Genomic DNA, 57,671 nt, shown 5'->3' on the forward strand with positions numbered 1-57,671 from the left:
CCTGACTCAGGGGGCGGAAATGGCGCGCGTGCGCGAGTTGATGTACTGGAACCTCGATAATACCGCCCGTAGCGAGTGGGCCAATCTGGTGAAGAGCAAGTCGAAAGCAGAGCAAGCGCAACTGGCGCGTTATGCTTTTAACAACCACTGGTGGGATCTCAGCGTTCAGGCGACGATTGCCGGGAAACTTTGGGATCATCTGGAAGAACGATTCCCACTGGCCTATAACGATCTCTTCGCACGTTACACTAACGACAAAGATATCCCGCAAAGCTATGCAATGGCGATTGCCCGTCAGGAGAGCGCCTGGAATCCGAAAGTGAAATCACCGGTAGGGGCCAGCGGGCTGATGCAGATTATGCCTGGTACGGCGACTCATACGGTGAAGATGTTCTCTATTCCTGGTTACAGCAGCCCGGCACAATTGCTTGATCCGGAAACGAACATCAACATTGGCACCAGCTATCTGCAATATGTTTATCAACAGTTCGGCAATAACCGTATTTTCTCATCCGCAGCATACAACGCCGGGCCGGGGCGGGTGCGCACCTGGCTTGGTAACAGCGCCGGGCGTATCGATGCGGTGGCATTTGTCGAGAGTATCCCATTCTCCGAGACGCGTGGTTATGTGAAGAACGTATTGGCTTATGACGCGTACTATCGCTATTTCATGGGCGATAAACCGACGTTGATGAGCGCCACGGAATGGGGGCGTCGTTACTGAACTGATCTGCACGTTTATGATATGCTATCGTACTCTTTAGCGAGTACAACCGGGGGAGGCATCAGGCTTCCCCCGCTAACAATGGCGACACACTATGGCCCAACAATCACCCTATTCAGCAGCGATGGCAGAACAGCGTCACCAGGAGTGGTTACGTTTTGTCGACCTGCTTAAGAATGCCTACGAAAACGATCTCCATTTACCGTTGTTAAACCTGATGCTGACGCCGGATGAGCGCGAAGCGTTAGGGACTCGTGTGCGTATTGTCGAAGAGTTGTTGCGCGGTGAAATGAGTCAGCGCGAGTTAAAAAATGAACTCGGTGCGGGCATCGCGACGATTACGCGTGGATCTAACAGCCTGAAAGCGGCACCCGTCGAGCTACGTCAGTGGCTGGAAGGCGTGTTGCTGAAAAGCGATTGATTTTGTAGGCCTGATAAGACGCATCAGCGTCGCATCAGGCATCGTGCACCGAATGCCGGATGCGGCGTGAACGCCTTATCCGTCCTGCAATGGCTGATACACGGCATTATGAAACGGACTTAGCGCCAGGATCACCGCCTGGTGATAGACACTGGCGCGGGTGAGTTTCCCGGCGGTAAACACGCCGATCGCCCCTTCTTTACGACCAATCTCATCAATGCCGGTATAGCGCGACATTACTGGCCCAAGCGCCTCGCCCTCACGCACTTTTTCCAGAATCACCTCAGGCAACGGCAAGGTTGCCGAACGTGCTTCACCACGCTGGCTGGCGTTTTCAATTACCACCCAACTGAAGGTGCTGTCACCATCTATACCCGCTTCAATGGCCACCCAAAAATCAGCCTCTGGACGTAAACGGCGGGCATTTGCTACCCGATTTCGTGCGCCAGCGCGCGTTTCCTCACTACCAAAAGGCTGTTCCGGTACGCCGCTCTCGACGACAACGGATTCAATATGGCAGGATCCTTCGTCGAAGATCTCGTGAAATGCCTGCAAAATGGCCTGAATCTTAGCGGGGTTAGTGGTCGCACAGACAACATGGTGCATAATCAGGATTACTCAAAAAATTAACGTTAAAGCAGTATACGGAAAAAAAGCATGTTACAGGTATACCTTGTCCGCCACGGCGAAACGCAGTGGAACGCCGAGCGGCGTATTCAGGGCCAGTCTGACAGCCCGCTAACCGCAAAAGGTGAGCAACAGGCAATGCAGGTGGCGAACCGTGCCAAAGAACTTGGCATCACCCACATTATCAGTAGCGATTTAGGTCGCACCCGGCGTACAGCGGAAATCATCGCCCAGGCTTGCGGTTGTGACATCATCCTTGATCCCCGCCTGCGTGAGTTAAATATGGGGGTGCTGGAAAAAAGACATATTGATTCTCTGACCGAAGAAGAAGAGAACTGGCGTCGCCAGTTAGTGAATGGCACCGTTGACGGGCGTATTCCTGAAGGCGAGTCAATGCAGGAACTGAGCGATCGCGTCAATGCCGCACTGGAATCTTGTCGGGATTTACCGCAGGGAAGTCGACCGCTGCTGGTGAGTCACGGTATCGCGCTGGGGTGTCTGGTGAGTACCATTCTGGGCTTACCGGCGTGGGCAGAACGCCGTTTACGCCTGCGTAACTGTTCTATTTCGCGCGTGGATTACCAGGAAAGCCTGTGGCTGGCGTCTGGCTGGGTTGTTGAAACTGCAGGGGACATCTCGCATCTGGACGCCCCTGCATTAGATGAGTTACAGCGTTAACGACGCACTGGAATCAGCAGTTCGCAGCGCAGATTAATTGGGCGATCTCCCGCTTTGGCATCTTCTGCCGGGTAGTATCGCTCAATATCCTGACCTTTACGGCGTGTCAGGTTGAGCATTGGCATGCATGTTCCGTATACCGTCAGGATAAACTCCTGCACGCCTGTTCCCAGACCTTCGTAGGTAAACATCACATATTCGCCGCCTTGCAACATCACTGGATGCCCGGTTAATACATAGCCGTCAGCCTGATCCTGGGCTAACGCAGTGGTGTAGAACACCTCTTGTTCGTCGTCTTTATCCTGGCTTGGGCGCGTTTCATTCAGACCGTAAAGTACTGGCGGAATAGAAGGCGAGTTGCCGAGAAAATCATGCCAGAACTGGTAGCGCATTTCGTGGCGGAAATCAGAGATTTGCTCCAGCGAGCAGGAGTAGCTCTGGGTAACACCAATCAGCGGCGTATCTTCCAGGGTGACAAATTTGTGTTCTGGCATAGTGAATTCACCCAGACGTAGCGGTGGGCGAATGCCAAAAGCACTCCATTCCGGGGAACGACGGTACAGCGCAGGTGTTTGAGCAAATTGCTTTTTAAATGCGCGGGTAAATGTCTGTTGAGAGTCGAAGCGGTACTGCAGCGCAATATCCAGAATCGGGCGCGCGGTCAGGCGTAGTGCTACCGCTGATTTCGACAAACGACGAGCACGAATATACGCGCCAATAGCATGGCCAGTGACATCTTTAAACATTCTCTGTAAGTGCCACTTGGAATAACCTGCTTTCGCCGCTACATTGTCGAGCGACAGGGGCTGATCCAGATGACCTTCCAGCCAGATTAAAAGGTCGCGAATAATGCCGGCCTGATCCATAAAATTTCCTCATCCTTTCAACAACGAGCACCTGACATCAGGTAATTGGATAATAGCATTTTTTGTTGTTTTAGCATTCAGTGTTTTTTTCTTAGTAGAGTATGTTTCAGGTCTTTACGGGAATAAAAGTATTGAGATTTTGTTCTTAATCAATATGTTATTTACCGTGACGAACTAATTGCTTAATGTAACTTATAAAAATGGTAACAATATGAAATACAAGCATTTGATCCTATCTTTAAGCCTGATAATGCTGGGGCCGTTGGCACATGCGGAAGAAATTGGTTCGGTTGATACCGTATTTAAAATGATCGGCCCGGATCACAAAATTGTCGTAGAAGCCTTCGACGATCCCGATGTAAAAAATGTCACCTGCTATGTGAGCCGGGCGAAAACGGGCGGTATTAAAGGCGGATTGGGGCTGGCGGAAGATACTTCCGACGCGGCTATTTCCTGCCAGCAAGTCGGACCGATTGAACTGTCAGAACGCATTAAAAACGGCAAAGCCCAGGGCGAAGTGGTATTCAAGAAACGTACATCGCTGGTCTTTAAGTCGTTACAGGTCGTGCGCTTCTATGATGCCAAACGCAATGCGCTCGCCTATCTGGCTTACTCCGACAAAGTTGTCGATGGTTCACCGAAAAATGCCATCAGCGCCGTCCCTGTCATGCCGTGGCGACAATAACAGAGGCGATTTATGCAACGGGAAACGGTCTGGTTAGTAGAAGACGAGCAAGGGATAGCCGACACGCTGGTCTACATGTTGCAGCAGGAAGGTTTTGCCGTCGACGTTTTTGAGCGGGGCTTGCCGGTGCTCGATAAAGCGCGCCAGCGGGTTCCCGACGTTATTATTCTCGATGTTGGTCTGCCTGATATCAGCGGCTTTGAATTATGCCGCCAGTTGCTGGCGATCCATCCGGCGTTGCCTGTGCTGTTCCTGACGGCCCGTAGTGAAGAGGTCGATCGTCTGCTTGGGCTGGAAATTGGTGCTGACGACTACGTGGCTAAACCGTTTTCACCTCGCGAAGTGTGCGCCAGAGTGCGCACCTTGCTGCGTCGGGTGAAGAAATTTTCTACGCCGCCTCCCGTCATCCGTATTGGTCATTTTGAACTGAATGAACCTGCGGCGCAGATAAGCTGGTTTGACACGCCATTAACGCTGACGCGATACGAGTTTTTATTGCTGAAAACGTTACTCAAGTCGCCAGGCCGCGTCTGGTCACGCCAGCAATTGATGGATAGTGTCTGGGAAGACGCGCAGGACACTTACGATCGCACCGTCGATACCCACATTAAAACGCTGCGTGCCAAGCTGCGCTGCATCAATCCCGAGCTTTCACCGATTAATACCCACCGCGGCATGGGATACAGCCTGAGGAGTCTGTAATGCGCATCGGCATGCGACTGTTGCTGGGCTATTTTTTACTGGTAGCAGTGGCTGCCTGGTTCGTGCTGGCTATTTTTGTCAAAGAAGTTAAACCGGGCGTGCGAAGGGCGACGGAAGGGACGTTGATCGACACCGCAACGTTGCTGGCGGAGCTGGCGCGCCCTGATTTGCTCTCTGGCGATCCTGCGCATGGGCAATTGGCACAGGCGTTTGACCAACTACAAAATCGCCCGTTTCGCGCCAATATCGGCGGCATTCACAAAGTGCGCAACGAATACCATGTTTATATGACTGATGCACAGGGCAAAGTTTTGTTCGACTCGGCAAATAAAGCCGTTGGGCAGGATTACTCACGCTGGAATGATGTCTGGCTAACGTTGCGCGGTCAGTATGGCGCGCGCAGTACGTTGCAAAATCCCGCCGATCCCGAAAGTTCTGTGATGTATGTTGCTGCCCCCATTATGGACGGCTCGCGGCTTATTGGTGTTTTGAGCGTAGGCAAACCGAACGCGGCGATGGCGCCGGTGATTAAACGCAGCGAGCGGCGAATATTATGGGCGAGCGGCATTTTGCTGGGAATTGCACTGGTGATTGGTGCCGGAATGGTTTGGTGGATCAACCGCTCCATTGCCCGACTCACCCGTTATGCTGATTCCGTCACCGATAATAAACCCGTTCCGCTCCCTGATCTTGGCAGTAGCGAGTTGCGTAAGTTAGCGCAGGCGTTGGAAAGTATGCGCGTGAAGCTGGAAGGGAAAAACTATATTGAGCAGTATGTCTACGCGTTAACCCATGAGCTGAAAAGTCCGTTGGCAGCAATTCGTGGCGCGGCGGAAATCTTACGCGAAGGACCGCCACCGGAAGTGGTAGCCCGTTTTACCGACAATATTTTGACACAAAACGCGAGAATGCAGGCGCTGGTTGAAACGCTACTACGCCAGGCAAGACTGGAAAATCGTCAGGAGGTCGTTCTTTCTGCGGTTGATGTGGCGGCATTATTTCTCCGCGTCAGCGAAGCGCGCACCGTACAGTTGGCAGAAAAAAATATCACTCTGCATGTTATGCCCATCGAGGTTAACGTTGTTGCTGAACCGGCGTTGCTGGAACAGGCGCTGGGGAATTTACTGGATAACGCCATCGATTTTACCCCCGAGCATGGCTGTATAACGCTTAGTGCTGAGGTGGATCAGGAGCAAGTTACGCTTAACGTGCAGGATACCGGTAGCGGCATTCCTGACTACGCGCTGTCGCGTATTTTTGAACGCTTTTACTCTTTGCCGCGCGAGAATGGACAAAAAAGCAGTGGGTTGGGACTGGCGTTTGTCAGCGAAGTTGCCCGTTTGCTTAATGGTGAAGTCACACTGCGCAACGTGCCGCAAGGCGGCGTGCTGGCCTCGCTCCGACTTCACCTGCACTTCACATAACTTCAAATTCTTCCCACATAGTCTTCATACACTGCAGCCATTGCAAAGGAGAAGACTATGTTGAAATCCCCCCTGTTCTGGAAAATGGCCACTTTGTTTGGTGCCGTGTTGCTGCTGTTAATTCCATTAATGTTGATTCGGCAGGTGATTGTCGAACGTGCCGATTACCGTAGTGATGTTGAGGATGCAATTCGTCAAAGCACCAGTGGGTCGCAAAAGTTGGTCGGGCCGCTCATCGCTATCCCTGTAACTGAGCTTTATACGGTGCAGGAAGAAGAAAAAACCGTGGAGCGGAAACGAAGTTTTATCCATTTCTGGTTACCTGAGTCGTTGATGGTTGATGGCAATCAGAACGTGGAAGAACGGAAGATAGGCATTTATACCGGTCAGGTCTGGCACAGTGATTTAACGCTAAAAGCCGATTTTGACGTTTCGCGTCTTAGCGAACTCAACGCGCCCAATATCACCTTAGGCAAGCCGTTTATTGTGATTAGTGTAGGTGATGCGCGTGGCATTGGGGTGGTGAAAGCACCTGAACTTAACGGAACGACGCTGACCATTGAACCTGGAACAGGGTTAGAGCAAGGCGGGCAGGGCGTGCATATTCCTTTAACCGAAGGGAACTGGCTGAAGCAGAACCTGAAGCTGAATATGGCGCTGAATTTAAGCGGAACAGGGAGCCTTTCCGTGGTGCCGACGGGGCGTAATAGCGAATTGACCTTAACCAGTAACTGGCCGCACCCCAGTTTTTTAGGTGATTTTTTGCCCGCAAAACGGGAGGTCAGCGAGACCGGTTTTCAGGCGCAATGGCAAAGTAGTTGGTTTGCCAATAACCTCGGTGAGCGTTTTGCTTCAGGCAATAATACCCGTTGGGACAATTTCCCGGCGTTTAGCGTCGCAGTCACTACGCCAGCCGATCAGTATCAATTAACGGACCGGGCGACCAAATACGCCATTTTGCTCATTGCGCTGACTTTTATGGCCTTCTTTGTTTTTGAAATGCTAACCGCACAACGTTTACACCCAATGCAATATTTGCTGGTGGGGCTGTCATTGGTGATGTTTTATTTACTCTTGCTGGCGTTTTCTGAACATACCGGTTTTACCGTGGCCTGGATAATCGCCAGCCTGATAGGGGCGTTAATGAACGGTGTTTACTTGCAGGCGGTATTAAAAGGTTGGCGCAACAGCATGTTGTTTACCCTGGCTTTGTTGTTGCTGGATGGTGTGATGTGGGGACTGCTGAATTCTGCCGATAGCGCGCTGTTGTTGGGGACGAGTGTGCTGGTGGTGGCGCTGGCAGGTATGATGTTTGTGACTCGCAATATCGACTGGTATGCGTTTTCAATGCCGAAAATGAAAATCAGTAAAGAAGTCACAACGGACGATGAGTTACGTATCTGGAAATAATATTGGCTAATAAAAACGGCGCTAAAAAGCGCCGTTTTTTTGACGGTGGTAAAGCCGATTAATCTTCCAGATCACCGCAGAAGCGATAACCTTCACCGTGAATGGTGGCGATGATTTCCGGCGTATCCGGCGTAGATTCGAAATGCTTACGAATACGACGGATCGTCACGTCTACAGTACGGTCATGTGGTTTCAGCTCACGGCCGGTCATTTTCTTCAGCAGTTCAGCACGGGACTGAATTTTGCCAGGGTTTTCACAGAAGTGAAGCATGGCGCGGAACTCGCTGCGCGGCAGTTTGTACTGCTCGCCATCAGGGCCGATCAACGAACGGCTGTTGATGTCCAGTTCCCAACCATTGAACTTGTAGCTTTCAACGCTACGGCGTTCTTCGCTGACAGTACCCAGATTCATGGTACGAGACAGCAGGTTGCGTGCACGGATAGTCAGTTCACGCGGGTTAAACGGTTTGGTGATGTAGTCATCTGCACCGATTTCGAGGCCGAGAATTTTATCGACTTCGTTGTCACGGCCAGTCAGGAACATCAACGCAACATTCGCCTGCTCGCGCAGTTCACGCGCTAACAGAAGACCGTTCTTACCCGGCAGATTGATATCCATGATCACCAGGTTGATGTCATATTCAGAGAGGATCTGATGCATTTCCGCGCCATCTGTCGCTTCGAAAACATCATAGCCTTCCGCTTCGAAAATACTTTTCAACGTGTTGCGTGTTACCAACTCGTCTTCAACGATAAGAATGTGCGGGGTCTGCATGTTTGCTACCTAAATTGCCAACTAAATCGAAACAGGAAGTACAAAAGTCCCTGACCTGCCTGATACATGCTGCAAATTAACATGATCGGCGTAACATGACTAAAGTACGTAATTGCGTTCTTGATGCACTTTCCATCAACGTCAACAACATCATTAGCTTGGTCGTGGGTACTTTCCCTCAGGACCCGACAGTGTCAAAAACGGCTGTCATCCTAACCATTTTAACAGCGACATAACAGGCTAAGACGTGCCGGACACCCAATAAAACTACGCTTCGTTGACATATATCAAGTTCAATTGTAGCACGTTAACAGTTTGATGAAATCATCGTATCCAAATGCTAGCTTTCGTCACATTATTTTAATAATCCAACTAGTTGCATCATACAACTAATAAACGTGGTGAATCCAATTGTCGAGATTTATTTTTTATAAAATTATCCTAAGTAAACAGAAAGATATGTAGCGTTTTTTAACAATTAAACGGTTAGTACAGTCAGGAAATAGTTTAGCTTTTTTTAAGCTAAGTAAAGGGCTTTTTCTGCGACTTGCGTTAATATTTTGTAAATTCTCTCCGCGCAGTAAGTTGACATTCATCACCCTGTTCGCGGTTATTTGGTCAAGAAGAGTAGCAACATGCGTATAACGATTATTCTGGTCGCACCCGCCAGAGCAGAAAATATAGGTGCAGCGGCGCGGGCAATGAAAACAATGGGATTTAGCGAACTGCGCATTGTCGATAGCCAGGCCCATCTGGAGCCAGCCACCCGCTGGGTTGCACATGGCTCCGGTGATATTATTGATAATATTAAAGTTTTTCCAACACTGGCTGAATCTTTACACGATGTCGACTTTACTGTCGCCACCACTGCGCGTAGCCGGGCGAAATATCATTACTATGCGACGCCGGTGGAACTGGTGCCGTTGTTGGAGGAAAAATCGACGTGGATGAATCATGTGGCGTTGGTATTTGGCCGGGAAGATTCCGGTCTGACAAACGAAGAACTGGCGCTGGCTGATATTCTTACTGGCGTGCCGATGGTGGCAGATTACCCTTCGCTTAATCTGGGGCAGGCGGTGATGGTTTATTGCTATCAATTAGCAACATTAATACAACAACCGACGAAAAGTGACGCAACGGCAGACCAACATCAACTGCGTGCTTTACGCGAACGAGTCATGTCATTGTTAACGACGTTAGCGGTGGCAGATGACACAAAACTGATCGACTGGTTACAACAACGCCTGGGACTTTTAGAGCAACGAGACACCGCAATGTTGCACCGTTTGCTGCATGATATTGAAAAAAATATCACCAAATAAAAAACTGTATGGAATGTTATCTTTAGGTTTTAATTCTGACTGCAACGGGAAATATGTCTCAGTGTGGATTAAAAAAAGAGCACTTGCCAGCAGCTTATGGACGGGTAGCCTTCCGTGAGTAAATTAAAATATTATTGACTTAGGTCACTAAATACTTTAACCAATATAGGCATAGCGCACAGACAGATAAAAATTACAGAGTACACAACATCCATGAAACGCATCAGCACCACCATTACCACCACCATCACCATTACCACAGGTAACGGTGCGGGCTGACGCGTACAGGAAACACAGAAAAAAGCCCGCACCTGACAGTGCGGGCTTTTTTTCGACCAAAGGTAACGAGGTAACAACCATGCGAGTGTTGAAGTTCGGCGGTACATCAGTGGCAAATGCAGAACGTTTTCTGCGGGTTGCCGATATTCTGGAGAGCAATGCCAGGCAGGGGCAGGTGGCTACCGTCCTCTCTGCCCCCGCCAAAATTACCAACCATCTGGTGGCGATGATTGAAAAAACCATTAGCGGCCAGGATGCTTTACCCAATATCAGCGATGCCGAACGTATTTTTGCCGAACTTCTGACTGGACTCGCCGCCGCCCAGCCGGGATTCCCGCTGGCGCAACTGAAAACGTTTGTCGATCAAGAATTTGCCCAAATTAAGCATGTCCTGCACGGTATTAGCCTGCTGGGACAATGTCCGGACAGCATCAACGCTGCGCTTATCTGCCGTGGTGAAAAAATGTCGATCGCTATTATGGCCGGTGTACTGGAAGCGCGCGGTCACAACGTTACCGTTATCGATCCGGTCGAAAAACTGCTGGCAGTCGGTCATTACCTCGAATCTACCGTCGATATTGCCGAATCTACCCGCCGTATTGCTGCAAGCCGCATTCCGGCTGACCACATGGTGCTGATGGCTGGTTTCACCGCCGGTAACGAAAAAGGCGAACTGGTGGTGCTGGGGCGCAATGGTTCCGACTACTCCGCTGCGGTACTGGCTGCTTGTTTACGCGCCGATTGCTGCGAGATCTGGACGGACGTTGACGGTGTTTATACCTGCGACCCGCGTCAGGTGCCCGATGCGAGGTTGTTGAAGTCGATGTCCTATCAGGAAGCGATGGAGCTTTCTTACTTCGGCGCTAAAGTTCTTCATCCTCGCACCATTACCCCTATCGCCCAGTTCCAGATCCCTTGCCTGATTAAAAACACCGGAAACCCACAAGCGCCCGGTACGCTTATTGGCGCCAGCCGTGACGAAGACGAGCTACCGGTAAAAGGGATTTCCAATCTGAATAATATGGCGATGTTCAGCGTTTCCGGTCCAGGAATGAAGGGGATGGTTGGCATGGCGGCACGTGTGTTTGCTGCAATGTCACGTGCCAGAATTTCGGTGGTGCTGATTACCCAATCGTCTTCCGAATACAGTATCAGTTTCTGCGTTCCACAAAGCGACTGTGCACGCGCTGAACGGGCGATGCAGGAAGAGTTCTACCTTGAACTAAAAGAAGGTTTACTGGAGCCGCTGGCGGTCACTGAACGACTGGCAATAATTTCGGTGGTGGGTGATGGTATGCGCACCTTGCGCGGGATCTCAGCGAAATTCTTTGCCGCGCTGGCTCGCGCCAATATCAATATTGTCGCCATTGCCCAGGGGTCTTCTGAACGCTCAATCTCCGTGGTGGTAAATAACGATGACGCGACGACGGGTGTGCGTGTAACCCACCAGATGCTGTTCAATACCGATCAGGTTATCGAAGTCTTTGTGATTGGCGTCGGTGGCGTTGGCGGTGCGCTGCTGGAGCAACTGAAGCGTCAGCAAAGCTGGCTGAAGAACAAACATATCGACTTACGTGTCTGCGGCGTTGCCAACTCGAAGGCGTTGCTGACCAATGTGCATGGCCTTAACCTGGAAAACTGGCAGGAAGAACTGGCGCAAGCCAAAGAGCCGTTTAATCTCGGGCGTTTAATTCGCCTGGTGAAAGAATATCATCTGTTGAACCCGGTGATTGTCGACTGCACCTCCAGCCAGGCGGTGGCGGATCAATATGCCGACTTCCTGCGTGAAGGTTTCCACGTGGTGACGCCGAATAAAAAGGCCAACACCTCGTCGATGGATTACTACCATCAGTTGCGTTACGCGGCGGAAAAATCACGGCGTAAATTCCTCTACGACACCAATGTCGGTGCGGGATTGCCGGTTATTGAGAACCTGCAAAACTTGCTCAGCGCTGGCGATGAATTGATGAAATTCTCCGGCATTCTTTCTGGCTCGCTCTCGTTTATCTTCGGCAAGTTAGATGAAGGTATGAGCTTCTCTGAAGCGACCACGCTGGCGCGGGAAATGGGTTATACCGAACCGGATCCGCGAGATGACCTGTCCGGTATGGATGTGGCGCGTAAGCTGTTGATTCTCGCCCGTGAAACCGGGCGTGAACTGGAACTGGCGGATATTGAAATCGAACCTGTGCTGCCAGCCGGGTTTAACGCTGAGGGTGATGTTGCGGCTTTTATGGCGAACCTGTCACAGCTTGACGATCTCTTTGCCGCACGCGTGGCGAAGGCTCGTGATGAAGGCAAAGTTTTGCGCTATGTTGGCAACATTGATGAAGATGGTGTCTGCCGCGTGAAGATTGCTGAAGTGGATGGTAACGATCCGCTGTTCAAAGTGAAAAACGGCGAAAACGCATTAGCCTTCTATAGCCACTATTATCAGCCGCTGCCGCTGGTTTTGCGCGGTTACGGCGCGGGCAATGATGTTACGGCTGCCGGTGTCTTTGCCGATCTGCTACGCACCCTCTCATGGAAGTTAGGAGTCTGAAATGGTTAAAGTTTATGCTCCGGCTTCCAGTGCCAATATGAGCGTCGGGTTTGATGTACTCGGCGCGGCGGTAACGCCTGTTGATGGCGAATTGCTTGGGGATGTGGTGACGGTTGAGGCGGCAGAGGCATTCAGTCTCAACAACCTCGGACAGTTTGCCGACAAACTACCGTCAGAACCGCGAGAAAATATCGTTTATCAGTGCTGGGAGCGTTTTTGCCAGGAACTGGGCAAGCAAATTCCAGTGGCGATGACCCTGGAAAAGAATATGCCGATCGGTTCTGGCTTAGGTTCCAGCGCCTGTTCAGTGGTCGCGGCACTGGTCGCGATGAATGAGCACTGTGGCAAGCCGCTCAACGATACCCGCCTGTTGGCCTTGATGGGCGAGCTGGAAGGGCGTATTTCTGGCAGCATTCATTACGACAATGTGGCTCCGTGCTTTCTTGGCGGTATGCAGTTGATGATCGAAGAAAACGGCATCATCAGCCAGCAGGTGCCGGGGTTTGATGAGTGGTTGTGGGTGCTGGCGTATCCGGGGATTAAAGTCTCGACGGCAGAAGCTCGGGCTATTTTACCGGCGCAGTACCGCCGTCAGGATTGCATTGCTCACGGGCGGCATCTGGCGGGCTTCATTCACGCCTGCTATTCCCGTCAGCCTGAGCTTGCCGCGAAGCTGATGAAAGATGTTATCGCTGAACCCTACCGTGAACGTTTACTGCCGGGCTTCAGGCAGGCACGGCAGGCGGTAGCGGAAATCGGCGCAGTAGCGAGCGGTATCTCCGGCTCTGGCCCGACCTTGTTCGCTCTGTGTGACAAGCTGGATACCGCCCAACGCGTTGCTGACTGGTTGGGTAAGAACTACCTGCAAAATCAGGAAGGTTTTGTTCATATTTGCCGGCTGGATACGGCGGGCGCACGAGTACTGGAAAACTAAATGAAACTCTACAATCTGAAAGATCACAACGAACAGGTCAGCTTTGCGCAAGCCGTAACGCAGGGGTTGGGTAAAAATCAGGGGCTATTTTTTCCGCACGATCTACCGGAATTTAATCTGACCGAAATTGATGAGATGCTGAAGCTGGATTTCGTTACCCGCAGCGCGAAGATCCTCTCAGCGTTTATTGGTGATGAGATCCCGCAGGACGCACTGGAAGAGCGCGTGCGTGCAGCGTTTGCATTCCCGGCTCCGGTTGCCAAAGTTACAAGCGATGTCGGTTGCCTGGAACTGTTCCACGGGCCAACGCTGGCATTTAAAGATTTCGGCGGTCGCTTTATGGCGCAAATGCTGACTCATATTGCGGGCGATAAATCGGTGACTATTCTGACCGCGACCTCCGGCGATACCGGGGCGGCAGTGGCTCACGCGTTCTATGGTTTACCGAATGTAAAAGTGGTTATCCTCTATCCGCGCGGCAAAATCAGCCCACTGCAAGAAAAACTGTTCTGTACATTAGGTGGCAACATTGAAACTGTCGCTATCGACGGCGATTTTGATGCCTGTCAGGCACTGGTGAAGCAGGCGTTTGATGATGAAGAGCTGAAAGTGGCGCTTGGGCTGAACTCAGCTAACTCCATTAATATCAGCCGGTTGCTGGCGCAGATTTGCTACTACTTTGAGGCTGTGGCGCAGTTGCCGCAGGAGGCGCGGAACCAGTTGGTTGTCTCGGTGCCAAGCGGTAACTTCGGTGATTTAACTGCAGGCCTGCTGGCAAAATCTCTCGGTCTGCCGGTGAAGCGTTTTATCGCTGCCACTAACGTTAACGATACAGTGCCGCGTTTCCTGCACGACGGGCAGTGGTCGCCAAAAGCCACCCAGGCGACATTATCCAATGCGATGGATGTTAGCCAGCCGAATAACTGGCCGCGTGTGGAAGAGTTGTTCCGCCGCAAAATTTGGCAATTGAAGGAGTTGGGCTATGCGGCGGTGGATGATGAATCGACCCGGCAGACGATGCGCGAATTAAAAGATCTGGGATATACCTCAGAACCGCATGCTGCCGTGGCTTACCGTGCGCTGCGTGACCAGCTTCACCCAGGCGAATATGGTCTGTTCCTCGGCACCGCGCATCCGGCGAAATTTAAAGAGAGCGTGGAGGTAATTCTTGGTGAAACGCTGGAGCTGCCAAAAGAGCTGGCAGAACGTGCTGATTTACCGCTGCTTTCTCATAATCTGCCCGCTGATTTTGCCGCGCTGCGCAAGCTGATGATGAATCATAAGTAGTATCCATTAATTTCCTGAAAATGGCCGGGCTTGCGTTTATGCAGTTCGGCTTTTTTGTGGAGAAAATATGAGAAAAATCGACAGAAAAAAGGAGAAATTTTCAATAAATGCGGTAACTTAGCTCTTTTAATTGTAGAGAATGACAACGGGGATTCTTTTACCGTAAGCTCCGGATATCGGCCCATAACTGGCAATGATAAAAGGAGTCACCTGTGAAAAAGATGCAATCTATCCTGCTCGCACTTTCCCTGATTCTGGTCGCTCCTATGGCAGCGCAGGCAGAGGAAATAATGCTAGTACCATCAGTGAAATTACAGATTGGCGATCGCGATCATCGCGGTTACTACTGGGATGGCGGTTACTGGCGTGACCATAACTGGTGGTATAGAAATTACGAATGGCGAGATAATCGCTGGCACCCACACGGATCGCAGCCGCACCATAATTGGTATAATGATCATCGAAATGATCACCGCGGAGATCATCGAAACGATCACGGCGGCGAGCATCGTCCAGGTCCGGACAGACACCATCGGTAAACATAACTGCCGGATGACCTCCGGCATTTGAGACTGATGGAAAACGAAAAATTGCCTGATGCGCTACACTTATCAGGCCTACGTGATCTCTACAATATATTGAATCTGCATGCTTTTGTAGGCCGGATAAGGCGTTTACGCCGTATCCGGCATTTACCGCAAACTTAACGCAGCTCGTAGCGTTTAAACACCAGTTCGCTATTGCTGGAGGTGGCTTCATCAAAGAAGTAACCTTCACGATTAAAGCCAGTCAGTTGTTCTGGTTTGGTCAGGCGATTCTCAATAATAAAACGACTCATCAGGCCGCGCGCTTTCTTAGCGTAGAAACTAATAACCTTAAACTTGCCGTTCTTCTCATCGAGGAACACCGGCTTGATAATCTCAGCATTCAGTTTCTTCGGTTTCACTGATTTAAAATACTCATCTGACGCCAGGTTAATTACTACCTGATCGCCTTGCGCTTCGAGCGCCTCGTTCAGCTTGTTGGTGATCACATCACCCCAGAATTGGTACAGATCTTTGCCCCGGGCGTTCTCAAGACGGATCCCCATTTCCAGACGGTATGGCTGCATTAAATCGAGTGGACGCAGTACGCCATACAAACCGGAAAGCATACGCAGATGCTGCTGGGCAAAAGCGAAATCTTCTTCGCTGAAGGTTTCGGCCTGCAAACCGGTATAGACATCGCCTTTGAACGCCAGAATCGCCTGCCGGGCATTCTCCGGCGTGAAATCTGGCTGCCAGTCATGAAAGCGAGCGGCGTTGATACCCGCCAGTTTGTCGCTGATATGCATCAGCGTGCTAATCTGCGGGGGTGTCAGCTTCCGCGCTTCGTGAATAAGCTGCTGTGAGTGATCTAACAGCTCCGGCAACGTATAGCGCGTGGTAGCCAACGGGCTTTGATAATCAAGCGTTTTCGCAGGTGAAATCAGAATCAGCATATCCAGTCCTTGCAGGAAATTTACAGCGACTGTAGCAAAAAATGCGGATGAATTGATCGATAGTTGTGATTAGTCCTGCGAAACATCATCCCACGTATCAGGTGCGAGTTGCTGGCCGATGTCCGGGTAGCGCAGCGGATCAAACATCGGGCGTATGCCGAGTTTACGCTGGCGCAGATAATCACTGGCAATGGTATGCACTACCGGAGAGAGCAGCAAAATAGCGGTCAGATTAGTGATCGCCATACACGCCATAATAATATCAGCCAGTTGCCACATCATGGGGAGGCTAAGTAGCGTGCCACCAATCACGGTGGCAAAGATGCAGATACGCAGACACCAGATCGCTTTAGTGTTGTTCATACGTAAAAAGAAAAGGTTATTTTCCGCATAAATGTAATTGGCGACGATAGAGCTGAAGGCAAACAGAATCACCACTATTGTGACAAACTCTGCCCCCCAGGAACCCATTAGTGCTCGCATCGCTTTCTGGAGAAGCTGAATACCCTCCAGCGGCATATAGGTTGTACCGTTTCCGGCCAGCAATATTAGCATGGCGCTTGCCGTGCAGATGACCAGGGTGTCGATAAAAATGCCGATCATCTGAACAATACCTTGTGCTGCTGGATGCGGCGGCCAGGATGCTGCCGCCGCCGCTGCATTTGGTGTCGACCCCATTCCCGCCTCATTAGAAAACATACTGCGCTGAAAGCCGTTCGTAACTGCCTGGCTCAGGGTGTAACCCGCGGTGCCGCCTGCCGCTTCCTGCCAGCCAAAGGCGCTGTCAAAAATAGACCAAATGATGTGAGGAAGTTGCTCGATATTCATCGCACAAATAATCAGACTGGCGAGTACCCAAATTAATGCCATTACAGGGACAAACCATTGCATCAGTCGGGCGACACCATAAATACCGTGGGTTATCGCCAACAGGGCAAAGACAGCGAGTATGATGCCGGTTACTAATGGTGGGACATCAAACGCAAAATGCATCGCGCGGGCGACGGCGTTTGCCTGAACACCGCTGAAAATCAATCCGTAGGCGATGAGCAAAAAGATAGCGAATAGCACGCCCATCCAGCGCATCCCCAATCCACGCGCCATATACCATGCCGGACCACCGCGAAACTGCCCATTAGCGTCACGTTCTTTATAAAGTTGGGCAAGGGAACATTCGGCAAAAGAGGTCGCCATGCCGATAAACGCGGCAATCCACATCCAGAAGATGGCACCGGGTCCACCGGCAGTAATGGCCAGCGCAACACCGGCGAGGTTACCGCTGCCGACGCGCGCGGCAAGACTGGTACACAGTGACTGAAAAGACGTTAAGCCCCCCGGTTGTGGATGAACGCTATTTTTGAGACTTTTGCCAAACTGGCGAATGTAGCGAAACTGAACGAATCTGGTGCGAAAAGTGAACCAGCAACCTGCGCCGAAGAGCAGGTAGATCATCACTGATCCCCATAGAACACTGTTAATAAAAGAGAAAAAGTCAGGCATTCGTATCCCTCTTGTCGCCGGCACGCGGTTACATTCCTGTGTAAACGTTACCAATTGATTAAGAATTATATACGATGTGCATTGGTAGATAACGCTTGTGTAGCATACTTGAGTTTTTGCTTAAAAATGGCGAGCGATATCAACGCAGTGTCAGAAAACCTAAACAGTCTCGCCTGGCGATAACCCTCTCGTCTGCGGTTGCGCTGTCGTTGCGTCGTGATATCATCAGGGCAGACCGGTTACATCCCCCTAACAAGCTGTTTAAAGAGAAATACTATCATGACGGACAAATTGACCTCCCTTCGTCAGTACACCACTGTAGTGGCCGACACTGGGGACATCGCGGCAATGAAGCTGTATCAACCGCAGGATGCCACAACCAACCCTTCTCTCATTCTTAACGCAGCGCAGATTCCGGAATACCGCAAGTTGATTGATGATGCTGTCGCATGGGCGAAACAGCAGAGCAACGATCGCGCACAGCAAATCGTGGACGCGACTGACAAACTGGCAGTAAACATTGGTCTGGAAATCCTGAAACTGGTTCCTGGCCGTATCTCAACTGAAGTTGATGCACGTCTTTCCTATGACACCGAAGCGTCAATTGCAAAAGCAAAACGTCTGATCAAGCTCTACAACGATGCGGGTATCAGCAACGATCGTATTCTGATCAAACTGGCGTCTACCTGGCAGGGTATCCGTGCTGCTGAACAGCTAGAAAAAGAAGGTATCAACTGTAACCTGACTCTGCTGTTTTCCTTCGCCCAGGCGCGTGCTTGTGCAGAAGCTGGCGTATTCCTGATCTCTCCGTTTGTTGGCCGTATTCTTGACTGGTACAAAGCCAATACCGACAAGAAAGAGTACGCTCCGGCAGAAGATCCTGGCGTGGTTTCTGTATCGGAAATCTACCAGTACTACAAAGAGCATGGTTATGAAACCGTGGTTATGGGCGCAAGCTTCCGTAACATCGGTGAAATTCTGGAACTGGCAGGTTGCGACCGCCTGACCATTGCTCCGGCACTGCTGAAAGAACTGGCAGAGAGCGAAGGGGCTATTGAACGTAAACTGTCCTACACTGGCGAAGTGAAAGCGCGTCCGGCACGTATCACTGAGTCCGAGTTCCTGTGGCAGCACAACCAGGATCCAATGGCTGTAGATAAACTGGCGGAAGGTATCCGTAAGTTTGCTGTTGACCAGGAAAAACTGGAAAAAATGATCGGCGCTCTGCTGTAATCATTCTTAGCGTGGCCGGGAAGTCGGTCACGCTACCTCTTCTGAAGCCTGTCTGTCACTCCCTTCGCAGTGTATCATTCTGTTTAACGAGACTGTTTAAACGGAAAAATCTTGATGAATACTTTACGTATCGGCTTAGTTTCCATTTCTGATCGCGCGTCCAGCGGCGTTTATCAGGATAAAGGCATTCCTGCACTGGAAGAGTGGCTGGCATCGGCGCTGACGACGCCATTTGAGCTGGAAACCCGTTTAATCCCTGATGAGCAGGCGATCATTGAGCAAACCTTGTGTGAGCTGGTGGACGAAATGAGTTGCCATCTGGTGCTGACAACCGGCGGTACTGGCCCCGCGCGCCGTGACGTGACACCCGATGCAACGTTGGCAGTAGCCGATCGCGAGATGCCGGGTTTTGGCGAACAGATGCGCCAGATTAGCCTGCATTTTGTACCAACCGCGATCCTTTCGCGGCAGGTGGGCGTGATTCGTAAACAGGCATTGATTCTTAATTTGCCCGGTCAGCCGAAGTCCATCAAAGAGACGCTGGAAGGCGTGAAGGATGGCGAGGGCAATGTCGTGGTGCACGGTATTTTTGCCAGTGTGCCGTACTGCATTCAGTTGCTGGAAGGACCATACGTTGAAACGGCACCTGAAGTGGTAGCGGCATTCAGACCGAAGAGTGCAAGACGTGAAGTTAGCGAATAAAAAAATCCCCCCAGGCGGGGGGATCAGACTGATGACAAACGCAAAACTGCCTGATGCGCTACGCTTATCAGGCTTACGATCTTCCTGCAATATATTGAATTTGCATGATTATGTAGGCCGGATAAGGCGTTCACGCCGCATCCGGCATGAATAAAGCGCACGCTGATATCCCCCGTGCGGGGGATATCAAGCAATTAGTGGGATTCACCAATTGGCAGAACGGTGCGACCAAACTGCTCGTTCAGCACTTCACCCATTGCCAGGTAGATCGCGCTGGCACCGCAGATCAGACCTATCCAGCCTGCGAAGTGGATGATCGCAGCGTTACCGGCAATGTTACCGATAGCCAGTAGGGCAAACAGCACGGTCAGGCTGAAGAAAACGAATTGCAGAACGCGTGCACCTTTCAGCGTGCCGAAGAACATAAACAGCGTAAACACGCCCCACAGCCCCAGATAAACACCGAGGAACTGCGCATTCGGCGCGTCGGTCAGACCCAGTTTCGGCATCAGCAGAATCGCAACCAGCGTCAGCCAAAAAGAGCCGTAAGAAGTGAAGGCAGTTAAGCCGAAAGTGTTGCCTTTTTTATACTCCAGCAGACCGGCAAAAATTTGCGCGATACCGCCGTAGAAGATGCCCATGGCGAGAATAATACCGTCCAGAGCGAAATAACCCACGTTGTGCAGGTTAAGCAGAATGGTGGTCATGCCGAAGCCCATCAGGCCCAGCGGTGCCGGGTTAGCCAACTTAGTGTTGCCCATAATTCCTCAAAAATCATCATCGAATGAATGGTGAAATAATTTCCCTGAATAACTGTAGTGTTTTCGGGGCGCGGCATAATAATCAGCCAGTGGGGCAGTGTCTATGATCTTTTGATGGGAAAATGAAAATTTTCCCCGGTATCAGGTATCACACTTGAGTGGTGTTAACTATTCGCCGCAGGAAGGCGATTTGTAGTAGTGCCGGGATCGTGACGCGAAGGACGCTACCGCTGACGGCTTTAACCCCATTTAATGCGGCGCCACAGGCCTCCCTGACTCGCTTTAAAAGTCGCTTAACTGTAAATCGCCATGATCGGCGGTGAGTTGTATGTGTTTTACAACGCGGCAAACGGGGCATTGCAGTGCGGGATCGTTAGTTTCATTACGCGTCATGGCAATGACGTCGAGGATTTTATGGTCGTTAGCCTGCGCGGCACAGCACAACATAAGGCCAATAGCCAGGCTGACAGAAATCGTAAAAACAGATTTCATAAGGATTCTCCTTGTGGGGAGCACTAGGAGGACAAATAGCGACTGGTTTGTTGGCAGAGAAAACATGACGCATGAACGTAATATGTTATTTTTATTACAATTTTTTGGTGATAATTTTGTGTTGAATTCATCCTTTATAGGAATTAAATTCCAGTCCGTTTCTCGTCTTCTTCCGCCATATCGCGAAATTTCTGCGCAAAAGCACAAAAAATTTTTGCATCTCCCCCTTGATGACGTGGGTTACGACCCCATTTAGTAGTCAACCGCAGTGAGTGAGTCTGCAAAAAAATGAAATTGGGCAGTTGAAACCAGACGTTTCGCCCCTATTACAGACTCACAACCACATGATGACCGAATATATAGTGGAGACGTTTAGATGGGTAAAATAATTGGTATCGACCTGGGTACTACCAACTCTTGTGTAGCGATTATGGATGGCACCACTCCTCGTGTGCTGGAGAACGCCGAAGGCGATCGCACCACGCCTTCTATCATTGCCTATACCCAGGATGGTGAAACTCTGGTTGGTCAGCCGGCTAAACGTCAGGCAGTGACGAACCCGCAAAACACCCTGTTTGCGATTAAACGCCTGATTGGCCGCCGCTTCCAGGACGAAGAAGTACAGCGTGATGTTTCTATCATGCCGTTCAAAATTATTGCTGCTGATAACGGCGACGCATGGGTCGAAGTTAAAGGCCAGAAAATGGCACCGCCGCAGATTTCTGCCGAAGTGCTGAAAAAAATGAAGAAAACTGCAGAAGATTACCTGGGTGAACCGGTAACTGAAGCAGTTATCACCGTACCGGCATACTTTAACGATGCTCAGCGTCAGGCAACGAAAGACGCAGGCCGTATCGCTGGTCTGGAAGTAAAACGTATCATCAACGAACCGACCGCCGCTGCACTGGCTTACGGTCTGGACAAAGGTACAGGCAACCGTACTATCGCTGTTTATGACCTTGGTGGTGGTACTTTCGATATTTCCATTATCGAAATCGACGAAGTTGACGGTGAAAAAACCTTCGAAGTTCTGGCAACCAACGGTGATACCCACCTGGGTGGTGAAGACTTCGACAGCCGCCTGATCAACTACCTGGTTGAAGAATTCAAGAAAGATCAGGGCATTGACCTGCGTAACGATCCGCTGGCAATGCAGCGTCTGAAAGAAGCGGCAGAAAAAGCGAAAATCGAGCTGTCTTCTGCTCAGCAGACCGACGTTAACCTGCCGTACATCACTGCAGACGCGACCGGTCCGAAACACATGAACATCAAAGTGACTCGTGCAAAACTGGAAAGCCTGGTAGAAGACCTGGTGAACCGTTCCATCGAGCCGCTGAAAGTTGCTCTGCAGGACGCTGGCCTGTCCGTATCTGATATCGACGATGTTATCCTCGTTGGTGGTCAGACTCGTATGCCAATGGTTCAGAAGAAAGTTGCTGAATTCTTTGGTAAAGAGCCGCGTAAAGACGTTAACCCGGACGAAGCTGTGGCAATCGGTGCTGCCGTTCAGGGTGGTGTACTGACTGGCGACGTGAAAGACGTACTGCTGCTGGACGTTACCCCGCTGTCTCTGGGTATCGAAACCATGGGCGGTGTGATGACGACGCTGATCGCGAAAAACACCACTATCCCGACCAAGCACAGCCAGGTGTTCTCTACCGCTGAAGACAACCAGTCTGCAGTAACCATCCACGTGCTGCAGGGTGAACGTAAACGTGCGGCTGATAACAAATCTCTGGGTCAGTTCAACCTGGATGGTATCAACCCGGCACCGCGCGGTATGCCGCAGATCGAAGTTACCTTCGATATCGATGCTGACGGTATCCTGCACGTTTCTGCGAAAGACAAAAACAGCGGTAAAGAGCAGAAGATCACCATTAAGGCTTCTTCTGGTCTGAACGAAGATGAAATCCAGAAAATGGTACGCGACGCTGAAGCTAACGCCGAAGCAGACCGTAAGTTTGAAGAGCTGGTACAGACTCGCAACCAGGGCGACCATCTGCTGCACAGCACCCGTAAGCAGGTTGAAGAAGCAGGCGACAAACTGCCGGCTGACGACAAAACTGCCATCGAGTCTGCGCTGACTGCGCTGGAAACTGCTCTGAAAGGTGAAGACAAAGCCGCTATCGAAGCGAAAATGCAGGAACTGGCACAGGTTTCCCAGAAACTGATGGAAATCGCCCAGCAGCAACATGCCCAGCAGCAGACTGCCGGTGCTGATGCTTCTGCAAACAACGCGAAAGATGACGATGTTGTCGACGCTGAATTCGAAGAAGTCAAAGACAAAAAATAATCGCCCTATAAACGGGTAATTATACTGACACGGGCGAAGGGGATTTTCCTCTCCGCCCGTGCATTCATCTAGGGGCAAATTAAAAAAGATGGCTAAGCAAGATTATTACGAGATTTTAGGCGTTTCCAAAACTGCGGAAGAGCGTGAAATCAAAAAGGCCTATAAACGCCTGGCCATGAAATATCACCCGGACCGTAACCAGGGTGACAAAGAGGCCGAGGCGAAATTTAAAGAGATCAAGGAAGCTTATGAAGTTCTGACCGATTCGCAAAAACGCGCGGCATACGATCAGTATGGTCATGCGGCGTTTGAGCAAGGCGGCATGGGCGGCGGCGGTTTTGGCGGCGGCGCAGACTTCAGCGATATTTTTGGTGACGTTTTTGGCGATATTTTTGGCGGCGGACGTGGTCGTCAACGTGCGGCGCGTGGTGCTGATTTACGCTATAACATGGAGCTCACCCTCGAAGAAGCTGTACGTGGCGTGACCAAAGAGATCCGCATTCCGACTCTGGAAGAGTGTGACGTTTGCCACGGTAGCGGTGCAAAACCGGGTACGCAACCGCAGACCTGTCCGACCTGTCATGGTTCTGGTCAAGTGCAGATGCGCCAGGGGTTCTTTGCCGTACAGCAGACCTGTCCACACTGTCAGGGCCGAGGTACGCTGATCAAAGATCCGTGCAACAAATGTCATGGTCATGGTCGTGTTGAGCGTAGCAAAACGCTGTCCGTTAAAATCCCGGCAGGGGTGGACACTGGAGACCGCATCCGTCTTGCGGGCGAAGGTGAAGCGGGCGAGCACGGCGCACCAGCAGGCGATCTGTACGTCCAGGTTCAGGTTAAACAGCACCCGATTTTCGAACGTGAAGGTAACAACCTGTATTGCGAAGTGCCGATCAACTTCGCGATGGCCGCACTTGGTGGTGAAATCGAAGTGCCGACCCTCGATGGTCGCGTCAAACTGAAAGTGCCTGGAGAAACCCAGACCGGTAAGCTGTTCCGCATGCGTGGTAAAGGCGTGAAGTCTGTCCGCGGCGGTGCGCAGGGGGATTTACTGTGCCGCGTCGTGGTCGAAACACCGGTAGGTCTGAACGAGAAGCAGAAACAACTGCTGCAAGATCTGCAAGAAAGCTTCGGTGGCCCAACCGGCGAGCACAACAGCCCGCGTTCGAAGAGTTTCTTCGACGGCGTGAAGAAGTTTTTTGACGACCTGACTCGCTAATTTCCTGAAAAGCCCACCCGTGGGCAGGCTTGGGTAAAAACAAGGGTGCGTTGAAGATATGCGAGCACCTGTAAAGTGGCGGGGATCACTCCCCGCCGTTGCTCTTACTCGGATGTCGGGTAGCAGCGATCCATTGCTGTCTCGCCGCCCCCTAAGAACGGTACGTGCGAGTTTCCCCGCATACCGCTCAAGCCTTTATAAGCCTCCACCTTGTGGGAGACCAGCGTCATTACTATGTAGTTGTCGATGGCAGTTGGGATGGAGTAGGACTAAATTGCTCACATCATCGCTACCACCAAGAGATTTCTTGAGCAAATGATGAACATTCCATCCTGTATCACGATTAATCGGTTGCTCACATAAAGGGCAGCGCGATCCTTGCCTTTTCCATATAGCGAGAATCCTTTTCTGCCCCTGATGGGATTTCTTCCATGAGTAGTCCAGCCTTCTTTCGAAGTATGTGTCCCACTCGGGATCATATGGATTTGCCGCTCCCTTTATTTTTATATAGCGATTAATATGGATGTCGCTGGCCCGGGACAGAACATATTTCCTACCCTCCGGATCGACTCCATAAAATCGACCATGACACATTTTTATTGTCGTGTGGTACTTACGGAAGATCCATCTCCGGCCTTTGCCGGGATGTCTCCTTCTGCACCACTGCCAGATTTTGCGCCAGATTTGGTTGTCGACATAGTTAAATGTCTCGGCCGATGCTACATGTTGGTGATAGTTTGCCCACCCGGTGATGATTGGATTAAGCAGACTTATTAGCACCCATGCAGGAACCGTTCGGTTACCTTCAATAGTCTCTCTGATCTTGCTAAGAAATTGTTTAACGTTTTTCTTGGCTGGTCTGATTATGAGTTTTCTACCGAAGCGTCGGACGTGCTGCCCAAGAAAATCAAATCCGTCCGTAATGTGAGTGATGACCGTTTTCTCTTCGGATAAAGTCAGCCCTCTTTCTGCAAGAAATGATTTCACCAACGGAAGAACATTCTCTTCCAGAAGTTCCTTCGACTTTCCGGAAATGATGAAATCATCAGCATACCGGACGAAGTGAACTTGATGTTTCCTGAATGTTTTTGACCGTTTCGAACCAAAGCGATTTTGCAGCAGTCTTTCCAGTCCATCCAGGGCCATGTTTGCCAGAACTGGAGATATGATTCCTCCCTGGGGTGTACCCGAGAGAGTTTTGCTGAATATGCCTTTTTCGATGATCCCAGCTTTCAACCAATCACGGAGTATTTGCTTGTCCATAGGAATATTTTCAAGCAGCCACCCGTGGCTAATGTGTTCAAAGCATCCTTTAATATCGCCTTCCAGAACCCATTTCGAGGCGTTCCGGGAACTATACATATTACATACCTGTTGAATGGCGTCAGCCGTACATCGCGCTGGTCTGAAACCATAACTGTTGTGATCTGCATTAGTTTCCGATACAGGCTCTAATCCCAGCAGGTACAGGGCTTGCATTGCCCTGTCAAGCATGACGGGAATTCCTAACGGTCTTTTCTTGCCATTAGATTTGGGTATAAAAACTCTTTTTAGCGGTAGGGGCTTGTACCCTTTTCGCCTGAGTTTAAATATCGCTTCCCATTTTGATTCTGGAGTACTCCAGATTTGGCCATCCACTCCGGGGGTTTTACGCCCGCTATTTTCCGTAACTCGTTTCACCGCCAGTGCTCTGGCGCTGAATGAGCGAACCAGCAGTCGTTGCAGTCTACCAACTGTACGCCATTGCTGGTTACATGCCGCCTTTGCGATTCTTGTCTGTATGGTTTTAACGTGTTGATGGCATTTCTTCCAGTTAATGGAATGCCAACCTTTTCCGTTGATGACCGCAGTTACATTGTTAGATGTAATTTTCATACATGTCATCCAAAGAAACCTTCGCAGATGTTTCGCAATTAAAGACCAGATGGAAGTCAGCACGGTTTCCCGTTAAGGCAAATGTTGAACCTCTATCCGCACGATTACAGTCCGGCTTTCGCTTTTTCCATCCTCCTTTACCCGCATTCTCATCAGTTTGCCTTACAGTGCACCTGCCACTAGGGCGAGAATTCGGGCTTACCAAGTTCCGGCCAACATACAAAGAGTGGGTTAGGTTCTGTCTATCCGCCGGGGGAGTTGTTGTCCATGTATTCCCATTACGAACAGGAATAGCCTTACCCCTTACCTTTTGGTGCAAGCCTGTCAGCATCTTTGGCTTGTTTCACGTCACGACGTTTAACGACAGTTCACTGTGTTAACCATACCACCCAGCCTAGCGCTTTCGCCGCATGATGCTTGCAGCGATCAGATCTTCTCACGATTTACTGAAGCAATATTTGCTAAGCTACATTGTCCCGAGGGCTTCAGACAGAGCCGTTACCAGCCTTGCCTGCCTCAGTAGGCTACAACTAATGGAATAGTTGGTTTTGTATAAGTGATTTATCAAAACAATATGTTGGACGACTTCTTGTCGCACTCGTAAGCCGTGAAAACAGCAACCTCCGTCTGGCCAGTTCGGATGTGAACCTCACAGAGGTCTTTTCTCGTTACCAGCGCCGCCACTACGGCGGTGATACAGATGACGATCAGGGCGACAATCATCGCCTTATGCTGCTTCATTGCTCTCTTCTCCTTGACCTTACGGTCAGTAAGAGGCACTCTACATGTGTTCAGCATATAGGGGGCCTCGGGTTGATGGTAAAATATCACTCGGGGCTTTTCTCTATCTGCCATCCAGCTAATGCCTGAGACAGACAGCCTCAAGCACCCGCCGCTATTATACTATTCACTTTAATCCATTTGATTATATCAACCCCAATCCTGAAGACGCCTCGCATTTTTATGGCGTAATTTTTTAAGGATTCAATTAGTTAACGTTGATTTGTCCCTTTATTGCAATTATTGAGGACAAGTTGGATATATTTGAAATATCGCCCTAACAAACAGCTCTGGCTTACCACAAATTAATTATTACTTTTCCGAATAAATCCTTCAGAAATCGTGACCTTAAGCTATGATTATTGAGTTTTGAGGTCATCAGCCACCGCTTTCGGGCGTCAAAAAATCTTCCTCCGCTGGTGACGCAACCTCCTTTATAGATCGTAAAAAGCGAGCTATTCCTACATTATAATCTGATTTTAACGATGATTCTTGCGGGGTAAAATAGTAAAAACGATCTATTCACCTGAAAGAGAAATAAAAAGTGAAACATCTGCATCGATTCTTTAGTAGTGATGCCTCGGGAGGCATTATTCTCATTATTGCCGCTGTTCTGGCGATGATTATGGCCAACAGCGGCGCAACCAGTGGATGGTATCACGACTTTCTTGAAACGCCGGTTCAGCTTCGGGTTGGTTCACTTGAGATCAACAAAAACATGCTGTTATGGATAAATGACGCACTGATGGCGATATTTTTCCTGTTAGTTGGTCTGGAAGTTAAACGCGAACTGATGCAAGGATCGCTGGCCAGCCTGCGGCAGGCTGCGTTTCCGGTCATTGCCGCTATCGGCGGGATGATTGTCCCGGCATTGCTCTATCTGGCTTTTAACTATGCTGATCCTATCACTCGTGAAGGGTGGGCGATCCCGGCGGCTACTGACATTGCCTTTGCGCTTGGTGTACTGGCGTTATTGGGAAGCCGTGTGCCGTTAGCGCTGAAGATCTTTTTGATGGCGCTGGCTATTATCGATGATCTTGGTGCCATCATTATCATCGCCTTGTTTTACACCAATGACTTGTCGATGGCTTCTCTTGGCGTTGCTGCAGTGGCGATTGCTGTACTCGCTGTGTTGAACATGTGTGGCGTGCGCCGTACAGGGGTTTATATTCTGGTTGGTGTGGTGCTGTGGACGGCCGTGCTGAAATCAGGCGTCCATGCAACGCTGGCTGGGGTTATTGTTGGCTTCTTTATTCCGTTAAAAGAGAAACATGGGCGTTCTCCGGCGAAGCGCCTGGAGCATGTATTGCATCCGTGGGTGGCTTATCTGATCTTGCCGCTATTTGCTTTTGCCAATGCTGGTGTTTCTCTGCAAGGCGTGACGCTGGATGGCCTGACCTCCATTCTGCCATTAGGGATCATCGCCGGTTTGCTGATTGGCAAGCCGCTGGGTATTAGTCTGTTCTGCTGGCTGGCGCTGCGTTTGAAGCTGGCACATCTGCCAGAGGGAACGACTTATCAGCAAATTATGGCTGTTGGGATCCTGTGCGGTATCGGTTTTACTATGTCTATTTTTATCGCCAGCCTGGCCTTTGGTAGCGTAGATCCAGAACTGATTAACTGGGCGAAATTAGGCATTCTGGTCGGTTCAATCTCTTCGGCGGTAATTGGATATAGCTGGCTACGCATTCGTCTACGTCCATCTGTTTGATCGGGCGATGTACCGGGGAGCCATAAATGGCTCCCTTTTCATTGTTATCAGGGAGAGAAATGAGCATGTCTCATATCAATTACAACCACTTGTATTACTTCTGGCATGTCTACAAAGAAGGTTCTGTGGTTGGCGCAGCGGAGGCGCTTTATTTAACACCACAAACGATTACCGGGCAGATCAGGGCGCTGGAAGAGCGTCTGCAAGGGAAACTATTTAAGCGCAAAGGACGTGGCCTGGAACCCAGTGAACTGGGAGAACTGGTTTATCGCTATGCCGATAAAATGTTCACGTTAAGCCAGGAAATGCTGGATATCGTCAACTATCGCAAAGAGTCTAACTTATTGTTTGATGTTGGCGTTGCAGATGCACTTTCGAAACGCCTGGTCAGCAGTGTTCTGGATGCCGCAGTTGTAGAAGACGAGCAGATCCATCTACGCTGCTTTGAATCGACGCACGAGATGCTGTTGGAGCAACTGAGTCAGCATAAGTTGGATATGATCATCTCTGACTGTCCGATCGACTCCACCCAGCAGGAGGGACTATTTTCCATAAAAATTGGCGAGTGTGGTGTCAGTTTCTGGTGCACTAACCCGCTGCCAGAAAAACCGTTTCCAGCCTGTCTGGAGCAACGCCGCTTACTTATACCGGGGCGGCGCTCAATGTTGGGACGCAAGCTATTAAACTGGTTTAACTCCCAGGGATTGAATGTTGAAATTCTGGGGGAGTTTGATGATGCGGCGTTGATGAAAGCCTTTGGTGCGACGCACAATGCTATTTTTGTTGCACCTTCACTTTACGCCAATGATTTTTATACCGATAACTCGGTTGTGGAGATTGGTCGCGTTGAGAACGTCATGGAAGAGTACCATGCGATTTTTGCCGAAAGGATGATCCAGCACCCTGCGGTACAGCGTATTTGCAATACAGATTACTCTGCGCTGTTTACTTCAGCCGCGAAATAGCCATTCGTACTTTGCAGGCTACAGTGTTGGCCTGCTTTTGCTCGTTGGCATAAAAAAACCCGCTTGCGCGGGTTTTTTTACAAAGCTGACAACAAAAGGCGATTAAGCCAGTTTGTTGATCTGTGCAGCCAGGTTAGCCTTATGACGTGCAGCTTTGTTTTTGTGGATCAGACCTTTAGCAGCCTGACGGTCCACGATCGGTTGCATTTCGTTAAATGCTTTCAGTGCAGCAGCTTTGTCGCCAGCTTCGATAGCTGCGTATACTTTCTTGATGAAAGTACGCATCATAGAGCGACGGCTTGCGTTGTGCTTACGAGCCTTTTCAGACTGAATGGCGCGCTTCTTAGCTGATTTGATATTAGCCAAGGTCCAACTCCCAAATGTGTTCTATATGGACAATTCAAAGGCCGAGGAATATGCCCTTTTAGCCTTCTTTTGTCAATGGATTTGTGCAAATAAGCGCCGTTAATATGGCAGCGCTCGTTGCGTAGTGATGGCGCAGGATTCTACCAGCTTGCAGGGTGTGAATACAGCTTTTCCGCGAGAAAAATTGCAGCAGGCCGTTAGTTTCTTACCGTGATTTGCGCCATGGCAATGAAAAGCCACTTCTTTCTAATTTCAGTACTCAATCGCCGGTTAACCTTGACCGCTGTACAAGGTATACTCGGACGATTTTCACTGTTTTGAGCCAGACATGAAGCTGATACGCGGCATACAGAATCTCAGCCAGGCCCCGCAAGAAGGGTGTGTGCTGACTATTGGTAATTTCGACGGCGTGCATCGCGGTCATCGCGCGCTGTTGCAGGGCTTGCAGGAAGAAGGGCGCAGGCGCAACTTACCGGTGATGGTGATGATTTTTGAGCCTCAACCACTGGAACTGTTTGCCACCGACAAAGCCCCGGCACGCCTGACCCGGCTGCGGGAAAAACTGCGTTATCTTGCCGAGTGTGGCGTAGATTACGTGCTGTGCGTGCGTTTTGACAGGCGCTTTGCGGCGCTGACGGCGCAAAATTTTATCAGCGAACTACTGGTGAAGCAGTTGCGGGTAAAATTTCTTGCTGTGGGTGATGATTTCCGCTTTGGCGCTGGTCGTGAAGGCGATTTCTTGTTATTACAGAAAGCTGGCGCAGAATACGGCTTCGACATCACCAGTACGCAAACTTTCTGTGAAGGTGGCGTGCGTATCAGTAGTACTGCCGTGCGTCAGGCCCTGGCGGATGACAACCTGGCTCTGGCCGAAAGTTTACTGGGGCACCCGTTTGCCATCTCCGGGCGTGTTGTTCACGGTGATGAGTTAGGGCGCACTATTGGTTTCCCGACGGCGAATGTACCGCTGCGTCGTCAGGTTTCCCCGGTGAAAGGGGTTTATGCGGTGGAAGTGCTGGGCCTCGGTGAAAAACCGTTGCCTGGCGTCGCGAACATCGGCACGCGCCCAACGGTAGCAGGCATTCGCCAGCAACTGGAAGTGCATGTTCTGGATGTTGCAATGGACCTTTACGGTCACCATATACAAGTAGTGCTGCGTAAAAAAATACGCAGTGAGCAGCGATTTGCGTCGCTGGACGAACTGAAAGCGCAGATTGCGCGTGATGAATTAACCGCCCGCGAATTTTTTGGGCTAACAAAACCGGCTTAAGCCTGTTATGTAATCAAACCGAAATACGGAACCGAGAATCTGATGAGTGACTATAAATCAACCCTGAATTTGCCGGAAACAGGGTTCCCGATGCGTGGCGACCTCGCCAAGCGCGAACCGGGAATGCTGGCGCGTTGGACTGATGATGATCTGTACGGCATCATCCGTGCGGCTAAAAAAGGCAAAAAAACCTTCATTCTGCATGATGGCCCTCCTTATGCGAATGGCAGCATTCATATTGGTCACTCGGTTAACAAGATTCTGAAAGACATAATCATCAAGTCCAAAGGGCTTTCTGGATATGACTCGCCGTATGTGCCTGGTTGGGACTGTCACGGTCTGCCGATCGAGCTGAAAGTAGAGCAAGAGTTCGGTAAGCCGGGTGAGAAATTCACCGCAGCCGAGTTTCGCGCCAAGTGTCGCGAATATGCAGCGACCCAGGTTGATGGTCAGCGCAAAGACTTTATCCGTCTGGGGGTGCTGGGCGACTGGTCACATCCGTACCTGACTATGGACTTCAAAACCGAAGCCAACATCATCCGTGCGCTGGGCAAAATTATCGGCAACGGCCATCTGCACAAAGGTGCTAAACCGGTGCACTGGTGCGTAGACTGTCGTTCCGCGCTGGCGGAAGCGGAAGTTGAGTATTACGACAAAACCTCCCCGTCCATCGACGTCGCGTTCCACGCCGCCGATCAGGATGCGCTGAAAGCGAAATTTGGCGTTTCTGACGTTAATGGCCCGATCTCTCTGGTTATCTGGACCACAACGCCGTGGACCCTGCCTGCGAACCGCGCAATCTCTATTGCACCGGATTTCGACTATGCGCTGGTGCAGATCGACGGTCAGGCCGTGATCCTTGCGAAAGATTTGGTTGAAAGTGTGATGCAGCGTATCGGCGTTACCGAATACACCATCCTCGGCACGGTGAAAGGTGCGGAGCTGGAACTGCTGCGCTTTACCCATCCGTTTATGGGCTTCGATGTTCCGGCAATTCTTGGCGATCACGTCACGCTGGATGCCGGTACTGGTGCTGTTCACACCGCGCCTGGCCACGGCCCTGACGACTATGTTATCGGTCAGAAATACGGTCTGGAAACCGCTAACCCGGTTGGCCCGGACGGTACTTATCTGCCGGGAACTTACCCGACGTTAGACGGTGTGAACGTCTTCAAAGCGAACGATATTGTCGTTGCACTGTTGCAGGAAAAAGGCGCGCTGCTGCATGTTGAGAAGCTGCAGCACAGCTATCCGTGCTGCTGGCGTCACAAAACCCCAATCATCTTCCGTGCGACGCCACAGTGGTTCGTCAGCATGGATCAGAAAGGTCTGCGTGCGCAGTCACTGAAAGAGATCAAAGGCGTGCAGTGGATCCCGGACTGGGGCCAGGCGCGTATTGAGTCGATGGTCGCTAACCGTCCTGACTGGTGTATCTCCCGTCAGCGTACCTGGGGTGTACCGATGTCACTGTTCGTGCACAAAGACACTGAAGAGCTGCATCCGCGTACCCTTGAACTGATGGAAGAAGTGGCAAAACGCGTTGAAGTTGACGGCATCCAGGCGTGGTGGGATCTCGATGCAAAAGAGATCCTCGGTGACGACGCTGACCAGTACGTGAAAGTGCCGGATACGCTGGACGTATGGTTTGACTCCGGATCTACGCACTCTTCCGTTGTTGACGTGCGTCCGGAATTTGCCGGTCACGCTGCGGACATGTATCTGGAAGGTTCTGACCAACACCGTGGTTGGTTCATGTCTTCCCTGATGATCTCCACTGCGATGAAAGGCAAAGCGCCATATCGTCAGGTACTGACTCACGGCTTTACCGTGGATGGTCAGGGTCGCAAGATGTCTAAATCCATCGGCAACACCGTTTCGCCGCAGGATGTGATGAACAAGCTTGGCGCGGATATTCTGCGTCTGTGGGTGGCATCAACTGACTACACCGGCGAAATGGCCGTTTCTGACGAGATCCTGAAACGTGCTGCTGACAGCTATCGTCGTATCCGTAACACCGCACGCTTCCTGCTGGCAAACCTCAATGGTTTCGATCCGGCAAAAGATATGGTGAAACCGGAAGAGATGGTGGTACTGGACAGATGGGCCGTGGGTTGTGCGAAAGCGGCTCAGGAAGACATCATCAAGGCTTACGAAGCATACGATTTCCACGAAGTGGTACAGCGTCTGATGCGCTTCTGCTCCGTTGAGATGGGCTCTTTCTACCTCGACATCATCAAAGACCGTCAGTACACCGCCAAAGCAGATAGCGTGGCGCGTCGTAGCTGCCAGACTGCGCTGTATCACATCGCAGAAGCGCTGGTTCGCTGGATGGCACCGATCCTCTCCTTCACCGCGGATGAAGTGTGGGGTTACCTGCCGGGCGAACGTGAAAAATACGTCTTTACCGGTGAGTGGTACGAAGGTCTGTTTGGTCTGGCTGACAGCGAAGCGATGAACGATGCGTTCTGGGACGAGTTGCTGCAAGTGCGTGGCGAAGTGAACAAAGTCATTGAGCAAGCGCGTGCTGACAAGAAAGTGGGTGGCTCGCTGGAAGCGGCAGTAACCTTGTACGCAGAACCGGAACTGGCAGCAAAACTGAACGCGTTGGGCGATGAATTACGATTTGTCCTGTTGACCTCCGGCGCTACCGTTGCAGACTATAACAACGCACCTGCTGATGCTCAGCAGAGCGAAGTACTCAAAGGGCTGAAAGTCGCGTTGAGTAAAGCCGAAGGTGAGAAGTGCCCACGCTGCTGGCACTACACCCAGGATGTCGGCAAGGTGGCGGAGCATGCAGAAATCTGCGGCCGCTGTGTCAGCAACGTCGCCGGTGACGGTGAAAAACGTAAGTTTGCCTGATGAGTCAATCGATCTGTTCAACAGGGCTACGCTGGCTGTGGCTGGTAGTAGTCGTGCTGATTATCGATCTGGGCAGCAAATACCTTATCCTCCAGAATTTTGCTCTGGGGGATACGGTTCCGCTGTTCCCGTCGCTTAATCTGCATTATGCGCGTAACTATGGCGCGGCGTTTAGTTTCCTTGCCGATAGCGGCGGCTGGCAGCGTTGGTTCTTTGCCGGTATTGCAATTGGTATTAGCGTGATCCTGACGGTGATGATGTATCGCTCGAAGGCCACGCAGAAACTGAACAACATTGCTTACGCGCTGATTATTGGCGGTGCGCTGGGCAACCTGTTCGACCGCCTGTGGCACGGCTTTGTGGTCGATATGATCGACTTCTACGTTGGCGACTGGCACTTCGCCACCTTCAACCTCGCTGATACTGCCATCTGTGTCGGTGCGGCACTGATTGTGCTGGAAGGTTTTTTGCCTTCGAAAGCGAAAAAACAATAATAAACCCTGCCGGATGCGATGCTGACGCATCTTATCCGGCCTACAGATTGCTGCGAAATCGTAGGCCGCATCCGGCAAACATCCTCAAAATACAAGAGCAAACCTGCATGTCTGAATCTGTACAGAGCAATAGCGCCGTCCTGGTGCACTTCACGCTAAAACTCGACGATGGCACCACCGCTGAGTCTACCCGCAACAACGGTAAACCGGCGCTGTTCCGCCTTGGTGACGCTTCTCTTTCCGAAGGGCTGGAGCAACACCTGCTGGGGCTGAAAGTGGGCGATAAAACCACCTTCTCGCTGGAGCCTGATGCGGCGTTTGGCGTACCGTCACCGGACCTGATTCAGTACTTCTCCCGCCGTGAGTTTATGGATGCAGGCGAGCCAGAAATTGGCGCAATAATGCTTTTTACCGCAATGGATGGCAGTGAGATGCCTGGCGTGATCCGCGAGATTAACGGTGACTCTATTACCGTTGATTTCAACCATCCGCTGGCCGGGCAGACCGTTCATTTTGATATTGAAGTGCTGGAAATCGATCCGGCACTGGAGGCGTAACATGCAGATCCTGTTGGCCAACCCACGTGGTTTTTGTGCCGGGGTAGACCGCGCTATCAGCATTGTTGAAAACGCGCTGGCCATTTACGGCGCACCGATTTATGTCCGCCACGAAGTGGTGCATAACCGCTACGTGGTCGATAGCCTGCGCGAGCGTGGCGCTATCTTTATTGAGCAGATCAGCGAAGTGCCGGATGGCGCAATCCTGATTTTCTCCGCGCACGGTGTTTCCCAGGCTGTACGCAACGAAGCGAAAAGCCGCGATCTGACGGTATTCGACGCAACTTGTCCGCTGGTGACCAAAGTGCATATGGAAGTCGCCCGCGCCAGCCGTCGTGGCGAAGAATCTATTCTCATTGGCCATGCCGGGCACCCGGAAGTGGAAGGTACGATGGGGCAGTACAGTAACCCGGAAGGGGGAATGTATCTGGTCGAGTCACCGGACGACGTGTGGAAACTGACGGTCAAAAACGAAGATAAACTCTCCTTTATGACCCAGACCACGCTGTCGGTGGATGACACTTCGGATGTTATCGATGCGCTGCGTAAACGTTTTCCGAAGATTGTCGGGCCGCGCAAAGATGACATCTGTTACGCCACCACCAACCGCCAGGAAGCGGTACGCGCACTGGCAGAGCAGGCGGAAGTGGTACTGGTCGTTGGTTCGAAAAACTCATCCAACTCCAATCGTCTGGCGGAACTGGCGCAGCGTATGGGCAAACGCGCGTTTTTGATTGATGATGCGACAGATATCCAGGAAGAGTGGGTGAAAGACGTTAAATGTGTCGGCGTGACTGCGGGGGCATCGGCTCCGGATATTTTGGTGCAGAATGTGGTTGCACGTTTACAGCAGCTTGGCGGCGGCGAAGCCATTCCGCTGGAAGGCCGCGAAGAAAACATTGTTTTCGAAGTGCCGAAAGAGTTGCGTGTGGATATTCGTGAAGTTGATTAAGTCATTAGCAGCCTAAGTTATGCGAAAATGCCGGTCTTGTTACCGGCATTTTTTATGGAGAAAACATGCGATTACCTATTTTCCTCGATACTGATCCCGGCATCGATGATGCCGTTGCCATTGCCGCCGCGATTTTTGCTCCCGAACTCGACCTGCAACTGATGACCACCGTTGCGGGTAATGTCTCAGTTGAGAAAACCACGCGTAACGCCCTGCAACTGCTGCATTTCTGGAATGTGGATATTCCGCTCGCCCAGGGCGCTGCTGTACCGCTGGTACGCGCGCCGCGTAATGCGGCATCTGTGCACGGCGAATCGGGAATGGCTGGCTACGACTTTGTTGAACACAACAGAAGCCCGCTGGATAAACCGGCATTTCTGGCTATTCGTGATGCTCTGATACGTGCGCCAGAACCCGTTACTCTGGTGGCTATCGGCCCGTTGACCAATATCGCGCTGTTACTTTCACAATGCCCGGAATGTAAACCGCATATTCGCCGTCTGGTGATCATGGGCGGTTCCGCCGGACGCGGCAACTGTACGCCAAACGCCGAGTTTAATATCGCAGTCGATCCGGAAGCAGCGGCATGTGTCTTCCGTAGTGACATTGAAATTGTCATGTGTGGTCTGGATGTCACCAATCAGGCGATATTAACCCCAGACTATCTCGCCACGTTGCCGGAGTTGAATCGTACCGGGAAAATGCTTCACGCCTTGTTTAGCCACTATCGCAGCGGCAGTATGCAAAGTGGTCTGCGTATGCACGATCTCTGCGCTATCGCCTGGCTGGTGCGTCCGGATTTGTTCACCCTCAAACCCTGTTTTGTGGCGGTGGAAACTCAGGGGGAATTTACTTCGGGCACTACGGTCGTTGATATTGACGGTTGCCTGGGTAAACCTGCCAATGTACAGGTGGCGCTGGATCTGGATGTGAAAGGTTTCCAACAGTGGGTGGCTGAGGTGCTGGCCCTGGCACCATAACCTGTCACATATTATCGGCATGTAGTCATTTACTGACTCATGCCTTTCACTGATATCCCTCCCTGTTTATCATTAATTTCTAATTATCGGCGTTTTTGGCTGGCGGCGTAGCGATGCGCTGGTTACTCTGAAAACGGTCTATGCAAATTAACAAAAGAGAATAGCTATGCATGATGCAAACATCCGCGTTGCCATCGCGGGAGCCGGTGGGCGTATGGGCCGCCAGTTGATTCAGGCGGCGCTGGCGTTAGAGGGCGTGCAGCTTGGCGCGGCGCTGGAGCGTGAAGGATCTTCTTTACTGGGCAGTGACGCCGGTGAACTGGCTGGAGCCGGAAAAACCGGCGTTACCGTACAAAGCAGCCTCGATGCGGTAAAAGATGATTTTGATGTGTTTATTGATTTTACCCGTCCGGAAGGCACGCTGAACCATCTGGCATTTTGTCGCCAGCATGGCAAAGGGATGGTGATTGGCACGACGGGTTTTGATGACGCAGGCAAGCAGGCGATTCGTGATGCCGCCGGGGATATTGCGATTGTCTTTGCCGCCAACTTTAGTGTCGGCGTTAATGTGATGCTTAAGCTGCTGGAGAAAGCCGCTCAGGTAATGGGTGACTACACGGATATCGAGATTATTGAAGCACATCACAGGCATAAAGTGGATGCGCCGTCGGGCACTGCGCTGGCGATGGGAGAGGCGATTGCCCATGCACTGAACAAAGATCTGAAAGATTGCGCAGTTTACAGCCGTGAAGGTCATACCGGTGAACGAGTGCCAGGCACCATTGGTTTTGCCACCGTCCGTGCCGGCGACATCGTTGGCGAACATACCGCCATGTTTGCCGATATTGGCGAACGTCTGGAGATTACGCATAAGGCTTCCAGCCGCATGACCTTTGCTAACGGCGCGGTAAGATCGGCTTTGTGGCTGAATGGCAAAGAAAGTGGGCTTTTTGACATGCGAGATGTGCTTAATCTCAATGCGTTATAACAACAAAACATTAGTGTTGATGCAAAAATAACACATCTAACTTTATAATTATAAAGGGCTTAAATTTTAGCCCTTTTGTTTTGATTGTTATTATTGTTAATTGGTGTGAGTTGCTAAAAATATCATGTTTTGTTGATGATTTTTGTTGTTTTAATGTAAATTTTGACCGTTTGGTCCACTTTTTATCTGACGAAATTGGTTTTATACATTCTTCTCTCTGCGCAAGCGTTTTCCAGACTATGTTAGATGATATTTTTGCCGCTTAATGCCATCAAAATATGTGTGATGCATAAAATCATATAATAAATACCGCGATTGAGTTGACTTTTAGCTTCCATATCTCCAGAATGCCGCCGTTTGCCAGAAATTCGTCGGTAAGCAGATTTGCATTGATTCATGTCATCATTGTGAATTAATATGCAAATAAAGTGAGTGAATATTCTCTGGAGGGTGTTTTGATTAAGTCAGCGCTATTGGTTCTGGAAGACGGAACCCAGTTTCACGGTCGGGCCATAGGGGCAACAGGTTCGGCGGTTGGGGAAGTCGTTTTCAATACTTCAATGACCGGTTATCAAGAAATCCTCACTGATCCTTCCTATTCTCGCCAAATCGTTACTCTTACTTATCCCCATATTGGTAATGTCGGCACTAATGACGCCGATGAAGAATCCTCCCAGGTACATGCACAAGGTCTGGTGATTCGCGATCTGCCGCTGATTGCCAGCAACTTTCGTAATACCGAAGACCTCTCTTCTTACCTGAAACGCCATAACATTGTGGCGATTGCCGATATCGATACCCGTAAGCTGACGCGTTTACTGCGTGAGAAAGGCGCACAGAATGGTTGCATCATCGCGGGCGATAACCCGGATGCGGCGCTGGCGTTAGAAAAAGCCCGCGCGTTCCCTGGGCTGAACGGCATGGATCTGGCAAAAGAAGTGACTACCGCTGAAGCCTATAGCTGGGCACAAGGGAGCTGGACGCTGGCTGGCGGCCTGCCGGAAGCGAAAAAAGAAGACGAGCTGCCGTTCCATGTGGTGGCCTACGATTTCGGTGCTAAGCGCAACATCCTGCGGATGCTGGTGGACAGAGGCTGCCGCCTGACTATCGTTCCGGCGCAAACGTCTGCTGAAGACGTGCTGAAAATGAATCCGGACGGCATCTTCCTCTCGAACGGTCCTGGCGACCCGGCTCCATGCGATTACGCGATTACCGCCATCCAGAAATTCCTCGAAACTGACATCCCGGTATTTGGCATCTGCCTCGGTCATCAGTTGCTGGCGCTGGCCAGTGGCGCGAAGACGGTCAAAATGAAATTTGGTCATCATGGCGGCAACCATCCGGTTAAAGATATTGAGAAAAATGTGGTGATGATTACCGCCCAGAACCACGGTTTTGCGGTGGACGAAGCAACATTACCTGCAAATCTGCGCGTGACGCATAAATCCCTGTTCGACGGTACGTTACAGGGCATTCATCGCACCGATAAACCGGCATTCAGCTTCCAGGGGCACCCTGAAGCCAGCCCGGGGCCGCACGACGCAGCTATGTTGTTCGACCACTTTATCGAGTTAATTGAGCAGTACCGTAAAACCGCTAAGTAATCAGGAGTAAAAGAGCCATGCCAAAACGTACAGATATAAAAAGTATCCTGATTCTGGGTGCTGGCCCGATTGTTATCGGCCAGGCGTGTGAGTTTGACTACTCTGGCGCGCAAGCATGTAAAGCCCTGCGTGAAGAGGGTTACCGCGTCATTCTGGTGAACTCCAACCCGGCGACCATTATGACCGATCCGGAAATGGCCGATGCGACCTACATTGAGCCGATTCACTGGGAAGTAGTACGCAAAATTATCGAAAAAGAGCGCCCGGATGCAGTTCTGCCAACGATGGGCGGCCAGACAGCGCTGAACTGTGCACTGGAACTGGAGCGCCAGGGCGTACTGGAAGAGTTCGGCGTAACCATGATTGGTGCCACCGCCGACGCGATTGATAAAGCAGAAGACCGTCGCCGTTTCGACGTGGCGATGAAGAAAATCGGTCTGGAAACCGCGCGTTCCGGTATCGCGCACTCAATGGAAGAAGCACTGGCGGTTGCTGCTGACGTGGGCTTCCCGTGCATCATTCGCCCCAGCTTCACTATGGGCGGTAGTGGTGGCGGTATCGCTTATAACCGCGAAGAGTTTGAAGAAATTTGCGCTCGCGGTCTGGATCTCTCCCCAACCAAAGAGCTGCTGATTGACGAGTCGCTGATTGGCTGGAAAGAGTACGAGATGGAAGTGGTGCGTGATAAAAACGACAACTGCATCATCGTCTGCTCTATCGAAAACTTCGATGCGATGGGCATCCACACCGGTGACTCCATTACCGTAGCGCCAGCCCAGACGCTGACCGACAAAGAATATCAAATCATGCGTAACGCCTCGATGGCGGTACTGCGTGAAATCGGTGTTGAAACGGGCGGTTCCAACGTCCAGTTTGCGGTTAACCCGAAAAACGGTCGTCTGATTGTTATCGAAATGAACCCGCGTGTATCCCGCTCTTCGGCGCTGGCGTCGAAAGCCACTGGCTTCCCGATTGCCAAAGTGGCGGCGAAACTGGCGGTCGGTTACACCCTCGACGAACTGATGAACGACATCACCGGCGGTCGTACTCCGGCCTCTTTCGAGCCGTCCATTGACTACGTGGTCACCAAAATTCCTCGCTTTAACTTCGAGAAATTTGCCGGGGCTAACGACCGTCTGACCACCCAGATGAAATCGGTTGGTGAAGTGATGGCGATTGGTCGCACGCAGCAGGAATCGCTGCAAAAAGCCCTGCGCGGCCTGGAAGTGGGCGCGACCGGTTTCGATCCGAAAGTGAGCCTCGATGATCCGGAAGCCCTGACTAAAATCCGCCGTGAACTGAAAGATGCAGGCGCAGAGCGTATCTGGTACATCGCAGATGCCTTCCGTGCGGGCCTGTCTGTAGACGGCGTCTTTAACCTGACCAACATTGACCGCTGGTTCCTGGTACAAATTGAAGAGCTGGTGCGTCTGGAAGAGAAAGTGGCAGAAGTGGGTATCACTGGCCTGAACGCTGACTTCCTGCGCCAGTTGAAACGCAAAGGTTTTGCCGATGCGCGTCTGGCTAAACTGGCAGGTGTGCGCGAAGCGGAAATCCGCAAACTGCGCGACCAGTACAACCTGCACCCGGTCTACAAACGCGTTGATACCTGTGCCGCAGAATTTGCGACTGACACTGCGTACATGTACTCCACCTATGAAGATGAGTGCGAAGCGAATCCGTCCACGCGTGACAAAATCATGGTGCTCGGCGGCGGCCCGAACCGTATCGGCCAGGGTATCGAGTTTGACTACTGCTGCGTACACGCCTCGCTGGCGCTACGCGAAGACGGTTTTGAGACCATTATGGTTAACTGTAACCCGGAAACCGTCTCCACCGACTACGACACTTCCGACCGTCTCTATTTTGAGCCGGTAACCCTGGAAGATGTGCTGGAAATTGTGCGCATCGAGAAACCGAAAGGCGTTATCGTCCAGTACGGCGGTCAGACTCCGCTGAAACTGGCGCGCGCGCTGGAAGCCGCTGGTGTACCGGTTATTGGCACCAGTCCGGATGCCATCGACCGTGCGGAAGACCGTGAACGCTTCCAGCACGCGGTTGACCGTCTGAAACTGAAGCAACCGGCGAACGCCACCGTTACTGCTATTGAGATGGCAGTTGAGAAGGCGAAAGAGATTGGTTACCCGCTGGTGGTGCGTCCGTCTTATGTTCTTGGCGGTCGGGCGATGGAGATCGTCTACGACGAAGCCGACCTGCGTCGTTACTTCCAGACCGCGGTGAGCGTGTCCAATGATGCCCCCGTGCTGCTGGATCACTTCCTCGATGATGCGGTAGAAGTCGATGTGGACGCTATCTGCGACGGCGAAATGGTGCTGATTGGCGGCATTATGGAACATATTGAGCAGGCTGGTGTGCACTCCGGTGACTCAGCGTGTTCTCTGCCTGCATACACGTTAAGTCAGGAAATTCAGGATGTAATGCGCCAGCAGGTGCAGAAACTGGCCTTCGAATTGCAGGTGCGCGGCCTGATGAACGTGCAGTTTGCAGTGAAAAACAACGAAGTCTACCTGATTGAAGTTAACCCGCGTGCGGCGCGTACCGTTCCGTTCGTCTCCAAAGCCACCGGTGTTCCGTTGGCGAAAGTGGCGGCACGCGTGATGGCAGGTAAATCGCTGGCTGAGCAGGGCGTGACTAAAGAAGTTATCCCGCCGTACTACTCGGTGAAAGAAGTGGTACTGCCGTTCAACAAATTCCCGGGCGTTGACCCGCTGTTAGGGCCAGAAATGCGCTCTACCGGGGAAGTGATGGGTGTTGGTCGCACCTTCGCTGAAGCGTTTGCTAAAGCACAGTTGGGCAGCAACTCCACGATGAAGAAACAGGGCCGTGCGCTGCTCTCCGTGCGCGAAGGCGACAAAGAGCGTGTAGTGGACCTGGCAGCAAAACTGCTGAAGCAGGGCTTCGAGCTGGATGCAACCCACGGTACAGCGATTGTGCTGGGTGAAGCGGGCATCAACCCGCGTCTGGTTAACAAGGTGCATGAAGGTCGTCCGCACATTCAGGATCGTATTAAGAATGGCGAATATACCTATATCATCAACACCACTTCAGGCCGTCGTGCGATTGAAGACTCCCGCGTGATTCGTCGCAGTGCGCTGCAATATAAAGTGCATTACGACACCACCCTGAATGGCGGTTTCGCTACCGCAATGGCGCTGAATGCCGATGCGACCGAAAAAGTGATTTCGGTACAGGAAATGCACGCGCAGATCAAATAATGGAGTGTCATGGCGGATATGTTTTATCCGCCATTTTGATCAAATATCTAATACGGTTCTCTGATGAGAACCGTTTTTTTTACCAATAAGGAAAATCTTTCCTGAAATCTATATTTTTGATGATGTAAGCAGGATTTAGCTCACACTTATCAACAGTGAAGTTGCATATTATCGATATAACTACAATTTTAATATGGCCTTGTTTAATTGCTTAAAACGAGTCATAGCCAGATTTTTAATTTGTGAAACTGGAGTTTGTATGTGTGAAGGATATGTTGAAAAACCACTCTATTTGTTAATTGCCGAATGGATGATGGTTGAAAACCGGTGGGTGACGGCAAGAGAGATCTCTATTCATTTCGATATTGAACACAGCAAGGCGATTAATACCCTGACTTATATTCTGTCGGAGGTCGCAGAAATAAGCTGCGAAGTTAAGATGATCCCTAATAAGCTGGAAGGGCGGGGATGTCAGTGTCAGCGGTTAGTAAAAGTGGTTGAGATTGATGCACAAATTTATGCGCGTCTGCGGAATAATAGCCGGGAAAAATTAGTCGGCGTAAGAAAGACGCCGCGTATTCCGACCGTTCCGCTCACGGAGCTTAACCGCGAGCAGAAGTGGCAGATGATGTTATCAAAGAGTATGCGTCGTTAATTTAATCTTGTGGATATCGCGAGACCTGGTTGCCGGATGCGATGCTGGTGCATCTTATCTGGCCTACGGGGGCTCTCCGGCCAGGTCGGATAAGGCATTTACGCCACGTCCGACGATGTTACCGCTTTGGCGTCACATTCGTCGTCCCCTGTAAACGGGGGCGATTTTCCTCCATTTGCCTCAACGGCTGTGTTTCTCGTAACGATGCATGGCAGCGCCCGACCAAATCCTGATATTCTTTGGTATTCAACCGCTTCCAGTGCAACTCTTCATCGCTGACGCTGCGCACCGCACGGGCTGGCGTGCCCATCAACAACTGACGTTTCTCGCCGCTAAAGCCCGCTTTGACAAAACTCATGGCGGCAACAATGCTTTCTTCGCCAATGACCGCGCCATCCATAATCACGCTGTTCATCCCGACCAGGGCATCACGGCCAATCATACAGCCATGCAGGATAGCACCATGACCGATATGACCGTTTTCCCCCACAATGGTGTCAGTGTCGCAGTAGCCGTGCATGATGCAGCCATCCTGAATATTGGCTCCTGCTTGTACAATCAGCCGTCCGTAATCACCGCGTAGCGAGGAGAGGGGGCCGATGTAAACGCCGGCTCCCACAATTACATCGCCAATCAATACTGCACTGGGATGAACAAACGCCGTCGGGTGAACCACCGGAATTAACCCTTCAAAGGCGTAATAGCTCACGGTTGTTAACGCCCTTTCCACACTGGATCGCGCTTCTCAGCAAACGCCAGTGGCCCTTCAATGGCATCTTCCGAATGCAGCACTGCAGGGTAATGTTGCAACACGCCGCTGCGAATAAAACGATACGCCTCTTCGACCGGCATTTCGCTGGTGGTGCGGTAGATCTCTTTTAGCGCCGCAATCGCCAGCGGGGCGCTATTAACCAGTTGCTGTGCCAGTTCGCGGGCGTTATCCATTAGCTCCGCCTGGCTAACCACGCGGTTGACAATCCCCCAACGCAGCGCCTCTTCTGCGCCCATCCGTCTGCCAGTCATCACCATTTCATTGACGATAGCAGGCGGCAGGATCTTCGGCAGACGCAGCACGCCGCCGCTGTCCGGAACGATGCCCAGTTTAGCTTCCGGTAGGGCAAAACTGGCGTTATTGGCACAAACAATAAAATCTGCTGCCAGCGCCAGTTCAAAGCCACCGCCAAAGGCGTAGCCGTTCACGGCTGCGATGACCGGTTTATCGAGATTGAAAATTTCAGTTAATCCGGCAAAACCGCCTGGGCCGAAGTCAGCATCTGGTGCTTCGCCTTCTGCTGCCGCTTTTAAATCCCAGCCAGCGGAAAAGAATTTTTCTCCGGCACCGGTAATAATGGCGACGCGTAATTGCGGATCGTCACGGAAATTAAGAAATGCGTCGCCCATTTCAAAGCTGGTTTTAGCATCAATTGCATTAGCTTTTGGACGGTCAAGGGTAATTTCCAGAATTGATCCATTGCGGGTCAGATGTAATGATTCACTCATTCCTTTTCTCCATTTTTGCTTTTTCAGGGATGACAATGCCCTGCAAAAAATGCATATTATTTTATGGTGTGATTATTAGCTGGCGGGATAATTCCCGCGGTTTCATTTATTTAAGATTCTTTCTGATTATTTTCCCCGAACAGTTACGCGGCAGATCTTTTCTGATTTCCAGATAAGATGGCACTTTAAATTTCGCCATATTCTGCTCACAGAAGCAGAAAAATTCTTCTTCGCTCAATGTTTCGCCTTCATTCAGCACCACAAACGCTTTGATGGCTTCATCACGAATAGAATCTTTAATACCAACGACCACAATGTCCTGAATTTTTGGATGCGCGGAGATAATATTTTCCAGCTCTACACAAGAGACATTCTCGCCACCGCGTTTGATCATATTGCAGCGACGATCGACGAAGTAAAAAAAGCCCTCTTCGTCGCGGTATCCCGTATCGCCGGTATGCAACCAGCCATCGGCTTCCAGGACTCTGGCGGTGGCCTGCGGATTGAGAAAATATTCTTTGAAGATGGTTTTCCCTGGTTCGCCTTTAATGCAGATTTCGCCAATCTCCCCCGCGGGGAGTGGGCGATTGTGATCGTCGCGGATCTCCGCTTCGTAGCAAAATCCTGCACGACCAATCGACGGCCAGCGACGCTTATCGCCGGGGCGATCGCCGATAATGCCGACGATGGTTTCTGTCATCCCGTAAGACGTCAGCAAGCGGACGCCGAAGCGTTCACAAAACGCGTCTTTTTCCTGCTCTGACAGGTTGAGGTAAAACATCACTTCCCGCAGGCAGTGTTGCCTATCGTTCGCAGAAGGTGGTTGTACCATCAGGGTGCGGATCATCATCGGAATACATTCGGTGACGGTGGCGCGATACTTTTGTACTTGCCCCCAGAAGGCGCGGGCGCTGTATTTTTCCACCAGCACAAAGGTCGCACCCGCCGAAAATGCCGCCATCGCCGCAGTACACTGGCAATCGATATGAAACGCAGGCATCACCGTCAGGTAGACATCATCGTCACGCACTGCACATTGCCAGGCGGAGTAATATCCGGCGAAGCGCAGATTGTAATGGGTAATTACCACCCCTTTCGGGCGGGAGGTTGTACCGGAGGTAAAAAGAATTTCCGCCGTATCGTCGGTCGATAACGGCGGTGCATAGCACAAGGTTGCAGGTTGCTGAGTTTTTAGTTGTGCAAACGAACTGGCACCATCACCAGCGGGAAGCGCCACATCGGTCAGGCAAATATGCCGTAGTTGCGTGGCATCTTCCTGCTGAATCTGCCGATACATAGGATAAAATTGTGCACTGGTCACCAACAGACACGCCTGGCTGTTTTGCAGGATCCACGCGCTCTCTTCACGCAGCAGTCGGGCATTAATCGGCACCATAATCGCGCCAATTTTTGCCAACCCGAACCAGCAAAAGATAAACTCCGGGCAGTTGTCGAGATGCAGCGCGACCTTGTCGCCTTTGCGAATTTCCAGCGTATAAAACAGGTTTGCCGTGCGGTTAATTTCTTGATTTAACTCAAGATAACTATACCGGTTGACGTTCCCGCCGCTGGATTCACAAATTAGCGCCGTTTTATGACCGTAAACGTCCGCCAGATCGTCCCACATTTGACGTAGATGTTGTCCGCCAATGATATCCATTGCACCTCTATCCATTTTGTTCGTTTGTTATTGGGCGGGTGCTAGTCAGGCAAGCCAACTAGCACCACGCGTTTAGTCCTCAACTTTGGCCAGACCTTTGCTGACCAACTCCTGAATGTCGTTTTCGCTGTAGCCGATGGTTTTCAAAATGGCAGCGGTGTCCATGCCGTGCGACGGCATTCCGCGCCAGATTTGGCCAGGGTTATTTTTGAATTTCGGCATAACGTTCGGCCCTTTGCAGGTACGGCCATCCATCGTTTGCCACTGGGTGATTGATTCGCGGGCAACGTACTGTGGATTGCTTTCCAGCTCCGGCACGGTCAGCACTTTGGCGCAGGCGATATTCAGTTCGGCAAAGCGTTCTTTTACTTCTGCTATCGTGTGTGCCGCCAGCCAGGCATCGAGTTTCTCTTCTACCAGAGGGCCGTAAGGGCATTCGATACGGTGGATAAGCTGAGTGCCTTGCGGAATTTCCGGTGTACCGAGCAGATGCTCGAGGCCAATATCTTTAAAGCACTCTGCAATCTGGGTAATGCCCACCAGTTCCATCACGATGTAGCCATCGGCACATTTGTACAGACCGCAACCGGCGTAGTAGGGATCTTTCCCTTTGGTCATGCGCGGGCACATTTCGCCGCCGTTGAAGTAGTCCATCATGAAGTACTGACCCATGCGCAGCATCACTTCATACATGGCGATGTCGATGCTTTCGCCTTTGCCGGTTTCGCGCACTTTATGCAGTGCTGCCAGCGCCGCGGTGGTGGCGGTCAGGCCGGAGAAGTAGTCAGCGGTGTACGGGAAAGCAGGCATTGGCTGGTCAACATCGCCGTTCTGAATCAGGTAGCCACTGAAGGCCTGTGCAATGGTGTTATAGGCTGGAAGATTGGTGTACTCCTCGGTGCCATACTGACCAAAACCGGACAGGTGAGCGATAACCAGTTTCGGGTTGTGCTGCCATAGCACTTCATCAGTAATGCCACGGCGAGCAAAGGCCGGGCCTTTACTGGCTTCGATGAAGATATCGGTGGTTTCCATTAATTTCAGAAACGCTTCGCGGCCTTCATCTTTGAAGATATTTAACGACAGCGCGTGCAAATTGCGGCGGGAAAGCTGCGGGTAATTTGGTTGAACGCGGATGGTGTCGGCCCAGGCGACGTTTTCGATCCAGATAACTTCTGCGCCCCATTCTGCGAACATTTGTCCGGCGAACGGCCCGGCGATTTCGATACCGGAGAAGACAACCCGTAATCCGGCCAGCGGCCCGAATTTCGGCATCGGTAGATGATCCATTATTAGCTCCTGAAAAATGTGTGTAGCCTTTGTAAGCCTGATAAGCGAAGCGCATCAGGCATCGCCGCACGGTTGCCGGATGCGGCGTAACCGCCTTATCCGGCCTGCATTTGTGCTCTTGTAGGCCTGATAAGCGAAGCGCATCAGGCAGCGCACGGACTTAGCGGTATTGCTTCAGCACCGCACGACCCAGCGTCAGGATCTGCATTTCGTCAGATCCTCCGGAGACGCGGTCTACACGCAGGTCACGCCAGAAGCGGCTGATGCGGTGGTTGCCCGCAATCCCGACACCGCCCAGCACCTGCATTGCGCTGTCCACCACTTCAAATGCCGCATTGGCGCAGAAGTATTTGCACATTGCCGCATCGCCAGAAGTAATGGTGCCGTTATCCGCTTTCCACGCTGCTTCATAGAGCATGTTTTTCATGGAGTTTAATTTGATCGCCATATGGGCGAATTTTTCCTGAATCAACTGAAAACGACCGATCGCTTCACCAAACTGCACGCGCTGGTTGGCGTAGCGCGCCGCATCTTCAAAGGCGCACATCGCAGTACCGTAGTTGGTGAGGGCTACCAGGAAACGTTCGTGGTCGAACTCTTCTTTTACGCGGTTAAAGCCGTTACCTTCGTGACCGAACATGTCGCTCTCGTCCAGTTCCACATCGTCAAAGGTGATTTCACAGCAGCTATCCATACGCAGACCGAGCTTCTCAAGTTTGGTCACTTTGATTCCTGGTTTGCTCATATCGACAAACCATTCGGTGTAGACAGGTTTGTCCGGAGAAGCGCCGTCGCGCGCCATCACCACGATATATGGGGTGTAGGCGCTACTGGTAATAAAACACTTACTACCATTAAGATAAATCTTACCATCTCTACGGGTATAAGTCGTTTTCAGGCTACCCACATCGGAACCAGCGCCCGGTTCGGTAATCGCTGAGTTCCACATCTGCTTACCGGTGCCGCGGAAAGCCATGATCTTGTCGATCTGCTCCTGCGTACCTTCACGCAGGAAAGTGTTGAACCCGCCCGGCAACTGGTACAGCACATAAGTTGGTGCCCCCAAACGACCCAGTTCCATCCACACCGCGGCGAGGGTAACGAATCCCGCGTCCAGACCACCGTGCTCTTCCGGGATCAGCAGACTGTCGATACCCATATCCGCCAGGGCTTTGACAAAACGCTCCGGGTAGACGCTGTCACGGTCACACTGGGCAAAATAGGCTTCCCAGTTTTCGCTGGCCATCAGTTCTCGGATACCGGCGACAAACAGTTCCTGCTCATCATTTAAATTAAAATCCATCTTTCAACCTCTTGATATTTGGGGGTAATTAATCTTTCCAGTTCTGTTTCGCGTCTTTAATAAAGGAGAGCGTCACCATAATGTTGACGAAGAACAGCGGGCATCCTCCGGCGATAATGGCGGTTTGAATCGGTTTCAGGCCGCCGAGCGCCAGCAGAACAATGCCGATAATGCCAACCAGAATTGACCAGCCAATGCGCACCAGCAGCGGTGGTTCTTCGCCGTCGCGCACTTCACGACAGGTGGACATCGCCAGGGTGTAAGAGCAGGCGTTAATCAGGGTGACAGTGGCAATAAAGCAGAGAATAAAGAAGCCCCACATGGTGGCGGTGCTGAGAGGCAGAGCGGCCCAGGTTTCGATGATGGCGCGCGCCACGCCGTACTGTTCGATCAGATTCGGAATGTTGATGATGTTTTTATCCATCAACAGCAGAGTATTACTACCGAGTACAGTCCACAGGATCCAGGTGGATGCTGTCAGCCCCATCACCATACCGAAGCACAGTTCACGCACGGTTCGACCACGGGAGATACGCGCCAGGAAGATGCTCATCTGGATGGCGTAAATCACCCACCATGCCCAGTAGAATACGGTCCATCCCTGCGGGAAGCCGCCTTTGCCAACGGCATCGGTATAGAACAGCATGCGCGGCAGATACATCAGCAACATCCCCACCGAGTCGGTGAAGTAGTTCATGATGAAGCTGGCACCGCTGACGATGAACACCCAGCCGAGCATCAGGAAACTCAAATAGCTGCGCACATCGCTGGCGATTTTTACCCCTTTTTGCAGACCACAGGCCACGCAGATAGCGTTGAGGATGATCCAGCAGGTAATGATAATGGCATCCAGTTGCAGGGTATGCGGAATACCAAACAGATACTGCATACATTCGGTCACCAGCGGTGTGGCAAGGCCGAGACTGGTGCCCATTGCGAAGATCAGCGCCACCAGGTAGAAGTTATCGACGATAGTACCAAACAACCCTTTGGCGTGTTTTTCACCCACCAGCGGCACCAGGGTGGAACTGGGGCGAATCACATCCATTTTACGAACGAAGAAGAAGTACGCGAAGGCGACGGAAAGGAAACTGTAAGTCGCCCACGGTAACGGCCCCCAGTGGAACAAACTGTAGGCCAGCCCCAGCTCTTTCGCGCCAGTGGAGTTTGGCTCTAAAGCAAATGGCGGCGTGGAGATGTAGTAGTAGATCTCAATCGATCCCCAGAACAGCACGGCGGCTGACGTACAGGAGGCGAACATCATAAAGATCCAACTGGCGGTACTGAACTCGGGTGGTTCGTTACCTAAACGCTTTTTGGCATACGGGCCAAACACCAGCCAGAACCAGCCGAAAAGCATGACCACCATATACCATTCAAATGCCCATCCCCATACATTGGTGACGTAACTGAATACGGCATTAATAACGACATTCGCCGCATCCAAATCTCTGACTGTAAGCCAGCAAAGTATGCCAACGATTATTAACGGCGGAAAGAATACCTTCGGTTCTATTCCCGTTTTTCTTTTTTCATCTTTCATGAGTTAATTCCACTGTAAAAATAAATATTTATTTTACGTTCCCGTTTGTTTTATTTTTGTTAACATTTAATATAATTATTATTAACCTCGTGAACGCGTGAATGGCTAACTCATAATGGGTATTCAATTGGCTGTATTCTGTGATGGTAATCACAGGTTTTTATCGGATAAAAACAGAGTGTTTTAATTTAAATATTCGTTATTAATCAACTAAATGAGTTTGGTTTTGAGTGAAAATCCAGCATCTGACTTTCAATATTGGTGATCCATAAAACAATATTGAAAATTTCTTCTTTCAATACCGTGTTTTCAATATTGGTGAGGCGCTTAACAATATTGAAAGTTGGATTTATCTACGTGTGACATTTTCAATATTGGTGATTAAAGTTTTATTCCAGAATTAAATGACGTGATATCTGTAATTAACACCACCGATATGAACGACGTTTCCTTCATGATTTCTGGAGATGCAATGAAGATTATTACTTGCTATAAGTGCGTGCCTGATGAACAGGATATTGCGATCAATAATGCTGATGGTTCATTAGATCTCAGCAAAGCCGATGCGAAAATAAGCCAATATGATCTGAACGCTATTGAAGCGGCTTGCCAGTTAAAACAGCAGGCGACTGAGGCGCAGGTGACGGCTTTAAGTGTGGGCGGCAAAGCCCTGACTAACGCCAAAGGACGTAAAGATGTGCTGTCTCGCGGCCCGGATGAACTGATTGTGGTGATTGATGACCAGTTCGAGCAGGCACTGCCGCAACAAACTGCGACTGCACTGGCTGCCGTGGCGCAGAAAGCAGGCTTTGATCTGATCCTCTGTGGTGACGGTTCTTCCGACCTTTATGCCCAGCAGGTTGGTCTGCTGGTGGGTGAAATCCTCAACATTCCGGCAGTTAACGGTGTCAGCAAAATCCTCTCCCTGACGGCAGATACCCTCACCGTTGAGCGCGAACTGGAAGATGAAACAGAAACTTTAAGCATCCCGCTGCCTGCGGTCGTTGCTGTTTCCACTGATATCAATGCCCCACAAATTCCTTCGATGAAAGCCATTCTTGGCGCGGCGAAAAAGCCAGTTCAGGTGTGGTCGGCGGCGGATATCGGTTTTAACGCACAGGCAGTCTGGTCTGAACAACAGGTTGCCGCACCGAAACAGCGCGAGCGTCAGCGCATCGTGATTGAAGGCGACGGCGAAGAACAGATCGCCGCATTTGCTGAAAATCTTCGCAAAGTCATTTAATTACAGGGGATGCTATGAACACGTTTTCTCAAGTCTGGGTATTCAGCGATACCCCTTCTCGTCTGCCGGAACTGATGAACGGCGCGCAGGCTTTAGCTCATCAAATCAATGCGTTTGTTCTGAGTGACGACGACGGCGCACAGGCAATCCAGTTTGGTGCTAATCATGTCTGGAAATTAAGCGGCAAACCGGACGATCGGATGATCGAAGATTACGCCGGAGTGATGGCAGACACCATTCGCCAGCACGGCACAGACGGCCTGGTACTACTGCCGAACACCCGTCGCGGCAAATTACTGGCGGCGAAACTGGGTTATCGCCTGAAAGCGGCGGTTTCTAACGATGCCAGCGCCGTCAGCGTGCAGGATGGTAAAGCGACGGTGAAACACATGGTTTACGGCGGCCTGGCGATTGGCGAAGAACGCATTGCCACGCCGTATGCGGTACTGACCATCAGCAGCGGCACGTTCGATGCGGCTCAGCCGGACACGTCAAGTACAGGTGAAACGCACACCGTGGAGTGGCAGTCTCCGGCTGTGGCGGTTACCCGCACGGCAACGCAGGCGCGCCAGAGCAACAGTGTCGATCTCGACAAAGCCCGTCTGGTGGTTAGCGTCGGTCGCGGCATTGGCTGCAAAGAGAACATTGCGTTGGCAGAGCAACTTTGCCAGGTGATTGGCGCGGAGTTGGCCTGTTCTCGTCCGGTGGCGGAAAACGAAAAATGGATGGAGCACGAGCGCTATGTTGGTATCTCCAACCTGATGCTGAAACCTGAACTGTACCTGGCCGTGGGGATCTCCGGGCAGATCCAGCACATGGTTGGCGCTAATGCGTCACAAACCATTTTCGCTATCAACAAAGATAAAAATGCGCCGATCTTCCAGTACGCGGATTACGGCATTGTTGGCGACGCCGTGAAGATCCTTCCGGCGCTGACGGCGGCTTTAGCGCGTTGATCTACTCTGGCAGGGCTGCTTTTGGCCCTGCCGCTGACAGGGAGTTCTTATGTCCGAAGATATCTTTGATGCCATCATCGTTGGTGCAGGGCTGGCCGGTTCGGTTGCCGCGCTGGTGCTCGCCCGCGAAGGGGCACAAGTGTTAGTTATCGAGCGTGGCAATTCCGCTGGCGCTAAGAATGTTACCGGCGGGCGTCTCTATGCCCACAGTCTGGAACACATCATTCCTGGTTTTGCCGAAAGCGCCCCCGTTGAACGCCTGATCACTCATGAAAAACTTGCGTTTATGACCGAAAAGTCAGCGATGACTATGGACTACTGCAATGGCGACGAAACCTCGCCATCCCAGCGCTCTTACTCCGTTTTACGCAGCAAATTTGATGCCTGGCTGATGGAGCAGGCCGAAGAAGCGGGCGCGCAGTTAATTACCGGAATTCGCGTCGATAACCTTGTGCAGCGCGATGGCAAAGTTGTCGGCGTAGAAGCCGATGGCGATGTGATTGAAGCGAAAACGGTGATCCTCGCTGATGGAGTGAACTCCATTCTTGCCGAAAAGCTGGGAATGGCGAAACGCGTCAAACCGACGGATGTGGCGGTTGGCGTGAAGGAATTGATCGAGTTACCGAAGTTGGTTCTCGAAGACCGTTTTCAGTTGCAGGGTAATCAGGGCGCGGCCTGCCTGTTTGCGGGTGCACCCACCGATGGCCTGATGGGCGGTGGCTTCCTTTATACCAATGAAAACACCCTGTCACTGGGGCTGGTTTGCGGCCTGCATCATCTGCATAACGCGAAGAAATCGGTGCCACAAATGCTGGAAGATTTCAAACAGCATCCGGCGGTTGCACCGCTGATCGCGGGTGGCAAGCTGGTGGAATACTCTGCTCACGTAGTGCCAGAAGCGGGTATCAACATGTTGCCGGAACTGGTTGGTGACGGCGTGCTGATTGCCGGTGATGCCGCCGGAATGTGTATGAATCTCGGCTTTACCATTCGTGGTATGGATCTGGCGATTGCCGCCGGAGAAGCAGCAGCGAAAACCGTGCTTTCAGCGATGAAAAACGACGATTTCAGTAAGCAGAAACTGGCGGAGTATCGTCAGCATCTGGAGAGTGGCCCGCTGCGCGATATGCGTATGTACCAGAAGCTACCGGCTTTTCTTGATAACCCACGTATGTTTAGCGGCTATCCGGAACTGGCGGTGGGTGTGGCACGTGACCTGTTCACCATTGATGGCAGTGCGCCAGAACTGATGCGCAAGAAAATCCTCCGCCACAGCAAGAAAGTGGGTTTCATCAATCTGATCAAGGATGGCATGAAAGGAGTGACCGTTTTATGACTTCTCCCGTCAATGTGGACGTCAAACTGGGCGTCAATAAATTCAATGTTGATGAAGAGCATCCGCACATTGTTGTGAAGTCTGATGCCGATAAACAGGCGTTGGAACTGCTGGTGAAAGCGTGCCCGGCGGGTCTGTACAAAAAACAGGATGACGGCAGCGTACGCTTCGATTACGCCGGATGTCTGGAGTGTGGAACCTGCCACATTCTTGGGCTGGGGTCGGCGCTGGAGCAGTGGGAATACCCGCGCGGCACCTTTGGCGTGGAGTTTCGTTACGGCTGATGTTGGTCTGATACGTAACGCCGTACTGACCCCCATTGCTAAAAAACAGGATCAACCCATGCAACCGTCCAGAAACTTTGACGATCTCAAATTCTCCTCTATTCACCGCCGTATTTTGCTGTGGGGAAGCGGTGGCCCGTTTCTGGATGGCTATGTGCTGGTAATGATCGGCGTGGCGCTGGAGCAACTGACTCCGGCGCTAAAACTGGACGCTGACTGGATCGGCCTGCTGGGCGCGGGAACCCTCGCCGGGCTGTTCGTTGGCACATCGCTGTTTGGCTATATCTCCGATAAAGTCGGACGACGCAAAATGTTTCTCATCGATATCATTGCTATCGGGGGGATTTCTGTTGCGACGATGTTTGTCTCATCACCTGTCGAACTGCTGGTGATGCGGGTGCTCATCGGCATTGTTATCGGCGCGGATTATCCCATCGCCACCTCGATGATCACCGAGTTCTCCAGCACCCGTCAGCGGGCGTTCTCCATCAGCTTTATCGCCGCTATGTGGTATGTCGGCGCGACCTGTGCCGATCTGGTCGGCTACTGGCTTTATGATGTGGAAGGCGGCTGGCGCTGGATGCTGGGCAGTGCGGCGATCCCGTGTTTGTTGATTTTGATTGGTCGATTCGAACTGCCCGAATCTCCCCGTTGGCTGTTGCGCAAAGGGCGAGTGAAAGAGTGCGAAGAGATGATGATCAAATTGTTTGGCGAACCGGTGGTTTTCGATGAAGAGCAGCCGCAACAAACTCGTTTTCGCGATCTGTTTAACCGCCGCCATTTTCCTTTTGTCCTGTTTGTGGCCGCCATCTGGACCTGCCAGGTGATCCCGATGTTCGCCATTTACACCTTTGGCCCACAAATCGTCGGTCTTCTGGGGTTAGGCGTCGGCAAAAACGCGGCGCTGGGAAACGTGGTGATTAGCCTGTTCTTTATGCTCGGCTGTATTCCGCCGATGCTCTGGCTGAACACTGCCGGACGACGTCCATTGTTGATCGGCAGCTTTGCCATGATGACGCTGGCATTGGCAGTTTTGGGGCTGATCCCGGATATGGGGATCTGGCTGGTGGTCATGGCGTTTGCGGTGTACGCGTTTTTCTCCGGCGGGCCAGGCAATTTGCAGTGGCTTTATCCTAATGAACTCTTCCCGACGGATATTCGCGCCTCAGCCGTGGGCGTCATTATGTCTCTGAGTCGTATCGGTACAATTATCTCAACCTGGGCGCTGCCGATCTTTATTAATAATTACGGTATCAGCAATACTATGCTGATGGGGGCGGGGATCTCGCTGTTTGGCCTGCTGATTTCTGTGGCGTTTGCTCCGGAGACGCGTGGGATGTCGTTGGCGCAGACCAGTAATATGACAATTCGCAGGCAGCGTGCAGGATAACTTATTCAGATTTCTCTCTTTTTTGAATCAATATTATTGACTATAAGCCGCGTGAATATGTGACTACACTTTGTGGAAAACAAAGGTGTAAACGCGCAGGCTAACTATGATTCTAATCATTTATGCGCATCCGTATCCGCATCATTCCCATGCGAATAAACGGATGCTTGAACAGGCAAGGACGCTGGAAGGCGTCGAAATCCGCTCTCTTTATCAACTCTATCCTGACTTCAATATCGATATAGCGGCCGAGCAGGAGGCGCTCTCTCGTGCCGATCTGATCGTCTGGCAGCACCCAATGCAGTGGTACAGCATTCCGCCGTTGCTCAAATTGTGGATCGATAAAGTCTTCTCACACGGCTGGGCTTACGGACACGGCGGTACGGCGTTGCATGGCAAACATTTGCTGTGGGCGGTGACGACTGGCGGTGGGGAAAGTCATTTTGAGATTGGTACTCATCCGGGCTTTGATGTGTTGTCGCAGCCGCTACAGGCGACGGCAATCTACTGCGGGCTGAAATGGCTGCCGCCGTTTGCCATGCACTGTACCTTTATTTGTGACGACGAAACTCTCGAAGGGCAGGCGCGCCACTATAAACAACGTCTGCTGGAATGGCAGGAGGCACATCATGGATAGTCATACGCTGATTCAGGCGCTGATTTATCTCGGTTCGGCGGCGCTGATTGTGCCGATTGCAGTACGTCTCGGTCTTGGTTCGGTACTTGGCTACCTGATTGCAGGTTGCATTATTGGCCCGTGGGGGCTGCGGCTGGTGACCGATGCTGAATCTATTCTGCACTTTGCCGAAATCGGCGTGGTGCTGATGCTGTTTATCATCGGTCTCGAACTCGACCCACAAAGGCTGTGGAAGCTGCGGGCGGCAGTATTCGGCGGTGGCGCATTGCAGATGGTGGTTTGCGGCGGCCTGCTGGGGTTGTTCTGCATGTTACTCGGTATGCGCTGGCAGGTGGCAGAACTGATTGGCATGACGCTGGCGCTCTCATCAACGGCGATTGCCATGCAGGCGATGAATGAACGCAACCTGACGGTGACGCAAATGGGGCGCAGTGCCTTTGCGGTGCTGCTGTTCCAGGATATCGCGGCGATCCCGCTGGTGGCGATGATCCCCTTGCTGGCGGCGAGCAGTGCCTCGACTACGCTAGGTGCATTTGCCTTGTCAGCGTTAAAAGTGGCGGGCGCGCTGGTGCTGGTGGTATTACTGGGGCGCTATGTCACGCGTCCGGCGCTGCGTTTTGTTGCCCGCTCTGGCTTGCGGGAAGTGTTTAGTGCAGTGGCTTTATTCCTCGTGTTTGGCTTCGGTTTGCTGCTGGAAGAGGTTGGTCTGTCGATGGCGATGGGCGCGTTTCTGGCGGGCGTGCTGCTGGCAAGCTCGGAATATCGTCATGCGCTGGAAAGCGATATCGAACCGTTCAAAGGCTTGTTGTTAGGGTTGTTTTTTATCGGCGTTGGGATGTCGATAGACTTTGGCACGCTGATTGAAAACCCGTTGCGCATTG

Annotated in this window: 52 protein-coding genes, 3 pseudogenes and 1 other annotated feature (2 of these 56 cut by a window edge); of the genes and pseudogenes, 38 read left to right on the plus strand and 17 right to left on the minus strand. The window is 51.4% G+C overall.

Features of this window, described 5'->3' with window-relative positions; all coding sequences use genetic code 11:
• A protein-coding gene (sltY, locus tag C7B16_RS01975) for a murein transglycosylase (RefSeq protein WP_000409422.1) crosses the window boundary here: on the plus strand, window positions 1–724 show its 3' portion. 1,214 nt of this gene lie to the left of the window's left edge; only the last 724 of its 1,938 coding nucleotides appear in the window; the start codon falls outside the window, past its left edge; it ends in the stop codon at window positions 722–724.
• Between the two features lie 94 nt (window positions 725–818).
• Window positions 819–1,145: a trp operon repressor gene (gene trpR, locus C7B16_RS01980; RefSeq protein ID WP_000068671.1), complete on the plus strand. Its 327-nt coding sequence runs from the start codon at window positions 819–821 to the stop codon at window positions 1,143–1,145.
• A 75-nt stretch (window positions 1,146–1,220) separates the two neighbouring features.
• On the opposite strand, the gene yjjX is transcribed toward trpR, so the two are convergent.
• Complete coding sequence (gene yjjX / locus C7B16_RS01985) at window positions 1,221–1,751, minus strand: inosine/xanthosine triphosphatase (RefSeq protein ID WP_000546619.1); 531 nt, start codon at window positions 1,749–1,751, stop codon at window positions 1,221–1,223.
• A gap of 51 nt (window positions 1,752–1,802) precedes the next feature.
• Here yjjX and gpmB point away from each other — a divergent pair, with 51 nt between their 5' ends.
• Window positions 1,803–2,450 (plus strand): 2,3-diphosphoglycerate-dependent phosphoglycerate mutase GpmB, encoded by a 648-nt coding sequence (gene gpmB, locus C7B16_RS01990; protein ID WP_016249587.1) that lies wholly within the window; start codon window positions 1,803–1,805, stop codon window positions 2,448–2,450.
• Here the strand turns inward: gpmB and robA are convergent.
• A complete protein-coding gene (robA, locus tag C7B16_RS01995) occupies window positions 2,447–3,316 on the minus strand; it encodes an MDR efflux pump AcrAB transcriptional activator RobA (RefSeq protein WP_000371670.1) in 870 nt (289 codons plus the stop codon). The two genes, gpmB and robA, sit on opposite strands and share 4 nt — an antisense overlap.
• A gap of 211 nt (window positions 3,317–3,527) precedes the next feature.
• Here robA and creA point away from each other — a divergent pair, with 211 nt between their 5' ends.
• Genes creA through creD form a run of 4 tightly spaced genes read left to right on the plus strand, consistent with a single transcriptional unit; the run spans window position 3,528 to window position 7,537 of the window.
• Window positions 3,528–4,001, plus strand: a complete 474-nt coding sequence (creA, locus tag C7B16_RS02000) for a protein CreA (RefSeq protein ID WP_000875488.1) — start codon at window positions 3,528–3,530, stop codon at window positions 3,999–4,001.
• A 12-nt stretch (window positions 4,002–4,013) separates the two neighbouring features.
• Complete coding sequence (creB, locus tag C7B16_RS02005) at window positions 4,014–4,703, plus strand: two-component system response regulator CreB (RefSeq protein WP_001188652.1); 690 nt, start codon at window positions 4,014–4,016, stop codon at window positions 4,701–4,703.
• Window positions 4,703–6,127: a two-component system sensor histidine kinase CreC gene (gene creC, locus C7B16_RS02010; RefSeq protein WP_107179304.1), complete on the plus strand. Its 1,425-nt coding sequence runs from the start codon at window positions 4,703–4,705 to the stop codon at window positions 6,125–6,127. The genes creB and creC overlap by 1 nt, the downstream gene beginning before the upstream one ends.
• A 57-nt stretch (window positions 6,128–6,184) precedes the next feature.
• Window positions 6,185–7,537: a cell envelope integrity protein CreD gene (gene creD / locus C7B16_RS02015; protein WP_016249589.1), complete on the plus strand. Its 1,353-nt coding sequence runs from the start codon at window positions 6,185–6,187 to the stop codon at window positions 7,535–7,537.
• A gap of 58 nt (window positions 7,538–7,595) precedes the next feature.
• Here creD and arcA read toward each other — a convergent pair whose 3' ends face one another.
• A complete protein-coding gene (gene arcA / locus C7B16_RS02020) occupies window positions 7,596–8,312 on the minus strand; it encodes a two-component system response regulator ArcA (protein WP_001194358.1) in 717 nt (238 codons plus the stop codon).
• Window positions 8,313–8,407: 95 nt separating this feature from the next.
• Here arcA and yjjY point away from each other — a divergent pair, with 95 nt between their 5' ends.
• From yjjY to C7B16_RS02055, 7 genes are all read left to right on the plus strand, one after another.
• The gene (gene yjjY / locus C7B16_RS02025) at window positions 8,408–8,548 is read left to right on the plus strand and encodes a protein YjjY (RefSeq protein ID WP_001303782.1); all 141 of its coding nucleotides are present in this window, start codon (window positions 8,408–8,410) and stop codon (window positions 8,546–8,548) included.
• 399 nt (window positions 8,549–8,947) lie between these two features.
• The gene (locus C7B16_RS02030; protein WP_001223170.1) at window positions 8,948–9,634 is read left to right on the plus strand and encodes a tRNA/rRNA methyltransferase; all 687 of its coding nucleotides are present in this window, start codon (window positions 8,948–8,950) and stop codon (window positions 9,632–9,634) included.
• 213 nt (window positions 9,635–9,847) lie between these two features.
• Window positions 9,848–9,913 carry a thr operon leader peptide gene (gene thrL / locus C7B16_RS02035; RefSeq protein WP_001386572.1) on the plus strand — a complete coding sequence of 22 codons (66 nt, stop codon included), beginning with the start codon at window positions 9,848–9,850 and terminating at the stop codon, window positions 9,911–9,913.
• Window positions 9,849–9,968: a sequence feature (Thr leader region), on the plus strand. Its footprint overlaps the gene before it by 65 nt.
• Before the next feature lie 24 nt (window positions 9,969–9,992).
• A complete protein-coding gene (gene thrA / locus C7B16_RS02040) occupies window positions 9,993–12,455 on the plus strand; it encodes a bifunctional aspartate kinase/homoserine dehydrogenase I (protein WP_010378218.1) in 2,463 nt (820 codons plus the stop codon).
• A 1-nt stretch (window position 12,456) separates the two neighbouring features.
• On the plus strand, window positions 12,457–13,389 hold the full coding sequence (thrB, locus tag C7B16_RS02045; RefSeq protein ID WP_001517712.1) for a homoserine kinase: 933 nt from the start codon (window positions 12,457–12,459) through the stop codon (window positions 13,387–13,389).
• Entirely contained in the window at window positions 13,390–14,676 is a 1,287-nt protein-coding gene (thrC, locus tag C7B16_RS02050; RefSeq protein WP_107179305.1) for a threonine synthase, read from the plus strand.
• A 212-nt stretch (window positions 14,677–14,888) separates the two neighbouring features.
• Window positions 14,889–15,215, plus strand: a complete 327-nt coding sequence (locus tag C7B16_RS02055; protein WP_105224911.1) for a DUF2502 domain-containing protein — start codon at window positions 14,889–14,891, stop codon at window positions 15,213–15,215.
• Window positions 15,216–15,379: 164 nt separating this feature from the next.
• Here C7B16_RS02055 and yaaA read toward each other — a convergent pair whose 3' ends face one another.
• Both yaaA and C7B16_RS02065 read right to left on the minus strand, forming a co-directional pair.
• Window positions 15,380–16,156 (minus strand): peroxide stress protein YaaA, encoded by a 777-nt coding sequence (gene yaaA / locus C7B16_RS02060; RefSeq protein WP_000906159.1) that lies wholly within the window; start codon window positions 16,154–16,156, stop codon window positions 15,380–15,382.
• 69 nt (window positions 16,157–16,225) lie between these two features.
• Window positions 16,226–17,656: an alanine/glycine:cation symporter family protein gene (locus C7B16_RS02065; RefSeq protein WP_016249591.1), complete on the minus strand. Its 1,431-nt coding sequence runs from the start codon at window positions 17,654–17,656 to the stop codon at window positions 16,226–16,228.
• Between the two features lie 279 nt (window positions 17,657–17,935).
• On the opposite strand from C7B16_RS02065, the gene tal reads away from it, so the two are divergent.
• Window positions 17,936–18,889 carry a transaldolase gene (gene tal / locus C7B16_RS02070; RefSeq protein ID WP_000130186.1) on the plus strand — a complete coding sequence of 318 codons (954 nt, stop codon included), beginning with the start codon at window positions 17,936–17,938 and terminating at the stop codon, window positions 18,887–18,889.
• Between the two features lie 114 nt (window positions 18,890–19,003).
• A complete protein-coding gene (gene mog, locus C7B16_RS02075; protein WP_001517716.1) occupies window positions 19,004–19,591 on the plus strand; it encodes a molybdopterin adenylyltransferase in 588 nt (195 codons plus the stop codon).
• A 194-nt stretch (window positions 19,592–19,785) separates the two neighbouring features.
• Here the strand turns inward: mog and satP are convergent, their stop codons facing one another.
• The 3 genes and pseudogenes from satP to C7B16_RS02085 form a co-directional block, all read right to left on the minus strand.
• On the minus strand, window positions 19,786–20,352 hold the full coding sequence (gene satP, locus C7B16_RS02080) for an acetate uptake transporter (protein ID WP_000528538.1): 567 nt from the start codon (window positions 20,350–20,352) through the stop codon (window positions 19,786–19,788).
• A gap of 148 nt (window positions 20,353–20,500) precedes the next feature.
• Window positions 20,501–20,614, minus strand: a pseudogene (locus C7B16_RS25175) (hypothetical protein); the annotation flags it as partial.
• Window positions 20,615–20,643: 29 nt separating this feature from the next.
• Window positions 20,644–20,844 (minus strand): annotated as a pseudogene (locus C7B16_RS02085) (DUF2541 family protein); the annotation flags it as partial.
• A gap of 376 nt (window positions 20,845–21,220) precedes the next feature.
• Here C7B16_RS02085 and dnaK point away from each other — a divergent pair.
• Both dnaK and dnaJ read left to right on the plus strand, forming a co-directional pair.
• Entirely contained in the window at window positions 21,221–23,137 is a 1,917-nt protein-coding gene (dnaK, locus tag C7B16_RS02090) for a molecular chaperone DnaK (protein WP_000516135.1), read from the plus strand.
• A gap of 88 nt (window positions 23,138–23,225) precedes the next feature.
• Complete coding sequence (gene dnaJ / locus C7B16_RS02095) at window positions 23,226–24,356, plus strand: molecular chaperone DnaJ (protein WP_001118463.1); 1,131 nt, start codon at window positions 23,226–23,228, stop codon at window positions 24,354–24,356.
• 195 nt (window positions 24,357–24,551) lie between these two features.
• Here dnaJ and ltrA read toward each other — a convergent pair whose 3' ends face one another.
• Window positions 24,552–26,240, minus strand: coding sequence for a group II intron reverse transcriptase/maturase (ltrA, locus tag C7B16_RS02100; protein WP_219906381.1), 1,689 nt, complete (start codon window positions 26,238–26,240; stop codon window positions 24,552–24,554).
• A gap of 555 nt (window positions 26,241–26,795) precedes the next feature.
• Window positions 26,796–26,972 carry a type I toxin-antitoxin system Hok family toxin gene (locus C7B16_RS02110; RefSeq protein WP_206602323.1) on the minus strand — a complete coding sequence of 59 codons (177 nt, stop codon included), beginning with the start codon at window positions 26,970–26,972 and terminating at the stop codon, window positions 26,796–26,798.
• A 583-nt stretch (window positions 26,973–27,555) separates the two neighbouring features.
• Between C7B16_RS02110 and nhaA the strand changes: the two genes are divergently transcribed.
• Together nhaA and nhaR are read left to right on the plus strand one after the other, a co-directional pair.
• Window positions 27,556–28,722, plus strand: a complete 1,167-nt coding sequence (gene nhaA / locus C7B16_RS02120; protein WP_000681378.1) for a Na+/H+ antiporter NhaA — start codon at window positions 27,556–27,558, stop codon at window positions 28,720–28,722.
• Between the two features lie 59 nt (window positions 28,723–28,781).
• On the plus strand, window positions 28,782–29,687 hold the full coding sequence (gene nhaR / locus C7B16_RS02125) for a transcriptional activator NhaR (protein ID WP_000062876.1): 906 nt from the start codon (window positions 28,782–28,784) through the stop codon (window positions 29,685–29,687).
• Between the two features lie 102 nt (window positions 29,688–29,789).
• Here the strand turns inward: nhaR and rpsT are convergent, their stop codons facing one another.
• The gene (gene rpsT / locus C7B16_RS02130; protein WP_001274018.1) at window positions 29,790–30,053 is read right to left on the minus strand and encodes a 30S ribosomal protein S20; all 264 of its coding nucleotides are present in this window, start codon (window positions 30,051–30,053) and stop codon (window positions 29,790–29,792) included.
• A 102-nt stretch (window positions 30,054–30,155) separates the two neighbouring features.
• Here rpsT and C7B16_RS02135 point away from each other — a divergent pair.
• From C7B16_RS02135 to caiF, 11 genes and pseudogenes are all read left to right on the plus strand, one after another.
• A pseudogene (locus C7B16_RS02135) lies at window positions 30,156–30,374 on the plus strand (DUF2575 domain-containing protein).
• A 7-nt stretch (window positions 30,375–30,381) separates the two neighbouring features.
• On the plus strand, window positions 30,382–31,323 hold the full coding sequence (gene ribF, locus C7B16_RS02140) for a bifunctional riboflavin kinase/FAD synthetase (RefSeq protein ID WP_107179306.1): 942 nt from the start codon (window positions 30,382–30,384) through the stop codon (window positions 31,321–31,323).
• Window positions 31,324–31,365: 42 nt separating this feature from the next.
• Entirely contained in the window at window positions 31,366–34,182 is a 2,817-nt protein-coding gene (ileS, locus tag C7B16_RS02145; protein ID WP_001286811.1) for an isoleucine--tRNA ligase, read from the plus strand.
• Window positions 34,182–34,676 carry a signal peptidase II gene (gene lspA / locus C7B16_RS02150; RefSeq protein WP_000083379.1) on the plus strand — a complete coding sequence of 165 codons (495 nt, stop codon included), beginning with the start codon at window positions 34,182–34,184 and terminating at the stop codon, window positions 34,674–34,676. Before ileS ends, lspA begins: the two co-directional genes overlap by 1 nt.
• 107 nt (window positions 34,677–34,783) lie before the next feature.
• On the plus strand, window positions 34,784–35,233 hold the full coding sequence (gene fkpB / locus C7B16_RS02155) for an FKBP-type peptidyl-prolyl cis-trans isomerase (RefSeq protein WP_000004655.1): 450 nt from the start codon (window positions 34,784–34,786) through the stop codon (window positions 35,231–35,233).
• Window position 35,234: 1 nt separating this feature from the next.
• Window positions 35,235–36,185 (plus strand): 4-hydroxy-3-methylbut-2-enyl diphosphate reductase, encoded by a 951-nt coding sequence (gene ispH / locus C7B16_RS02160; RefSeq protein ID WP_016249593.1) that lies wholly within the window; start codon window positions 35,235–35,237, stop codon window positions 36,183–36,185.
• A 65-nt stretch (window positions 36,186–36,250) separates the two neighbouring features.
• Window positions 36,251–37,165 carry a ribonucleoside hydrolase RihC gene (gene rihC, locus C7B16_RS02165; protein ID WP_016249594.1) on the plus strand — a complete coding sequence of 305 codons (915 nt, stop codon included), beginning with the start codon at window positions 36,251–36,253 and terminating at the stop codon, window positions 37,163–37,165.
• 166 nt (window positions 37,166–37,331) lie between these two features.
• Window positions 37,332–38,153, plus strand: coding sequence for a 4-hydroxy-tetrahydrodipicolinate reductase (dapB, locus tag C7B16_RS02170; protein ID WP_000543592.1), 822 nt, complete (start codon window positions 37,332–37,334; stop codon window positions 38,151–38,153).
• A gap of 455 nt (window positions 38,154–38,608) precedes the next feature.
• A complete protein-coding gene (carA, locus tag C7B16_RS02175) occupies window positions 38,609–39,757 on the plus strand; it encodes a glutamine-hydrolyzing carbamoyl-phosphate synthase small subunit (protein WP_107179307.1) in 1,149 nt (382 codons plus the stop codon).
• A gap of 17 nt (window positions 39,758–39,774) precedes the next feature.
• Window positions 39,775–42,993, plus strand: a complete 3,219-nt coding sequence (gene carB, locus C7B16_RS02180; RefSeq protein ID WP_001126327.1) for a carbamoyl-phosphate synthase large subunit — start codon at window positions 39,775–39,777, stop codon at window positions 42,991–42,993.
• A gap of 259 nt (window positions 42,994–43,252) precedes the next feature.
• The gene (gene caiF, locus C7B16_RS02190; protein ID WP_000333133.1) at window positions 43,253–43,648 is read left to right on the plus strand and encodes a carnitine metabolism transcriptional regulator CaiF; all 396 of its coding nucleotides are present in this window, start codon (window positions 43,253–43,255) and stop codon (window positions 43,646–43,648) included.
• A 118-nt stretch (window positions 43,649–43,766) separates the two neighbouring features.
• On the opposite strand, the gene caiE is transcribed toward caiF, so the two are convergent.
• The 6 genes from caiE to caiT form a co-directional block, all read right to left on the minus strand.
• Complete coding sequence (gene caiE / locus C7B16_RS02195) at window positions 43,767–44,357, minus strand: carnitine operon protein CaiE (RefSeq protein WP_000122899.1); 591 nt, start codon at window positions 44,355–44,357, stop codon at window positions 43,767–43,769.
• Window positions 44,358–44,362: 5 nt separating this feature from the next.
• Window positions 44,363–45,148: a crotonobetainyl-CoA hydratase gene (gene caiD / locus C7B16_RS02200; protein ID WP_107179308.1), complete on the minus strand. Its 786-nt coding sequence runs from the start codon at window positions 45,146–45,148 to the stop codon at window positions 44,363–44,365.
• A gap of 106 nt (window positions 45,149–45,254) precedes the next feature.
• A complete protein-coding gene (caiC, locus tag C7B16_RS02205; protein WP_107179309.1) occupies window positions 45,255–46,808 on the minus strand; it encodes a crotonobetaine/carnitine-CoA ligase in 1,554 nt (517 codons plus the stop codon).
• 72 nt (window positions 46,809–46,880) lie between these two features.
• A complete protein-coding gene (caiB, locus tag C7B16_RS02210) occupies window positions 46,881–48,098 on the minus strand; it encodes an L-carnitine CoA-transferase (RefSeq protein ID WP_000349948.1) in 1,218 nt (405 codons plus the stop codon).
• A 160-nt stretch (window positions 48,099–48,258) separates the two neighbouring features.
• Window positions 48,259–49,401, minus strand: coding sequence for a crotonobetainyl-CoA dehydrogenase (caiA, locus tag C7B16_RS02215; protein WP_107179310.1), 1,143 nt, complete (start codon window positions 49,399–49,401; stop codon window positions 48,259–48,261).
• A 28-nt stretch (window positions 49,402–49,429) separates the two neighbouring features.
• Window positions 49,430–50,944, minus strand: a complete 1,515-nt coding sequence (gene caiT, locus C7B16_RS02220; RefSeq protein ID WP_000650969.1) for an L-carnitine/gamma-butyrobetaine antiporter — start codon at window positions 50,942–50,944, stop codon at window positions 49,430–49,432.
• A 472-nt stretch (window positions 50,945–51,416) separates the two neighbouring features.
• Here caiT and C7B16_RS02225 point away from each other — a divergent pair, with 472 nt between their 5' ends.
• From C7B16_RS02225 to kefC, 7 genes are all read left to right on the plus strand, one after another.
• Window positions 51,417–52,187 (plus strand): electron transfer flavoprotein FixA, encoded by a 771-nt coding sequence (locus C7B16_RS02225; protein WP_107179311.1) that lies wholly within the window; start codon window positions 51,417–51,419, stop codon window positions 52,185–52,187.
• A gap of 14 nt (window positions 52,188–52,201) precedes the next feature.
• Window positions 52,202–53,143: an electron transfer flavoprotein subunit alpha/FixB family protein gene (locus C7B16_RS02230; protein ID WP_001091475.1), complete on the plus strand. Its 942-nt coding sequence runs from the start codon at window positions 52,202–52,204 to the stop codon at window positions 53,141–53,143.
• Window positions 53,144–53,192: 49 nt separating this feature from the next.
• Window positions 53,193–54,479: an FAD-dependent oxidoreductase gene (locus C7B16_RS02235; protein ID WP_016262857.1), complete on the plus strand. Its 1,287-nt coding sequence runs from the start codon at window positions 53,193–53,195 to the stop codon at window positions 54,477–54,479.
• On the plus strand, window positions 54,476–54,763 hold the full coding sequence (fixX, locus tag C7B16_RS02240) for a ferredoxin-like protein FixX (protein WP_107179312.1): 288 nt from the start codon (window positions 54,476–54,478) through the stop codon (window positions 54,761–54,763). The genes C7B16_RS02235 and fixX overlap by 4 nt, the downstream gene beginning before the upstream one ends.
• 58 nt (window positions 54,764–54,821) lie before the next feature.
• Window positions 54,822–56,153, plus strand: coding sequence for an MFS transporter (locus tag C7B16_RS02245; RefSeq protein ID WP_001183182.1), 1,332 nt, complete (start codon window positions 54,822–54,824; stop codon window positions 56,151–56,153).
• A 106-nt stretch (window positions 56,154–56,259) separates the two neighbouring features.
• Window positions 56,260–56,790: a glutathione-regulated potassium-efflux system oxidoreductase KefF gene (kefF, locus tag C7B16_RS02250; RefSeq protein ID WP_000600731.1), complete on the plus strand. Its 531-nt coding sequence runs from the start codon at window positions 56,260–56,262 to the stop codon at window positions 56,788–56,790.
• Window positions 56,783–57,671, plus strand: the start of a protein-coding gene (kefC, locus tag C7B16_RS02255) for a glutathione-regulated potassium-efflux system protein KefC (protein ID WP_001517728.1). It continues 971 nt past the right edge of the window; 889 of the gene's 1,860 nt are visible here — the first part of the coding sequence; it begins with the start codon at window positions 56,783–56,785; the stop codon falls past the right edge of the window. Before kefF ends, kefC begins: the two co-directional genes overlap by 8 nt.

It is taken from the genome of Escherichia sp. 20412-1, from assembly GCF_003027595.1.
Lineage (GTDB): Bacteria > Pseudomonadota > Gammaproteobacteria > Enterobacterales > Enterobacteriaceae > Escherichia > Escherichia marmotae.

Coding starts and splice junctions, on each gene's coding strand:
- yaaA (WP_000906159.1), bottom strand. CDS start 16,156: ATGCTGATTCTGATTTCACCTGCGAAAACGCTTGATTATCAAAGCCCG.
- gpmB (WP_016249587.1), top strand. CDS start 1,803: ATGTTACAGGTATACCTTGTCCGCCACGGCGAAACGCAGTGGAACGCC.
- C7B16_RS02110 (WP_206602323.1), bottom strand. CDS start 26,972: ATGAAGCAGCATAAGGCGATGATTGTCGCCCTGATCGTCATCTGTATC.
- ribF (WP_107179306.1), top strand. CDS start 30,382: ATGAAGCTGATACGCGGCATACAGAATCTCAGCCAGGCCCCGCAAGAA.
- thrC (WP_107179305.1), top strand. CDS start 13,390: ATGAAACTCTACAATCTGAAAGATCACAACGAACAGGTCAGCTTTGCG.
- C7B16_RS02245 (WP_001183182.1), top strand. CDS start 54,822: ATGCAACCGTCCAGAAACTTTGACGATCTCAAATTCTCCTCTATTCAC.
- C7B16_RS02230 (WP_001091475.1), top strand. CDS start 52,202: ATGAACACGTTTTCTCAAGTCTGGGTATTCAGCGATACCCCTTCTCGT.
- rihC (WP_016249594.1), top strand. CDS start 36,251: ATGCGATTACCTATTTTCCTCGATACTGATCCCGGCATCGATGATGCC.
- C7B16_RS02065 (WP_016249591.1), bottom strand. CDS start 17,656: ATGCCTGACTTTTTCTCTTTTATTAACAGTGTTCTATGGGGATCAGTG.
- C7B16_RS02235 (WP_016262857.1), top strand. CDS start 53,193: ATGTCCGAAGATATCTTTGATGCCATCATCGTTGGTGCAGGGCTGGCC.
- thrA (WP_010378218.1), top strand. CDS start 9,993: ATGCGAGTGTTGAAGTTCGGCGGTACATCAGTGGCAAATGCAGAACGT.
- caiF (WP_000333133.1), top strand. CDS start 43,253: ATGTGTGAAGGATATGTTGAAAAACCACTCTATTTGTTAATTGCCGAA.
- caiC (WP_107179309.1), bottom strand. CDS start 46,808: ATGGATATCATTGGCGGACAACATCTACGTCAAATGTGGGACGATCTG.
- dapB (WP_000543592.1), top strand. CDS start 37,332: ATGCATGATGCAAACATCCGCGTTGCCATCGCGGGAGCCGGTGGGCGT.
- dnaK (WP_000516135.1), top strand. CDS start 21,221: ATGGGTAAAATAATTGGTATCGACCTGGGTACTACCAACTCTTGTGTA.
- creC (WP_107179304.1), top strand. CDS start 4,703: ATGCGCATCGGCATGCGACTGTTGCTGGGCTATTTTTTACTGGTAGCA.
- caiD (WP_107179308.1), bottom strand. CDS start 45,148: ATGAGTGAATCATTACATCTGACCCGCAATGGATCAATTCTGGAAATT.
- ltrA (WP_219906381.1), bottom strand. CDS start 26,240: ATGACATGTATGAAAATTACATCTAACAATGTAACTGCGGTCATCAAC.
- yjjY (WP_001303782.1), top strand. CDS start 8,408: ATGACTAAAGTACGTAATTGCGTTCTTGATGCACTTTCCATCAACGTC.
- fkpB (WP_000004655.1), top strand. CDS start 34,784: ATGTCTGAATCTGTACAGAGCAATAGCGCCGTCCTGGTGCACTTCACG.
- creA (WP_000875488.1), top strand. CDS start 3,528: ATGAAATACAAGCATTTGATCCTATCTTTAAGCCTGATAATGCTGGGG.
- ileS (WP_001286811.1), top strand. CDS start 31,366: ATGAGTGACTATAAATCAACCCTGAATTTGCCGGAAACAGGGTTCCCG.
- trpR (WP_000068671.1), top strand. CDS start 819: ATGGCCCAACAATCACCCTATTCAGCAGCGATGGCAGAACAGCGTCAC.
- fixX (WP_107179312.1), top strand. CDS start 54,476: ATGACTTCTCCCGTCAATGTGGACGTCAAACTGGGCGTCAATAAATTC.
- kefF (WP_000600731.1), top strand. CDS start 56,260: ATGATTCTAATCATTTATGCGCATCCGTATCCGCATCATTCCCATGCG.
- satP (WP_000528538.1), bottom strand. CDS start 20,352: ATGGGCAACACTAAGTTGGCTAACCCGGCACCGCTGGGCCTGATGGGC.
- thrB (WP_001517712.1), top strand. CDS start 12,457: ATGGTTAAAGTTTATGCTCCGGCTTCCAGTGCCAATATGAGCGTCGGG.
- tal (WP_000130186.1), top strand. CDS start 17,936: ATGACGGACAAATTGACCTCCCTTCGTCAGTACACCACTGTAGTGGCC.
- C7B16_RS02225 (WP_107179311.1), top strand. CDS start 51,417: ATGAAGATTATTACTTGCTATAAGTGCGTGCCTGATGAACAGGATATT.
- creD (WP_016249589.1), top strand. CDS start 6,185: ATGTTGAAATCCCCCCTGTTCTGGAAAATGGCCACTTTGTTTGGTGCC.
- arcA (WP_001194358.1), bottom strand. CDS start 8,312: ATGCAGACCCCGCACATTCTTATCGTTGAAGACGAGTTGGTAACACGC.
- lspA (WP_000083379.1), top strand. CDS start 34,182: ATGAGTCAATCGATCTGTTCAACAGGGCTACGCTGGCTGTGGCTGGTA.
- mog (WP_001517716.1), top strand. CDS start 19,004: ATGAATACTTTACGTATCGGCTTAGTTTCCATTTCTGATCGCGCGTCC.
- caiB (WP_000349948.1), bottom strand. CDS start 48,098: ATGGATCATCTACCGATGCCGAAATTCGGGCCGCTGGCCGGATTACGG.
- ispH (WP_016249593.1), top strand. CDS start 35,235: ATGCAGATCCTGTTGGCCAACCCACGTGGTTTTTGTGCCGGGGTAGAC.
- yjjX (WP_000546619.1), bottom strand. CDS start 1,751: ATGCACCATGTTGTCTGTGCGACCACTAACCCCGCTAAGATTCAGGCC.
- caiA (WP_107179310.1), bottom strand. CDS start 49,401: ATGGATTTTAATTTAAATGATGAGCAGGAACTGTTTGTCGCCGGTATC.
- carB (WP_001126327.1), top strand. CDS start 39,775: ATGCCAAAACGTACAGATATAAAAAGTATCCTGATTCTGGGTGCTGGC.
- robA (WP_000371670.1), bottom strand. CDS start 3,316: ATGGATCAGGCCGGCATTATTCGCGACCTTTTAATCTGGCTGGAAGGT.
- nhaR (WP_000062876.1), top strand. CDS start 28,782: ATGAGCATGTCTCATATCAATTACAACCACTTGTATTACTTCTGGCAT.
- creB (WP_001188652.1), top strand. CDS start 4,014: ATGCAACGGGAAACGGTCTGGTTAGTAGAAGACGAGCAAGGGATAGCC.
- dnaJ (WP_001118463.1), top strand. CDS start 23,226: ATGGCTAAGCAAGATTATTACGAGATTTTAGGCGTTTCCAAAACTGCG.
- caiT (WP_000650969.1), bottom strand. CDS start 50,944: ATGAAAGATGAAAAAAGAAAAACGGGAATAGAACCGAAGGTATTCTTT.
- C7B16_RS02030 (WP_001223170.1), top strand. CDS start 8,948: ATGCGTATAACGATTATTCTGGTCGCACCCGCCAGAGCAGAAAATATA.